Annotated in this window: 54 protein-coding genes and 2 tRNA genes (2 of these 56 cut by a window edge); 29 read left to right on the forward strand and 27 right to left on the reverse strand. The window is 56.7% G+C overall.

The genetic code is table 11. From position 1 onward, the window contains the following. The 3 genes in view from Q1B13_RS09805 to Q1B13_RS09815 are tightly spaced (at most 25 nt apart) and all read left to right on the forward strand, a layout consistent with a single transcriptional unit that may run on beyond the window. A protein-coding gene (locus tag Q1B13_RS09805; protein ID WP_299076637.1) for an ABC transporter ATP-binding protein crosses the window boundary here: on the forward strand, positions 1-75 show its final stretch. The gene continues 573 nt to the left of window position 1, outside the view; the window shows 75 of its 648 coding nt (coding positions 574-648); its start codon lies beyond the left edge, outside the window; the stop codon is at positions 73-75. Beyond that, on the forward strand, positions 72-2,486 hold the full coding sequence (locus tag Q1B13_RS09810; protein ID WP_299075514.1) for an ABC transporter permease: 2,415 nt from the start codon (positions 72-74) through the stop codon (positions 2,484-2,486). Before Q1B13_RS09805 ends, Q1B13_RS09810 begins: the two co-directional genes overlap by 4 nt. Positions 2,487-2,511: 25 nt before the next feature. Further along, positions 2,512-3,516, forward strand: a complete 1,005-nt coding sequence (locus Q1B13_RS09815) for a lipocalin-like domain-containing protein (protein ID WP_299799788.1) — start codon at positions 2,512-2,514, stop codon at positions 3,514-3,516. Positions 3,517-3,635: 119 nt separating this feature from the next. Here Q1B13_RS09815 and Q1B13_RS09820 read toward each other — a convergent pair whose 3' ends face one another. The 5 genes from Q1B13_RS09820 to Q1B13_RS09840 all read right to left on the reverse strand — a co-directional run bounded on the left by Q1B13_RS09820 (position 3,636) and on the right by Q1B13_RS09840 (position 10,025). Next, positions 3,636-4,067: a universal stress protein gene (locus tag Q1B13_RS09820; protein WP_298934958.1), complete on the reverse strand. Its 432-nt coding sequence runs from the start codon at positions 4,065-4,067 to the stop codon at positions 3,636-3,638. After that, the gene (locus Q1B13_RS09825) at positions 4,064-6,673 is read right to left on the reverse strand and encodes a TRAP transporter permease (RefSeq protein WP_298934957.1); all 2,610 of its coding nucleotides are present in this window, start codon (positions 6,671-6,673) and stop codon (positions 4,064-4,066) included. Before Q1B13_RS09825 ends, Q1B13_RS09820 begins: the two co-directional genes overlap by 4 nt. A 99-nt stretch (positions 6,674-6,772) precedes the next feature. After that, a complete protein-coding gene (locus Q1B13_RS09830) occupies positions 6,773-7,741 on the reverse strand; it encodes a TAXI family TRAP transporter solute-binding subunit (RefSeq protein WP_298934956.1) in 969 nt (322 codons plus the stop codon). A gap of 464 nt (positions 7,742-8,205) precedes the next feature. Beyond that, positions 8,206-9,405, reverse strand: coding sequence for a glycosyltransferase family 2 protein (locus tag Q1B13_RS09835; RefSeq protein ID WP_298934955.1), 1,200 nt, complete (start codon positions 9,403-9,405; stop codon positions 8,206-8,208). Between the two features lie 534 nt (positions 9,406-9,939). Then, positions 9,940-10,025: transfer RNA gene (locus Q1B13_RS09840), tRNA-Leu, on the reverse strand. A gap of 145 nt (positions 10,026-10,170) precedes the next feature. Between Q1B13_RS09840 and Q1B13_RS09845 the strand changes: the two genes are divergently transcribed. Together Q1B13_RS09845 and Q1B13_RS09850 are read left to right on the forward strand one after the other, a co-directional pair. Continuing rightward, on the forward strand, positions 10,171-10,749 hold the full coding sequence (locus Q1B13_RS09845; RefSeq protein ID WP_298934954.1) for a YqaA family protein: 579 nt from the start codon (positions 10,171-10,173) through the stop codon (positions 10,747-10,749). Beyond that, on the forward strand, positions 10,746-11,210 hold the full coding sequence (locus tag Q1B13_RS09850) for a disulfide bond formation protein B (RefSeq protein WP_299075520.1): 465 nt from the start codon (positions 10,746-10,748) through the stop codon (positions 11,208-11,210). The genes Q1B13_RS09845 and Q1B13_RS09850 overlap by 4 nt, the downstream gene beginning before the upstream one ends. Positions 11,211-11,213: 3 nt before the next feature. Here the strand turns inward: Q1B13_RS09850 and Q1B13_RS09855 are convergent, their stop codons facing one another. Further along, the gene (locus Q1B13_RS09855; RefSeq protein WP_298934952.1) at positions 11,214-11,801 is read right to left on the reverse strand and encodes an HNH endonuclease; all 588 of its coding nucleotides are present in this window, start codon (positions 11,799-11,801) and stop codon (positions 11,214-11,216) included. A 213-nt stretch (positions 11,802-12,014) separates the two neighbouring features. Here Q1B13_RS09855 and Q1B13_RS09860 point away from each other — a divergent pair, with 213 nt between their 5' ends. Both Q1B13_RS09860 and Q1B13_RS09865 read left to right on the forward strand, forming a co-directional pair. Next, the gene (locus Q1B13_RS09860; protein ID WP_299075523.1) at positions 12,015-12,620 is read left to right on the forward strand and encodes an rRNA large subunit pseudouridine synthase E; all 606 of its coding nucleotides are present in this window, start codon (positions 12,015-12,017) and stop codon (positions 12,618-12,620) included. A 32-nt stretch (positions 12,621-12,652) separates the two neighbouring features. Beyond that, a complete protein-coding gene (locus Q1B13_RS09865) occupies positions 12,653-13,078 on the forward strand; it encodes a VOC family protein (protein ID WP_298934950.1) in 426 nt (141 codons plus the stop codon). A 10-nt stretch (positions 13,079-13,088) separates the two neighbouring features. On the opposite strand, the gene Q1B13_RS09870 is transcribed toward Q1B13_RS09865, so the two are convergent. Genes Q1B13_RS09870 through Q1B13_RS09885 form a run of 4 tightly spaced genes read right to left on the reverse strand, consistent with a single transcriptional unit; the run spans position 13,089 to position 15,184 of the window. Further along, positions 13,089-13,391, reverse strand: a complete 303-nt coding sequence (locus tag Q1B13_RS09870; RefSeq protein WP_299075526.1) for a putative quinol monooxygenase — start codon at positions 13,389-13,391, stop codon at positions 13,089-13,091. Positions 13,392-13,395: 4 nt separating this feature from the next. Next, positions 13,396-13,887 (reverse strand): GNAT family N-acetyltransferase, encoded by a 492-nt coding sequence (locus Q1B13_RS09875; RefSeq protein WP_299075528.1) that lies wholly within the window; start codon positions 13,885-13,887, stop codon positions 13,396-13,398. A gap of 2 nt (positions 13,888-13,889) precedes the next feature. Further along, positions 13,890-14,555 (reverse strand): alpha/beta fold hydrolase, encoded by a 666-nt coding sequence (locus Q1B13_RS09880; protein WP_298934947.1) that lies wholly within the window; start codon positions 14,553-14,555, stop codon positions 13,890-13,892. Beyond that, positions 14,552-15,184 (reverse strand): DNA-3-methyladenine glycosylase 2 family protein, encoded by a 633-nt coding sequence (locus Q1B13_RS09885; protein WP_299075531.1) that lies wholly within the window; start codon positions 15,182-15,184, stop codon positions 14,552-14,554. Before Q1B13_RS09885 ends, Q1B13_RS09880 begins: the two co-directional genes overlap by 4 nt. A 97-nt stretch (positions 15,185-15,281) precedes the next feature. Here Q1B13_RS09885 and Q1B13_RS09890 point away from each other — a divergent pair, with 97 nt between their 5' ends. Beyond that, positions 15,282-16,508, forward strand: a complete 1,227-nt coding sequence (locus Q1B13_RS09890; RefSeq protein ID WP_298934945.1) for an MFS transporter — start codon at positions 15,282-15,284, stop codon at positions 16,506-16,508. On the opposite strand, the gene Q1B13_RS09895 is transcribed toward Q1B13_RS09890, so the two are convergent. Genes Q1B13_RS09895 through cysS form a run of 3 tightly spaced genes read right to left on the reverse strand, consistent with a single transcriptional unit; the run spans position 16,509 to position 20,319 of the window. Next, complete coding sequence (locus Q1B13_RS09895) at positions 16,509-17,291, reverse strand: squalene/phytoene synthase family protein (protein WP_299075534.1); 783 nt, start codon at positions 17,289-17,291, stop codon at positions 16,509-16,511. Beyond that, positions 17,288-18,922, reverse strand: coding sequence for a citramalate synthase (cimA, locus tag Q1B13_RS09900; protein ID WP_299075537.1), 1,635 nt, complete (start codon positions 18,920-18,922; stop codon positions 17,288-17,290). Before cimA ends, Q1B13_RS09895 begins: the two co-directional genes overlap by 4 nt. Then, the gene (gene cysS, locus Q1B13_RS09905) at positions 18,922-20,319 is read right to left on the reverse strand and encodes a cysteine--tRNA ligase (RefSeq protein ID WP_299075540.1); all 1,398 of its coding nucleotides are present in this window, start codon (positions 20,317-20,319) and stop codon (positions 18,922-18,924) included. Before cysS ends, cimA begins: the two co-directional genes overlap by 1 nt. Before the next feature lie 67 nt (positions 20,320-20,386). Between cysS and Q1B13_RS09910 the strand changes: the two genes are divergently transcribed. After that, entirely contained in the window at positions 20,387-20,884 is a 498-nt protein-coding gene (locus tag Q1B13_RS09910) for an MmcQ/YjbR family DNA-binding protein (protein ID WP_366870654.1), read from the forward strand. 57 nt (positions 20,885-20,941) lie between these two features. Then, on the forward strand, positions 20,942-22,129 hold the full coding sequence (locus tag Q1B13_RS09915) for a pyridoxal phosphate-dependent aminotransferase (protein ID WP_299075543.1): 1,188 nt from the start codon (positions 20,942-20,944) through the stop codon (positions 22,127-22,129). 6 nt (positions 22,130-22,135) lie between these two features. Here the strand turns inward: Q1B13_RS09915 and Q1B13_RS09920 are convergent, their stop codons facing one another. Next, on the reverse strand, positions 22,136-22,663 hold the full coding sequence (locus tag Q1B13_RS09920) for an outer membrane beta-barrel protein (protein WP_299075546.1): 528 nt from the start codon (positions 22,661-22,663) through the stop codon (positions 22,136-22,138). Between the two features lie 408 nt (positions 22,664-23,071). Between Q1B13_RS09920 and Q1B13_RS09925 the strand changes: the two genes are divergently transcribed. After that, positions 23,072-24,616 (forward strand): trimethylamine methyltransferase family protein, encoded by a 1,545-nt coding sequence (locus tag Q1B13_RS09925; protein WP_299075549.1) that lies wholly within the window; start codon positions 23,072-23,074, stop codon positions 24,614-24,616. A 54-nt stretch (positions 24,617-24,670) separates the two neighbouring features. On the opposite strand, the gene Q1B13_RS09930 is transcribed toward Q1B13_RS09925, so the two are convergent. Further along, positions 24,671-24,916, reverse strand: a complete 246-nt coding sequence (locus tag Q1B13_RS09930) for a hypothetical protein (protein WP_299075552.1) — start codon at positions 24,914-24,916, stop codon at positions 24,671-24,673. Between the two features lie 547 nt (positions 24,917-25,463). Then, complete coding sequence (locus tag Q1B13_RS09935; RefSeq protein WP_299075555.1) at positions 25,464-29,093, reverse strand: vitamin B12-dependent ribonucleotide reductase; 3,630 nt, start codon at positions 29,091-29,093, stop codon at positions 25,464-25,466. Between the two features lie 562 nt (positions 29,094-29,655). Between Q1B13_RS09935 and Q1B13_RS09940 the strand changes: the two genes are divergently transcribed. Then, positions 29,656-30,063: a hypothetical protein gene (locus tag Q1B13_RS09940; RefSeq protein ID WP_299799785.1), complete on the forward strand. Its 408-nt coding sequence runs from the start codon at positions 29,656-29,658 to the stop codon at positions 30,061-30,063. Positions 30,064-30,074: 11 nt separating this feature from the next. Here Q1B13_RS09940 and Q1B13_RS09945 read toward each other — a convergent pair. From Q1B13_RS09945 to pdxH, 4 genes are all read right to left on the reverse strand, one after another. Beyond that, positions 30,075-30,151 (reverse strand) — tRNA-Pro (locus tag Q1B13_RS09945). 43 nt (positions 30,152-30,194) lie between these two features. Further along, positions 30,195-30,662, reverse strand: coding sequence for a DUF192 domain-containing protein (locus tag Q1B13_RS09950; RefSeq protein WP_299075561.1), 468 nt, complete (start codon positions 30,660-30,662; stop codon positions 30,195-30,197). A gap of 6 nt (positions 30,663-30,668) precedes the next feature. Next, a complete protein-coding gene (locus Q1B13_RS09955; RefSeq protein ID WP_298934932.1) occupies positions 30,669-31,196 on the reverse strand; it encodes a cold-shock protein in 528 nt (175 codons plus the stop codon). A gap of 121 nt (positions 31,197-31,317) precedes the next feature. After that, a complete protein-coding gene (pdxH, locus tag Q1B13_RS09960; protein ID WP_299075564.1) occupies positions 31,318-31,923 on the reverse strand; it encodes a pyridoxamine 5'-phosphate oxidase in 606 nt (201 codons plus the stop codon). Positions 31,924-32,058: 135 nt separating this feature from the next. Between pdxH and fabI the strand changes: the two genes are divergently transcribed. The 5 genes from fabI to trpE all read left to right on the forward strand — a co-directional run bounded on the left by fabI (position 32,059) and on the right by trpE (position 38,064). Continuing rightward, entirely contained in the window at positions 32,059-32,865 is an 807-nt protein-coding gene (gene fabI, locus Q1B13_RS09965; RefSeq protein WP_298934930.1) for an enoyl-ACP reductase FabI, read from the forward strand. 4 nt (positions 32,866-32,869) lie between these two features. After that, entirely contained in the window at positions 32,870-33,379 is a 510-nt protein-coding gene (gpt, locus tag Q1B13_RS09970) for a xanthine phosphoribosyltransferase (RefSeq protein ID WP_298934929.1), read from the forward strand. Between the two features lie 60 nt (positions 33,380-33,439). Beyond that, positions 33,440-34,615, forward strand: a complete 1,176-nt coding sequence (locus tag Q1B13_RS09975; protein WP_299075567.1) for an aminotransferase — start codon at positions 33,440-33,442, stop codon at positions 34,613-34,615. 84 nt (positions 34,616-34,699) lie between these two features. After that, the gene (locus Q1B13_RS09980) at positions 34,700-36,541 is read left to right on the forward strand and encodes a peptidyl-prolyl cis-trans isomerase (protein ID WP_299075570.1); all 1,842 of its coding nucleotides are present in this window, start codon (positions 34,700-34,702) and stop codon (positions 36,539-36,541) included. Positions 36,542-36,552: 11 nt separating this feature from the next. Further along, the gene (gene trpE, locus Q1B13_RS09985; protein ID WP_299075573.1) at positions 36,553-38,064 is read left to right on the forward strand and encodes an anthranilate synthase component I; all 1,512 of its coding nucleotides are present in this window, start codon (positions 36,553-36,555) and stop codon (positions 38,062-38,064) included. Positions 38,065-38,117: 53 nt separating this feature from the next. On the opposite strand, the gene Q1B13_RS09990 is transcribed toward trpE, so the two are convergent. Beyond that, positions 38,118-39,533 carry a polysaccharide deacteylase family 2 protein gene (locus Q1B13_RS09990; RefSeq protein ID WP_299075575.1) on the reverse strand — a complete coding sequence of 472 codons (1,416 nt, stop codon included), beginning with the start codon at positions 39,531-39,533 and terminating at the stop codon, positions 38,118-38,120. A 195-nt stretch (positions 39,534-39,728) separates the two neighbouring features. Between Q1B13_RS09990 and Q1B13_RS09995 the strand changes: the two genes are divergently transcribed. From Q1B13_RS09995 to lexA, 6 genes are all read left to right on the forward strand, one after another. Next, positions 39,729-40,310 carry an aminodeoxychorismate/anthranilate synthase component II gene (locus tag Q1B13_RS09995; protein WP_298934924.1) on the forward strand — a complete coding sequence of 194 codons (582 nt, stop codon included), beginning with the start codon at positions 39,729-39,731 and terminating at the stop codon, positions 40,308-40,310. After that, positions 40,307-41,326, forward strand: coding sequence for an anthranilate phosphoribosyltransferase (trpD, locus tag Q1B13_RS10000; RefSeq protein ID WP_299075578.1), 1,020 nt, complete (start codon positions 40,307-40,309; stop codon positions 41,324-41,326). Before Q1B13_RS09995 ends, trpD begins: the two co-directional genes overlap by 4 nt. Beyond that, entirely contained in the window at positions 41,323-42,135 is an 813-nt protein-coding gene (gene trpC / locus Q1B13_RS10005; RefSeq protein WP_299075581.1) for an indole-3-glycerol phosphate synthase TrpC, read from the forward strand. Before trpD ends, trpC begins: the two co-directional genes overlap by 4 nt. Continuing rightward, positions 42,135-42,608, forward strand: a complete 474-nt coding sequence (gene moaC / locus Q1B13_RS10010) for a cyclic pyranopterin monophosphate synthase MoaC (RefSeq protein ID WP_299075584.1) — start codon at positions 42,135-42,137, stop codon at positions 42,606-42,608. Before trpC ends, moaC begins: the two co-directional genes overlap by 1 nt. After that, complete coding sequence (gene glp / locus Q1B13_RS10015; protein WP_299075587.1) at positions 42,605-43,777, forward strand: gephyrin-like molybdotransferase Glp; 1,173 nt, start codon at positions 42,605-42,607, stop codon at positions 43,775-43,777. The genes moaC and glp overlap by 4 nt, the downstream gene beginning before the upstream one ends. Positions 43,778-43,855: 78 nt before the next feature. Then, on the forward strand, positions 43,856-44,554 hold the full coding sequence (lexA, locus tag Q1B13_RS10020; RefSeq protein ID WP_299075590.1) for a transcriptional repressor LexA: 699 nt from the start codon (positions 43,856-43,858) through the stop codon (positions 44,552-44,554). Here lexA and Q1B13_RS10025 read toward each other — a convergent pair. Then, positions 44,518-46,599 carry a ComEC/Rec2 family competence protein gene (locus tag Q1B13_RS10025; protein WP_299075593.1) on the reverse strand — a complete coding sequence of 694 codons (2,082 nt, stop codon included), beginning with the start codon at positions 46,597-46,599 and terminating at the stop codon, positions 44,518-44,520. The genes lexA and Q1B13_RS10025 overlap by 37 nt on opposite strands. A gap of 78 nt (positions 46,600-46,677) precedes the next feature. Here Q1B13_RS10025 and gltX point away from each other — a divergent pair, with 78 nt between their 5' ends. After that, the gene (gene gltX, locus Q1B13_RS10030) at positions 46,678-48,078 is read left to right on the forward strand and encodes a glutamate--tRNA ligase (protein WP_299075596.1); all 1,401 of its coding nucleotides are present in this window, start codon (positions 46,678-46,680) and stop codon (positions 48,076-48,078) included. Positions 48,079-48,199: 121 nt separating this feature from the next. Beyond that, on the forward strand, positions 48,200-49,495 hold the full coding sequence (gene gltA, locus Q1B13_RS10035) for a citrate synthase (RefSeq protein ID WP_298934916.1): 1,296 nt from the start codon (positions 48,200-48,202) through the stop codon (positions 49,493-49,495). Positions 49,496-49,542: 47 nt separating this feature from the next. On the opposite strand, the gene Q1B13_RS10040 is transcribed toward gltA, so the two are convergent. Then, positions 49,543-50,613 (reverse strand): PA0069 family radical SAM protein, encoded by a 1,071-nt coding sequence (locus Q1B13_RS10040; protein ID WP_299075599.1) that lies wholly within the window; start codon positions 50,611-50,613, stop codon positions 49,543-49,545. Positions 50,614-50,920: 307 nt separating this feature from the next. Here Q1B13_RS10040 and Q1B13_RS10045 point away from each other — a divergent pair, with 307 nt between their 5' ends. The 3 genes from Q1B13_RS10045 (at position 50,921) to Q1B13_RS10055 (ending at position 53,552) form a co-directional block, all read left to right on the forward strand. Further along, complete coding sequence (locus Q1B13_RS10045; RefSeq protein WP_298934914.1) at positions 50,921-51,619, forward strand: B12-binding domain-containing protein; 699 nt, start codon at positions 50,921-50,923, stop codon at positions 51,617-51,619. A 152-nt stretch (positions 51,620-51,771) separates the two neighbouring features. After that, positions 51,772-52,809: a Hint domain-containing protein gene (locus Q1B13_RS10050; protein ID WP_299075602.1), complete on the forward strand. Its 1,038-nt coding sequence runs from the start codon at positions 51,772-51,774 to the stop codon at positions 52,807-52,809. A 77-nt stretch (positions 52,810-52,886) separates the two neighbouring features. Then, complete coding sequence (locus tag Q1B13_RS10055) at positions 52,887-53,552, forward strand: DUF1638 domain-containing protein (RefSeq protein ID WP_299075605.1); 666 nt, start codon at positions 52,887-52,889, stop codon at positions 53,550-53,552. Between the two features lie 2 nt (positions 53,553-53,554). Here Q1B13_RS10055 and Q1B13_RS10060 read toward each other — a convergent pair whose 3' ends face one another. Beyond that, positions 53,555-53,965 carry a SufE family protein gene (locus Q1B13_RS10060; protein ID WP_298934911.1) on the reverse strand — a complete coding sequence of 137 codons (411 nt, stop codon included), beginning with the start codon at positions 53,963-53,965 and terminating at the stop codon, positions 53,555-53,557. A gap of 139 nt (positions 53,966-54,104) precedes the next feature. Between Q1B13_RS10060 and Q1B13_RS10065 the strand changes: the two genes are divergently transcribed. Then, a complete protein-coding gene (locus tag Q1B13_RS10065; protein ID WP_298934910.1) occupies positions 54,105-54,629 on the forward strand; it encodes a hypothetical protein in 525 nt (174 codons plus the stop codon). A gap of 6 nt (positions 54,630-54,635) precedes the next feature. Here Q1B13_RS10065 and rnd read toward each other — a convergent pair whose 3' ends face one another. From rnd to purM, 3 genes are all read right to left on the reverse strand, one after another. Further along, positions 54,636-55,793: a ribonuclease D gene (gene rnd / locus Q1B13_RS10070; protein ID WP_299075608.1), complete on the reverse strand. Its 1,158-nt coding sequence runs from the start codon at positions 55,791-55,793 to the stop codon at positions 54,636-54,638. 113 nt (positions 55,794-55,906) lie between these two features. Continuing rightward, positions 55,907-56,503 (reverse strand): phosphoribosylglycinamide formyltransferase, encoded by a 597-nt coding sequence (purN, locus tag Q1B13_RS10075; RefSeq protein ID WP_299075611.1) that lies wholly within the window; start codon positions 56,501-56,503, stop codon positions 55,907-55,909. Then, positions 56,500-57,055: the 3' portion of a phosphoribosylformylglycinamidine cyclo-ligase gene (gene purM, locus Q1B13_RS10080; protein WP_299075614.1), read on the reverse strand. The gene runs 491 nt beyond the window's last position; 556 of the gene's 1,047 nt are visible here — the last part of the coding sequence; its start codon lies off the right edge, out of view — the gene reads right to left on this strand; the stop codon is at positions 56,500-56,502. Before purM ends, purN begins: the two co-directional genes overlap by 4 nt.

The following is a 57,055-nucleotide window of genomic DNA, read 5'->3' on the forward strand; positions in this document are numbered from 1 at the left end:
CTGGTCACCCATTCGCACGATATCGCTGCGCGGCTAGACCGTCGCGTCCATCTGTCTGGCGGGCATATTCAGTGACGCGAACGGTCCTACAGGCCCTGCTGTCTCATTGGCGTGCGCATCGCCTGCAGCTTGGAACACTGCTGATCGGTATCGCGCTGGCCACGGGCCTTTGGTCGGCCGTTCAGGCCATCAACTCCGAAGCGCGGGCAAGCTATGCGCGGGCGAATGCCCAATTGGCGCTTGGGCAGTTTGACGAATTGCGAGACCCAACGGGGCCCATCCCTATTGCGCGTTATGTTGATCTTCGTCGCGCCGGATGGCAGGTCGCTGCTGTTTTGGAAGGGCCCTATCGGCTCGGTACACGCAGTGTGCACCTGATGGGCGTGGATATGGTGGCTTACCCGGCCCTGCCCGCCATTGTCGAAGCTGAACAGAGCGCCACCGCCCCCGACCCTGCCGATCTGTTGACCGCCCCGGGGCGCATTCTGGCCTCTTCGGAATTGGCACCACTGCTACGCGAACAGGGCGACTTGCCACCGATACTGGAAAGCTCTGCCTTGCCGCCAGACGTTATATTGACGGATATTAGTGTCGCCGAAACATTACTGGACCAGCAAGGGGATATCTCGCGCTTGGTCGTGCTTTCGGACCAACCACAGCTGGTCCCTGCCTTGTCAGACATCGCGCCGGAACTGCAACGATTTAGTCCGTCATCCCAAGTGGATACGGACCAATTGACGGGCAGCTTTCACTTGAACCTATCGGCCTTTGGTATGCTGTCTTTTGCCGTCGGTTTGTTCATCGTCCATGGAACCGTCGGACTGGCTTTTGCTCAGCAGCGCGGCATGATCAGAACAATGCGCGCACTTGGCGTATCGATGCGCCGTTTGGTGGTGTTGATCCTGGCTGAACTGACGTTGCTTGCAGTGATCGGCGGGGCATTGGGCCTGGTTCTGGGTTTCTTTATCGCTGGCGCACTGTTACCGGATGTGGCCGCAACACTGCACGGTTTGTACGGCGCCTCGGTCAGCGGACAGATGTCCTTGCGCCCGGAATGGGCCGCAGCAGGTATTGCCATGGCAGTGGCCGGAACGTTGCTTGCCAGCGGTCAGGCACTCTGGCGATTGTCACAGATGCCAATATTGGTTGGCCCCGGGGTGCACGCATGGCAAGACAACGCCCCGGCGCGTCGCTTGACTGCGCTGGCAGGTTTGATTCTGATTGCGGGCGGTACACTCGCATATCTTAGTGTCGGCGGTCTGATCGCAGGATTTGTTCTTCTTGCAGGTTTGCTCACCGGTGCCGCTTTGTTATTGCCGCTGTCTTTGTCCGGTGTCCTTGCCCTATTCGCCCGACGCGCGCAGGGACCTGTTGCGCAATGGGTCTGGGCGGACATGCGGGCGCAATTGCCCGGCCTATCGCTTGCGCTGATGGCATTGCTTTTGGCCCTCGCCGCCAATATCGGCGTTGGAACAATGGTCTCAAGCTTTCGCCTGACCTTTGTCGGTTGGTTGGATCAGCGTTTGACCTCTGAGCTTTACGTCACAGCCGTAGACGACCAGCAAGGTCAGGAGATATCTGAGTGGCTCCAACCGCGCGTTGACGCGATTTTGCCACTTCGCACTGTCGAGCTGGCACATGAAACGGGGCCGTTGTTCTTGTATGGCATTGTTGATGACCCGGTGTATCGGCTGCATTGGCCTTTGATCGCCTCGGCAACGGGTGTTTGGGACGACGTCATGACCGGGCATGCTGTTTTGATTAATGAACAACTAGCACGTCGCACCGATCTCTGGCCTGGAGATACCCTTGAGCTTCGTCCCGGTCACGTTCTGACCATCGCAGGCGTCTATTCCGACTATGGAAACCCGACCGGGCAAGCCATGGTTTCAATGGCACAATTGGATCAAATCGCGCCGGGTGCTGAAACCCGACGGTTTGGCATACGCATGCCTCCCGAGGATGCGACTGAGATGGCACAGGAGCTGCGGCGCCAGTTTGATTTGCCCCGGCAATCCGTAGTCCACCAGGCGGCGATGAAAGCGCAATCACGGGCCATTTTCGAAAAGACCTTTGTTGTAACGTCGGCGTTAAACGTTCTGACCCTTGGCGTGGCAGGCTTTGCCATTCTCACCAGTCTGCTGACCTTGTGGACCCAACGCCTGCCGCAAATCGCGCCCATCTGGGCCCTGGGGTTGGACCGATCCCAATTGGCCCGGTTAGAACTGATGCGCAGTGTGACGCTCGCGGCGCTTACGGCGTGCCTGGCTTTGCCGCTTGGGTTGGTTCTGTCTTGGGTTTTGTTAACGGTGATCAACGTACAGGCCTTTGGTTGGCGCTTGCCAATGTATGTTTTTCCGCTGGATTGGCTCTATCTGTTTGTCCTTACACTTTTGGCAGCACTTATCGCGGCCGCCCTACCCGCGCTGCGGTTGCTGCGCCTGCCACCTGCCGATTTGCTGAGGGTTTTTGCCAGTGAACGTTAGAGCCTTACTGATAGCCATCATGTGCATGCTGCCGGTATCCGGCTGGGCGCAGGGTTATGCTGGCCTGGGCGGGTCAGCCGACGGGTTCGAAATCCCCCAGCGCGGCTATCAGTTCGAGTTTCCCAAGGACCATGGACCACATCCCGCGTTTCGAATCGAATGGTGGTATCTGACCGCAAACCTGACAGGCGACGATGGCCGCGACTATGGCATTCAGTGGACGCTGTTCCGATCAGCCCTTAAGCCGTTCGAAACTGAAGGCTGGCAAAGCCCGCAAATCTGGATGGGTCATGCCGCGATCACCACCCCTGAAACCCACTACTTTGCGGAACGTTTGTCGCGTGGCGGCATTGGGCAGGCCGGTGCAACAGCAGAGCCTTTTGCAGCATGGATTGATGAGTGGCAAATGAGCGGGCCCGACTTTGATACCCTAACACTCACTGCGAGCGGTAAAGACTTTGGGTATGATTTGTCGCTGAAAGCCCAGGGTCCATTGGTGTTTCACGGGGACAATGGCTATTCGGTAAAGTCATCCGATGGGCAAGCCAGTCACTACTATTCACAACCATCGTACAATGTCGAAGGCGTGCTGCATCTGCCTGAGGGGGACATGGCGGTCAGCGGAAATGGTTGGTTGGACCGGGAATGGTCCTCACAACCCCTGGCCGAGGATCAGAGCGGGTGGGATTGGTTCTCGCTCAGCTTCGATGGTGGGGACAAGCTGATGGCATTTCGTCTGCGCGGAGACCGGGGTGATTTCACCTCAGCAACCTGGATCAGCGCAGATGGATCCTCTATGGCATTGTCGGATGGGTCCACCAGTTTCACACCGCTGGAAACAGCACACGTTGCAGGCCGAGACGTTCCGGTGGAGTGGCGCGTGACTTTGCCAGACCGCGGTGTCGATGTGGAAGTGTCGGCGCTTGTGCGAGATGCCTGGATGGCCACCCGATTTCAATATTGGGAAGGGCCCGTGACCGTCACAGGCACCCATAAGGGGCGCGGGTATCTGGAGATGACGGGCTACTGACCAAGCGTCGCCGCCTGTTGTGCCAATCGAGCGTGTCTGATTTTTTGTTCAGAAGAAAAAAATGCGAAGCCAAAAGGAGCTTCGCATTTCAATAAGAACTTTACTTGGCAGGATTATCCCTAACGGACAACGTAAACCGAAACAGTCGAATGCCGCACAACCCGTGCCGCATTCGGTCCCAGCAAATAATCCTTTAGATCTGGTTTGTGTGCGCCAATCACGATCAGGTCCGAACCCGCACTTTCGGCCGTTTTCAGGATCTCTTGATACGCCGTGCCCGTGGCCACCACATGCCGTATCTTTTCATTGCGATCCGCACCCAGAGTGGCTGTACACATCTTAGTCAGGTTGTTCTGCGCTTCTTCGAGAGCTTTGTCGTGAAAATCAGGCTGAAAAAAGCCAGAAACCCAGCTTTCTCCAAAATCGGGAAGAACGGTGACGACATCCAGCTGCGCGCCGTCAAGGTCCGCTAACGCGGCCGCTCTTTTCAGCACAGGCGCATCCAAATCTCCGTTGCTGATGTCGATGGCGCATAAAACAGAACTTGTCATGCTGGCACCTCTTGTCTGGCGGCACGGCCGCGTTGCAGGAAGGCGATCAGACCCAACAGTAGCATCGCCGGGATATAGATCAGCTGTTTCGGGGATTGGCTGGACGGCAAGCTGACCGAGGTCAGGCGCACCGCTTCATCACCGTAGTAATCAAAGTTCCCCAGATTATCGGCCACAGGTGTACCGAACAAAGGTTCTTCCAACTTGACCAACCCATCTTCGGGGACCAGCAGCAGACCCATCGCTTCGACCCGGGCAGAACCACCGTCCTCGTTACCAACAGTGACAACAACGGTTGTATCGACCATTTCCAGCGTGTCGAAATCCGGGCCTTGGACCACCAGCCGGACCTCGGTCCCGGGCGGTGTTTGACCTATGGTTTCCTCAAACGCAGCCGGTTCAACAGTTGTAAACGGTGGCGAAATTCGGTCCATGAAGTAGTCTGGCCTGAACAGCGCAAACGCTACAAAGATCAGGGCAATGCTTTCATAGATGCGGCTATGGGTAAGGAAGTACCCCATTGTTCCCGCCGTAAAGACAAGGATCGCTATTGTCGCAAAAACGGCGACCGTTATGCCTTCCACCCAAGTGACGTCGATCAACAACAGGTCCGTGTTGAAGATAAACACAAACGGCAGCGCCACAGTTCGAAGCGAATAGAAGAACGCGATGAACCCGGTTTTGATCGCATCCCCACCCGAGACGGCGGCGGCCGCGAAACTCGCCAAACCCACCGGCGGCGTCACGTCGGCCATAATGCCGAAATAGAAGACGAACAGGTGGACCGCGATCAGGGGCACAATCAGGCCGCTTTGCGCCCCAAGTTCGACAACCACACCGGCCATCAGAGAGCTGACAACGATGTAGTTCGCAGTGGTCGGGAGTCCCATGCCCAGGATCAGGCTCAGGATACCAACCATCACCAGCATCAGGATCAGGTTGCCGCCTGACAGGAACTCGACCAGATCAGCCATGACTTGCCCGACACCTGTCAGTGTCACGGTGCCTACGATCACACCCGCCGTGGCCGTGGCCAACGCGATACCGATCATGTTACGTGCGCCGTCGATCAGGCCCTGCCACAGGTCAGCAACACCGTCGATAAACGTGTCATACATGTTGCTTTGACCGCGGAAAATCGCCTTCAGGGGCTTCTGCGTTAACAGGATCACGAACAGCAAAGTAGTCGCCCAGAAGGCCGACAAACCCGGCGACTTCTGTTCGATCATCAAGAAGTAGACCAATACAATGATCGGCAGCAGGTAGTGCAAACCGGCTTTGTAGATGTCCGCGATGACGGGCAAGGTTACTTCTTTTGCATTCGGATCATCCGGCTCTAGATCCGGCACCTGAGCGGCCAGATAAAGCAAAGCAACGTAGATACCACAGACGATCAGGCTAAGGACCAGTCCCGCCGAAGACGGCACCCAACTGGTGACAGCTTCGACCGGGAATTGCGAACCATAGCACAGCCCAGCGAAGACCAGGAAGAAAGACAGCATCCCGACGACGGTACGCGCAAGCTTCACATCGCGGTCGCCCAAGGTGGGCATGTTCCGCTTCACCGCCTCAAGGTGCACGATGTAGACCAAAGCGATGTAAGAAATCGCTGCGGGCAGGAAGGCGTGGGTGATCACCTCGACATAGGAAATGCCGACATATTCCACCATCAGAAAGGCCGCAGCCCCCATAACCGGAGGCATGATCTGACCGTTCACTGACGAGGCTACCTCGACCGAACCCGCTTGTTCGCTGCTGAAACCAACGCGCTTCATCAATGGGATGGTGAACGTGCCGGTGGTCACAACGTTGGCGATGGACGAGCCAGAAATCAGGCCGGTTGCAGCAGAGCCCACAACAGCCGCCTTCGCGGGGCCGCCGCGCAGGTGACCCAGCGCACCAAATGCCATCTTGATGAAGTAGTTCCCTGCCCCGGCCTTATCCAGCAAAGCGCCGAAAAGCACGAACAGGAACACGAATTTCGTTGAAACACCCAACGCAATCCCGAACACGCCCTCAGACGTGATCCACATGTGGCTCATGGCCTTTTTCAGGCTGGCGCCTTTCCAACGGATGACCTCTGGGACCCAATCGGACGCGCCGAAGAAAACATAAACCAGAAAGATCGTTGCAATGATCGCCATCGCTGGGCCAAGCGCGCGACGCGCGGCCTCGAACAACAAGATCAACCCGACCAATGCGATCCACTTGTCGGTATCGTCTGCAAGCCCGCCAGCATCAACGATTTTGTTGTAGAAGAAATAGCCATACAGCGCGACAAACGCGCCCAACACACCCATGATCCAGTCCTGTATGGGGATATAGTCGCGCGGACTGGATTTCAGCGCCGGATAGGCGGCAAAGGCCAGAAACATCGCAAAGGCCAAATGAAACTGCCGCGCGTTGTTCACAACACTACCGGGCAATACATAATTCGCCAGCGGAGAGGCCAGAACGACCTGAAAAATGGACCAAATCGCCGCTACAATGGCCAGGAAGATCCCGACATTGCCGACTGGATTGCGTCCGCCCGCATCAGACGAGGCTACAAGCTCCTGTAGCTCTTCTTCCGATAGCGGACGATTGGATTGAGAATCGGAACTCATGACATGTCTCCCCGTCGCGGCCTTTTTCGGCCTTCTAACCTACCCGTTTGATACGGGTTTGGTGCAGGGCGCCCGCAGGCGCCCTGTGTCAGGTCTGAATTACTGGATCCAGCCTTTTTCTTTGTAGTACTTCTCGGCGCCCGGATGCAGCGGAGCCGACAGGCCGTCCGCGATCATTTCTTCGGGCTTGAGGTTGGCAAACGCAGGGTGCAGCTTTTTGAAGTCATCGAAGTTTTCGAAGACCGAGCTGACCACTGCGTAAACCGCATCATCCGACACGTCTGCCGACGTCACGAAGGTTGCGCCCACACCAAAGGTTTGGGTATCGCCGTCAGAACCGCGATACATGCCGCCAGGAATGGTTGCGGTCCGGTAGAACGAATTGTCGTCGACCAGTTTGCTAACCGCATCACCGCTGACGTTCACCAGAACCGAGTCACACGCTGTAGTGGCTTCCTGGATCGACCCGGACGGGTGACCAACGGTGTAAACCATCGCATCAATCTGGTTGTCGCACAGAGCTGCGGACTGTTCGGCCGCCTTCAGCTCGGTCGCCAGTTCGAAATCGCCAGTGGTCCAGCCCATTTCGCCCAGCAGAACTTCCATAGTGCCGCGCTGACCTGAACCGGGGTTACCGATATTGACGCGTTTACCTTTCATGTCCTCGAAATTGGTGATGCCGGAATCGGCGCGGGCAACGACCGTAAACGGCTCAGGGTGAACCGAGAAGACAGCACGCAGGTTTTCGAAGGGACCAGCCTCTTCGAATTTCGAGCTGCCGTTGTAAGCGTGGTACTGCCAGTCAGACTGCGCCACACCAAACTCCAGTTCGCCTTCGCGAATGGTGTTGATGTTATAGACGGAACCGCCGGTCGATTCGACCGAACAGCGTACGCCATGTTCCTTGCGCCCCTTGTTAACCAGACGGCAAATCGCGCCACCGGTCGGGTAGTAAACGCCGGTCACACCGCCGGTGCCGATGGTGATGAACTCTTCGGCATAAGCCGCCGGAGCCATCATGGCCGCGGTGACGAATGCGCCGAGGCTAAGCTTGCTGCTGTTTTTCATTTAAGAACTCCCATTTTATTTTGTTGGTGGGGAAAAGGCTAAAGCCCCTTACTCGGGGAACGCGCCGATAAGCCAGATCAGCCCGTCATGCAACGGCTGCACCTCAGTGAATTTTCCAATATCTCCCAACAATTTCGAGGTTTCATTCAGACACATCAATTGTCAAGGCCAGTGCACCACTCATCCGCTCAAAGCGGCACATCTGAGGAAGTTTTCAAAAGTTTCCCCGTTAACGGGCACAAGTGCTTCATGTCTGACCCCTCACGAGCAAATGTAGCAAAAGCGTCATTGTTCAAACTTCACGGCGTTGCACACCGCGAGATCCATCTCAAACGGGAACAACATCCGACCGAGGACCAAGGATGCCCGATCCGGCGAAAAAATAGCCGAACCGAAACATTTGTTTTGAAACGCAGTTTACGTTTGAGCTCCTACCTTCGATGAGCCCGGCATCGATACTTTGCTTACTTTTCCCGTGTTGGAATCTCGATAATTCCGAACAGGAACGCCGCAAATGCGGACTGGACCGATATTGCCATCAGACTGAACCCAGCGACGGTCAAACGTGTCGTCAACGGGTTGGAAAGGTCGCCGAAGCCAAGTCGCGCCCATTGCCCAAATGCGATCCCAAACAAAAGAAGACCAAACAACAGCAGCCAAAACGCGAAAAGCGCAATAGTGTCTGTGGTCGCCCAGTTTTTAAGGATTTTGCTGGGCTCTCCAACAGGCAACAGACCGCTCGTCGTCGCAATCATGCGCGCCAGGGCACCAAACGTCAGTAACTGGGTCCCGACGATTGTGATCAGGCAAGAGGCCAGGAAAGTATTCGTCCCGAGCTCAACAGATCCGGCAACGCGTACCGGTCCGAACATAAGAACGAGGGCAGTGATGCCGCCCACCAATGTGAAGAACAATCCTGGATACACAAAAAGCCATCTGGGATTGTGCATCAGCAAGAATTTAAGGTGCCGCCAGCCATCTCGCCAAGTGCGTAAATGCGGCGGACGGCTTCTGCCATCCGGCTTGAGAGTTGTCGGCACTTCGGCAATTTTCAGTCGGCTCATCGCGGAACGGACAACCATCTCGGACGCAAATTCCATGCCGGACGTATGCAATTGAAGGTCCAGAATGGACTGTCGCCGGAACCCGCGCATGCCACAATGAAAGTCGCCGATACGGATGTTGAAGAACAGCCGACCGATGAAACTCAGAACTGGATTGCCCAGATAGCGGTGCAGAAACGGCATTGCGCCCTCGGATATACCACCACGGAATCGGTTTCCCATGACCAGATCATTTCCGGCCCGCAGTTCCTGAACAAACAGCTCTAGCCTGGAGAAATCATAGCTATCATCAGCGTCACCCATGATTACAAACGTTCCGCGGGCTGCTTCGATACCGCCGGCCAATGCCGCGCCATACCCTTTTTGTTCGACATTCACGACCCTGGCCCCAAGACCTTCGGCAATCTCAATCGAACCGTCGGTGCTGCCATTATCTGCGATCAAAACCTCGCCCCGAATGCCATCACGCGCGATGTAATCGAGCGCTTTTCGAACGCAGACCTCAATCGTTTCGGCCTCATTCAGGCACGGCATCAGGATCGTCAACTCAATCGCGTCAGACTCATCCGATGATTCTGTAATTTCTTGCTTCCCAACCAATGGAACCCACCTACTAAAAATTAAACAAATAACACTATCAGATTTACAGACGCGACTTCGAAGTCAAGGACAGTCTGCAAAGGCACAAATTTATTCACTCGACATGAACATAAACCAATCCAGAGATACTTTGTTTATTAATTCGAAACAAGTTTGTGAGACAAGATTTCCAGCAACTCGTCGAGTGTTTTCTCCGATGTTACCAGAGCTCGTAACTTCATCCTTGTGCCCATCTTGGGAAGAAGCCGATTCTGCGCCGCACATCCGGATACAATCTCAACGGAACGACGGATTCTCGCCTATCTCAAGGTTTTATTTTGAAAGAAATGCGAACAATTTGGCGCGCAAGCAATGCATCCAACTCTCACGATATTTCCATCGGAAGATTTTGAGTTCCATCAACTCTGTTTTCAAACAGCATCTGCCTGTTTTTGCTCACAAACCCATCAAGACCAGAACGTGGAAGTGTGAGTAAACCAGCCGCCAGTAAAGAAAAAACAGAGAGCAGGTTCCCCTAACCCTCTGTTTTTACTTTGGTACCCAAGGCCGGACTCGAACCGGCACGTCCGTTAGGACGGGGGATTTTGAATCCCCTGCGTCTACCATTCCGCCACTTGGGCCACGGACACTGGATTAGCGTTCAACTCGACGAAGGTCCAGAGGCAAAAAACAACCAATACTCTGATTGTTTCCGCGACGGCGGTTGACGGTACTGCAGGTGCGTGGTTTGGCTTGCACGGTCTGAGAATTGGATTTGAGTGCTTTATGTTGCGATCGTTGTACGACTGGACCATTCGGCTGGCGGAACACCCGCGCGCCCTGTGGGCCCTGGCCATCGTGGCCTTTGTAGAAAGTTCCTTCTTTCCGATTCCCCCTGATGTGCTGATGATTCCGATGATCCTGGCGCGGCCTTCGCGGGCCTGGCTGATCGCGTCGGTCGCCTTGGTCGCTTCGGTTTTGGGCGGCATGCTGGGTTATGCGATCGGGGCATTCTTCTACGACAGCATCGGCCAGCCTATTCTGGAATCCATGGGCAAAGCGCATGCGATGGAAGAGTTTAACACCCGCTTCAACGATTTTGGATTCTGGGCGGTTCTTGCCGCTGGGATCACCCCTTTTCCGTACAAGGTTATCACCATCATGTCGGGCTGGACGGGGATGCCGTTGGGGACTTTCATTGCCACGTCCATTCTGGCCCGGGCCTTGCGATTTTTTCTTGTCGCCGGTTTGCTTTGGGGCTTTGGTGAACCGATCCGGGACTTTATCGAGAAACGTCTGGGCCTGATGTTCACGTTGTTTATTATTCTGCTGTTTGGCGGCTTCTTAGCGGTGCGATACCTATGACAAAGCGTACGACCTATGTTGTTTTGGCTGCGGGCGGATCTGCAGCGCTGCTGCTGGCAGCGTGGAGCTTCCAGTATTTCGGCGGTATGGCACCCTGCAAAATGTGTATCTGGCAAAGATACCCACATGGCGTAGCAATCGCCGTCGGGCTTGTTGCCATAGCCTTGCCAAATCTCCGAATTCTGCCCCTGTTCGGTGCAGTCGCTGCAACGATAACAGCCGGGATCGGAGTTTATCACGCAGGGGTCGAGCGAGGATTATGGGAAGGACCCAGCAGCTGTACATCGGGCGACATTGGCGGGCTGTCTTCGCAAGAGTTGATGGAGCAGATCATGTCCGCTCCGCTGGTGCGTTGTGATGATATCCCGTGGGAAATGTTAGGCCTGTCCATGGCTGGTTGGAATGCTCTGATTTCTGCCGGGCTGGTGCTGGTCTGGATCGTTGCCTGGCGCAGCAGCTGAACCTTACAGCTGGTCCAATTCCGCGTCCCAATACAGAAAATCGATCCAACTTTCGTGCAAGTGGTTCGGAGGGAACTTGCGGCCGATATTGCGCAACGCCTCGGCGTCTGGCTGACGCGGCGGTTTGCGAAGCGACATGCCCGCTTGTCGCAACGATTTGGAGCCCTTGCGCAAGTTACACGGGCTGCAAGCCGCAACTACGTTTTGCCAGCTGGTCACCCCGCCCGCCGCGCGCGGTACAACGTGGTCGAATGTAAGATCACCACGGCCTCCGCAATACTGGCACTTAAATTCATCCCTCAGAAACAAATTAAAGCGCGTGAAGGCCACGCGCTTTCTGGGTTTTACATAGTCTTTCAAAACAACGACCGAGGGTATTCGGATCTCGGTACTGGGACTGCGGACAACTTCGTCATACTCGGCAACGATATCGACCCTGTCCAGCCAGGCCGCTTTGATCGCCTCCTGCCAGGGCCACAACGACAGTGGATAATAGGACAAGGGGCGGTAATCGGCGTTCAAAACCAATGCCGGATGGTGCTTGAGCGCACCTGGCTCCCTGACAAATTCGGTCCTGAAATCTCCGTCCATAGTAGAATCGCCTCTCGCTCTCAGCTGCCCGTTTGTGACACCAGAGCGGAGAGCACCCGCCCCAGCCTTATAGTGACTATATATCGTGTTAAATCTCTGACAAGCCCCGAGTTTCCACAATATGTCGAAGACTGGGTAAGCCTGTTCCGTAACAGAGGCATGACAGTTATCCACAGGTTGCATCGGATACGGCGCTCGCGTTATGGCATGCCCATGTCATGGTTCATTCGCTTCAACAAACCCTTTGATGTGCTGCCGCAGTTCACCGACCGCGCCAATACCGAGTCGCCGCGCAGCACGCTTTCGGACTTCATAGATCTGCCCGGTGTCTATCCGGCGGGACGGCTGGATCGCGACAGCGAAGGACTGATGCTGCTGACCGACGAAGGGCGCCTGCAGGCGCAGATTTCAGACCCGAAACACAAAATGGTCAAAACCTACTGGGTTCAGGTCGAAGGCAAGCCTGATGTCGCGGCACTGAAAGCGCTGCGAGACGGGGTGGAATTGAAAGACGGCCTGACTCGCCCGGCCAAAGTGCGCAAGATAGACGAGCCGCCCATGCTGTGGCCACGCACGCCGCCGATCCGCGAACGCAAAACCGTTCCGGACAGCTGGATCGAGCTGACCTTGCGCGAAGGCAAGAACCGGCAGGTGCGCCGGATGACGGCTGCCGTTGGCCTACCAACATTGCGGTTGATCCGATACCGGATCGGCGATTGGACCCTGGATGACCTTGGCCCCGGCAAGTGGGATAGTCTGCAAATGCCTGAACTTAAGGTCGCGCCGCAGCGCAAACGGGATCGCCGCCCGCGCCGGTGACAGATCGTGCCCTGATCTGTTAGACTAAGCCCATGAAACTTACGCCCGGTATACCTGCCCCAAGGGCCATTCTGGAAGCGGCGCTTTACGTCGATGATCTGGACGCGGCCGAGCAGTTCTATGGTGAAATTCTGGGCCTTGAGCGCATTCAGCATATCCCTGAACGGCATATATTTTACAAAATTGGCGACTCGGTTTTGCTGCTGTTCAACCCGGACCAAACCGAGCAGCCGCCTAGCAATCCAGATCTGCCAGTCCCGCCGCATGGCGCCCGCGGCGCAGGCCATGTCTGCCTTGTACTAACCCGGGATGAAATCGCCCTGATGCGCAAGCACCTGCTGGATTGGAACATTCCCTTGGACGCCGAATTTGACTGGCCTAGTGGTGCACGCTCTCTGTATGTACGCGACCCGGCAGGTAACTCCGTCGAATTTGCCGAAGGCTGGTTGTGGGATTGATCCGGTTTGCTCAGCCCAGGGGCTGCTTTTCACCGCCGACAACGCGGTGAATCTCGCTGGACATCACGCCAATATCTGCCAGAACAGCCCGGAACGCCGCCATATGAGGTGTCGCAAAATGCGCCTCAAGTGCGGCCTGATTCTGCCATTCCTCATAAACCCGAAACCGGTTCGCATACCCCAGAACCTGGCTGAATTCGTAGACCAGGCAGCCTTGTTCCTTCATCGTCTCAGCCACCATGGCCAGCGCAGCGTCACGCGCCCTTGCCACACCTCCTTCAGCAACTTCGACAACACCAGTGACGATCAACATGGGCTCACTCCTTCAGGCTAAACCGCTTCGAGATTCTGTTCACCGGGGTCCCATCGCGCAAGGGAACGCCATGGGCGATCGAAAAATCGCGAAATCCCATTTTTTCATAGTAGCTGAGGCCCAGTAAATTATCTGCCCGTATCGTCGCGTTGATAGTACGAAACCCCAATGCGCCCGCTGTTTTGACGGTTTCATCAAACAGCGCACGTCCCGCACCGCGCAACACCGGATCACGGCGGGTGAAAGTGGCGATATCGGCGCAGTCTTCCGGCAATGCTTCATGGCTGCCCAACCACTGGAACCCGGCCACTTCCCCCCGATCGTCCAGAGCAACATGACAGCAGATCTTGTCAGCGCCGTCCAGATAGCTTTGCACAAACAAAACTTCGGAGAACGGAATTTCATGCGCTGTAGTGCCTCCGATGGCGACGATCTCATTAAGAATGCGGCATGCCTCAGCCACATCTTCGCGCATCATTGGGCGGACGGCTATCATGGTCAAAGGCTCAGCTTGTCACGCATGAAGGCCAGCGCGACGCTCAGCCCGTCAGGCGCGATACCATGACCGGTGCCCTTCATAACGTGGGCGAAGACCTCTTTGAAACCTGCGCCTTGTAGAGCTTCGGCGGCTTCGGGCAGCGATTGTGGCGGCACGACATCATCAGCGTCCCCATGCACCAGCAAAATCGGCATTCGGCTGACGACCTCATCTGCTAACATATCCGGTTCCAGCAGACGGCCAGAGAAGGCGACAATTCCGGCAACCGGGTCTTCGCGCCGCGGGGCGACATGCAGGCTCATCATCGTACCTTGAGAAAACCCAAACAGAACCACCTGCTCGGGCAATACATCTTCGTCCACCATCAGGGCGTCGAGAAACGCATTAAAATCCTCGGTCGCCATGTCCATGCCACGGCGCGCCTCTTCCTCGGACGAGCCGTCGATCCACGGGATTGGGAACCACTGAAACCCATTGGGCATTCCGGGGATCTGCTCGGGCGCGTCTGGGGCTACAAACAGCGTCTCGGGCAAGTGTTCGCCAAGCACATCCGCCAATCCCAGCAGGTCGGCCCCGTTAGCGCCATAGCCGTGCACGAAAACCACGACCGAGCGTGTGTCGCCCGAAACAGGCTCTTTCCGGAGCGCATTCAAAACCCGTGTCATCTGATCCCTTCTCTTTGTTTGGCCACCCGGTAATAGGCCCACAAAACCCGTGCCGCAACCGACCGCCAAGGCGACCAGTCTTCCGCCATCAGCCGCAGTTCCTTGTCGGTGGGACGCTTGGGCAAGTCATAGAGAACCCGGGCTGCTTCTTGTAGCGCCAGATCACCTGGCGCAATCACATCGGCGCGGCCCAGTGAGAACATGGCGTAAATCTCGGCTGTCCAAACCCCGATACCCGGCACCTCGGTCAGAACGGCAACGACATCCGCATCAGAAGCATTCCGTAAGGCTTTGTAATCAATGCGCGCTTCGGCAAGTGCACGGGCATAACGAATCTTCTGGCGGCTGAGGCCTACATCACGCAGATCGTCATCGGTGGCCCACGTTATTTTGCGCGGGCCCGTCAGTTTCGCGCCTTTCAACCGCTGCCAAATTGCGTTGGCGGATGCGACACTGACCTGCTGACTGACAATGGCGCTGAGCAGCTGTGCGAACCCATCCGGACGCCGACGCAGGGGTAACGGGCCGGTCTGTTCCATCGCGAACGCCATGCGCGGGCAGGCCTGGCCCAGCCATTCGGCGCCTTCGGCAACGCAATCTGGCGTTTCGATGATACGTCCGACTTTCATGCGTTCTCCAGCTTCAGTGACAGCCCGCACGTTAGGCGGCTTTGTCGCATATGCAACCCGCTTGTGTGCAATCGTTTTCGCCGATACGGATATGCCCATGACAATGACCACCTCCGCCCCCGACAACTCTCAGGCCAAACGAAACGTCGCCGTTCTGGTGGCCGCGCAATCGGTTCTGGGGGCGCAGATGCCGATGATATTCATCGTCGGAGGGCTGGCGGGGCAATCGCTGGCGACCAATCCCTGCCTCGCGACATTGCCCATATCGCTGATCGTCCTGGGGTCGATGCTGGCCGCAACCCCGATCTCCGGCATCATGCAGAAATGGGGACGCAAGGTCGGGTTTCTGGTCGGCGCAACAGCGGGCGCATTGGGCGGTTTGATCGGGGCATATGGTCTATTTCTCGGGTCTTTCCCAATTTTCCTGCTCGGCAGCTTGCTGACCGGCATTTACATGAGCGCGCACGGATTCTATCGCTTTGCCGCGGCCGACACCGCATCGGATGAGTTTCGCCCCAAAGCGATCTCCTATGTTATGGCGGGCGGCTTGGCGGCTGCGGTCATCGGGCCCCAGATCGTCAAACTGACCTCCGAAGCTTATGTGATTCCGTTTCTGGGCACCTACATTGCGGTGATCGCGCTGAATGTATTCGGTTCGGGCCTGTTCTTCTTTCTCGACATCCCGACGCCGCCCAAACCCACGGCAGATACGCCCAGAGGTCGGTCACGGCTGGAGCTGCTGAAGACCCCGCGTATCGCGGTGGCGATCATCTGCGCGATGGTCTCTTACGCTTTGATGAACCTTGTGATGACATCTACACCTCTGGCGGTTGTCGGGTGTGGTTTCAGCGCGAATGACGCGGCCGATGTGGTGACCAGCCACGTGCTGGCAATGTATGTGCCAAGCTTCTTTACCGGCCATCTGATCGCGCGGTTTGGTGTCGAGAAGATCGTGGCGCTTGGTCTGGCCATCCTTGCCGGTGCCGGCGTGGTGGCTTTGCAGGGGGTCGAACTGGGCAATTTCTTCGTCGCCCTGATCCTTTTGGGCATCGGCTGGAATTTCGGCTTTATCGGCGCAACCAGCATGTTGGCTGCGTCTCACGAAGTGCATGAGCGGGGACGCATGCAGGGTTTGAACGATCTGCTAGTGTTTGGCGGCGTGACCGTTGCGTCGCTGGCTTCTGGCGGGTTGATGAATTGCTCTGGTGGTTCTCCGGTAGAAGGTTGGACTGCGGTAAACTTGGCCATGATTCCATTGCTGACACTGGCAGGTGGCGCGTTGCTTTGGCTGATGCTGCGACCGGCTGACGCCGAAACGGTCTGACTACCAGCGCCCAGAGGCTGCCGTCCACATCAGTGACAGCCGTCGCCGCATCTCACCTTGTGACAAAGCACCGGCAGCGACCCGTTCGGGCTGCGCAATAACGTGTTTCAAAATCCATTCCGCCTGCCATCCCGCATATAACGCTGGCCGCGCCTGATCCGAGATCGAAGCCCGACTTGACCGGGCCTTTTCAATGCGCTGCAGCGCAGACCGAGCCAATTGCTTCACACCTGCGGACGTTCCATCAAGCAATGGGATACGTCCCCGCGCCTCAAGATCAGGGATCGCACGGAACCAATTCGCAACGCCCACGCCATAACCAAAGTCCCGCACAACCTCTTCGTCTGCCGGACCAAGGGCTTGCGATGCGGCAACCAAAAGGGTGCCGCTGCTGTGATCGATATAGGCGTCAAAATGATCTTGATCTTCGAACGGGTCGCGGTAGATATCCCAGCGCCTTACGGCGACATATTTGTCCATCTTTTCCGCCAGATGCGGCGACAGAACCCGTGACAAAGGCGTCACCACCTCATGCCGGCGCACCGTTGGGCCCTGGGCAATTTCCTGTAGCGCATCGCGCCACCATTGAAGGCGCATCTCGGCAATCATTGGCTCTTGTGTCACCCACGGGGCGCGCGCCACCTCGACATTCAACGCGTAAATCGGGAACAGAATCGCACGCGCAGCGACGGGTGCCGCCATCGCCGCAAGGAAACGGTCCGGGTCGGCTTTGTGGACCAGTGCAGCACAGGCTTTGACGTCATCGTCAAAGGAAACGCTCACTCTGCCGCTGCCTTTTGCGGCCCGCAGTCCCGAACCAGCTTCCACTGGATCGCATCCAGCAAAGCCTCGAACGAGGCATCGACTATGTTTGCACTGACGCCTACTGTGGACCAGCGCCGCCCCTGCCCGTCTTCACTGTCGATAATAACCCGCGTCACAGCCTCCGTGCCGCCCTGCGTTATCCGGACTTTGAAGTCGACCAGATGCATGTCATCGAGGATTGGGGAATATTGACCCAGGTCCTTGGCCAAAGCCTTGGCCAATGCGTTCACCGGCCCGCGGTCACTGCCGTATTCGTCATGAGATTCGCTGACCGACAGCGTCTTTTCCCCATCGACCTTCACCACGACGACCGCTTCGGACAGGCTGACCATCTTGTTGTACTTGTTCTTGCGCCGCTCGACCGTGACCTTGTAGCGCTTGACCTCGAAGAACTCGGGCAGCTGCCCCAACTCGTCGCGGGCCAGCAGCTCAAAACTGGCCTGTGCCGTGTCATAGGAATAGCCTTCTGACTCGCGCTGCTTGATCCGGTCCAAAATACGCCCCAGCGCCGGATCACCGGCTTCGACCGTCAGCCCGGCCTCGGTCAGGCGTTTGCGCAGGTTCGACTGCCCGGCCTGGTTCGACATCGGAATGATGCGCGCGTTGCCGACGGTAGCCGGATCAACATGCTCATAAGTCGACGGGTCTTTCAGGATCGCACTGGCATGCAACCCGGCCTTATGCGCAAAGGCCGAGGCCCCGACATAGGCTGTCTGCTTGCTCGGGACCCGGTTCAGAATTTCATCCAGCATTCGGCTGATCCGAGTCAGGCCCGCCAGCGCTTCCAGGCTGACGCCGATGTCAAAACCCGAGGCATAGGGTTCCTTCAACAGCAGTGTCGGGATCAGCGAGGTCAGGTTGGCGTTGCCACAGCGTTCGCCCAACCCGTTCAATGTGCCTTGGATCTGCCGCGCCCCGGCATCAACCGCCGCCAGAGAACACGCCACCGCATTCTCGGTGTCGTTATGGGTGTGAATGCCCAGCCGATCGCCGGGAAAACCAGCCGCAATCAGGTCCGAGACAATACGTCCGACCTCCGCCGGCAAAGCGCCCCCGTTTGTGTCGCACAGCACAACCCAGCGCGCGCCCGCATCCAGCGCGGCGCGGCACACCTGGACGGCGTATTCCGGATTGTCTTTGTAGCCATCAAAGAAGTGCTCGGCATCAAACAATGCCTCACGCCCCTGCGCCACGATATGCGCGACCGAGGCGCGGACATTCTCGACATTCTCATCCAATGGGATGCCAAGTGCGTGGATGACATGGTAGTCATGCGACTTGCCGACCAGACATACGGCCTGCGTGCCCGCATTCATCACAGCGGCCAGAACATCGTCATTCTCCGCCGAGCGGCCAGACCGTTTGGTCATCCCAAACGCCGTCAACCGTGCCGAGGTCGCTGGTGCCGTGTCAAAAAACGCGCTGTCCGTCGGGTTTGCTCCGGGCCAACCGCCTTCGATGTAGTCCACGCCCAATTCATCCAAGGCTTTCGTAATCCGCACCTTTTCAGCGGTCGAGAATTGCACTCCCTGCGTCTGCTGCCCGTCACGCAGGGTCGTATCGTAAAGGTAGAGGCGTTCTTTGGTCATCACAGATCTTCCAGCTTGGCAGCGTCGAACCCTGCTCCGGGAACCAGTTCAACGGCATCTTTGCTCATCCGAACCTCAAGTCCTGCGGCAATATACGCGGCTTTCAGGCGATCAACCTCGGAAAAATCCTTGCTGTTCATTGCATCAAGCCGCGCCTTTGCCAGCACCTCGGCATGAGATGCCAAATCCACGCCACCGGTTTCTGCCCAACTCCCCATCTCTGGAGACAGCAAACCAAGGATTTGCGCGCCAGCCAAAAGCTCCGCCGCATCTCCGTCGGCGGCAAGCCGGTGCAATTCAGTAATGGCGCCTGCAGTATTCAGGTCATCCGCCAATGCACCGACAACCGAAGGCGCCGCGCTGGCGGCGGGCTCGATGCCCGCTGTCAGCGCCCGCCACTTGCGCAACGTCGCCTCGGCCTCGCGCGCCTTTTTCTCGGTCCAGTCCATCGGCTTACGATAATGGGTTTGCAAGAAGACAAACCGGATCACTTCGCCCGGCACGCCCTGCTCCAGCAACTCATGCACGGTGAAGAAGTTGCCCAAAGACTTGGACATCTTCTTACCCTCGACCTGCAACATCTCATTATGTAGCCAGACCTTGGCAAACTGACCCTCGGGATGGGCGCATTTGCTCTGGGCGATCTCATTCTCATGATGAGGGAACATCAGGTCGTTGCCGCCACCGTGAATGTCAAAGCTGTCACCCAGAAGTTCATAGCTCATGGCCGAGCACTCGATGTGCCAGCCGGGACGGCCCCGGCCCCAGGGTGAGTCCCAGCCCGGCAGATCATCGGTCGACGGTTTCCAAAGGACAAAATCCATCGGGTTCTTTTTGTAAGGCGCGACCTCGACCCGCGCACCGGCGATCATGTCATCGACCGAGCGACCCGACAGCTTGCCGTAGTCCTCTTTCCAGGTATCGACCGCAAACAGCACATGACCTTCGGCAGCATAGGCGTGACCCTTGGCAATCAGGTCTTCGATCATGGCGACCATCGGCGCGATATACTGCGTGGCACGCGGCATCTCATCCGGCTCCAACGCGGCCAAAGCGCCCATGTCGTGCAGATACCAACCGATGGTTTCGTTCGAACGTTCCTGTACCAGGTGTTCCAACGAGCCCTCGGCCCCGGCCTGTTTCCGCGACAGCGCGGTTGCGTTGATCTTGTCATCCACGTCAGTGAAATTGCGCACATATTTTACGTGATCCGCGCCGTAGACATGGCGCAGCAAACGGTAGAGCACGTCAAACACCACCACCGGCCGCGCATTGCCCAGATGTGCACGGTCATAGACGGTTGGCCCACAGACATACATCCGCACGTTGTCAGGATCGATCGGCTCGAAGTCTTCCTTCGTCCGTGTCCGAGTGTTGTGCAGCTTGATCGGGGTCATCGGTCGGGCTCCTAAGAAACGGCATGCGCGTCGCGCGTTGGCGCGGGCTTAGCAACTTGTCTCAGGGATGAAAACGAAAGAAACCGGCCCGCTTGAGAATTCAGCAGGTAATGCAGCAGATAATGATGCAGGTCATCGGGTTCATGGGAATTCGATTATCACGGGATTGATCACATGCCAAGACTTGAGTTCAAACGCGCAGCGCGGCACTGTACCTGGCATGAGCCGAGATCACGTCAATTCCATCTGCCGCGGCCTACCGGGGGCCGAATGGTCCGATCCGTGGGGTGGTGGCCATGACGCCTGGAAAATCGGCGGCAAAATGTTTGCCTGCATCGGGGTCAAAAATGACGGGGTTTCCGTCAAAACACCTGACATCGAAACCGCTCAGATGCTGATTGATGCGGGCGTCGGAGTCAAAGCCCCGTACTTTCATCTTAGTTGGGTGCGTCTGCCCTTCGATGCGGACTCTGCAGAAATGCGTCACCGCCTCGCCGCATCTTACGATCTGGTACGGGCCTCGCTGACAAAAAAAGCTCAGGCTGAATTACCGCCGCGAAGCTGATTGACAATTGTCCTTGGCTCTGCCCCAGTCGCCTTAAAGGCTATCAAGGGCGTAGCAATGAAACTGTCTCAGCGCATCACTCATCTGACTGGCGGCGGCGGCGACGGGTGGGATGTCTTTTACCGCGCACGACGCATGGTCAGTGAAGGGCACGCTGTGACCGAGCTGACGATTGGCGAGCATGACATCCGAACCGATCCGTCAATTTTGGAGTCCATGGAAATCTCGGCTCGGGATGGGCATACAGGTTATGCGATGGTTCCGGGCACAGATATGTTGCGCGACACTGTCGCGGCACGGGTGCAGATGCGCAGCGGCATTCCAACCACCCGTAAGAACGTACTGATTACACCTGGTGGCCAAGCAGGTTTGTTTGCGGCGCATATGGCTGTCTGTGATCCAGGCGATGTCGGCCTGTATCTTGATCCCTATTACGCCACTTACCCCGGAACAATCCGAGGTGCCGGTGCCATCGCGCGCGCCGTCGCGACTACCGCGGAAGATGCGTTCCAACCTCGCGCCGAGTCCATCGAGGCTGCAGCAGACGGAGCCGTGTCGCTGTTGATCAACACCCCAAACAACCCAACCGGGGTGGTCTATTCCCGCCAAACGCTTGAGAATATTGCAGATCTGTGCAAGCGGCGTGACCTGTGGCTGATCTCGGACGAGGTGTATGACACGCAGGTCTGGCAAGGCGCCCACCTTTCGCCCCGCGCCCTGCCCGGCATGGCTGATCGAACCCTGGTTGTTGGGTCAATGTCCAAGTCCCACGCCATGACCGGCTCTCGCTGCGGGTGGATTGTTGGCCCGGAAGAGTTGATCGATCACTTGATCAATCTGGCAACCCATACCACTTACGGCGTGCCTGGTTTCATTCAGGATGCGGCAAGTTTCGCGCTGAATGCGGGCACGGTCCTCGAAGAAGAAGTTGCTGCCCCGTTCCGCCGTCGCCGTGCTTTGGCAATGGACCTGTTGGCAGCTCAGAACACTGTCGGTTTGGTTCCTGCCCAAGGAGCGATGTATGTGATGCTGGATGTCCGCGCCACAGGCTTAAGCGGCGAAGGATTTGCCAACGCCCTGTTGGATACGCATTCAATTGCCGTCATGCCGGGCGAAAGCTTTGGGAAAGCCGCCGCAGGTCACGTTCGGGTCGCTATGACCATCGACGACGAACGGTTTGCATCTGCGTTAAAAACTTTGTGTGAGTTTGCCGCAACCCTTGCCGATTGTCAGGCTCCTGAGTGATCCACCTCAGAACCGAAAGGTTGTTCGCAGGTTGAAAACGTTCGAATCAAGGCCGCCATTCGTTCGCGTCACATCGTTGAAGTTTTGGCGCAACGCTTCGCCGCTGATGACAAAGTTGTCTCCAATCGGATAGGCAACACCGATTCCGTAAACTGCGGCAGTATCACTGGTAACTGATGTTTCCGCACGCGCGGCACCAACAACCACATATCCAAGCGCACTGCCAAAATCGTACCCACCGCGAAACTTCAGGCTTGTCATACTGTCCAGACTGCCCTGATCGTCGCTCAAGTTCAGGGACAATCGGTTATATTCAAGCTCACCACCCAGAACAAAGTTACCGAAGTCCCGATCATAACCGATATGCGCGCCAAAGGCCGTGTCATCGCCGCTGGCCCCACCCGGGCCATCCGCATCGGCATATCCAAAGCTGAAACCCGCATAGGCCCCTGTCCAGTCCTCTGCCAAAGCAGGGGCAGCACAAGTGATCATCACCGAGACAATCAGAGCTGAAAGAGGTTTCGTACACGTCATCAAGACAGGTCCACGCATGCTTTTGGCCGACCACCAGCCATCAGTTGAAACTTGGTTCGTAATTGTCAGATTTCAATTCAGATCGCGCTCCACTCCTCATTAAGTGATCGAAGTATAACAGATTTCTCCTATAGCGGGAGAAAATCTGAGACATGTATTCCTCTAAGCTATACGTTCTCCCTCACATCGCAGGTTTTTTGGGCACTGGTCGCAAACAGGACAGATTGTCCCGTCCCCGACTGGAACAGTCTGAACCATGATTTGCGAGGTCGCATGCATAATGAAGTCTGGAAAATCCGCCTGATCAGCCGCACCATTGGTGCGGATCGTGGGCGTGCAGCACGGGGTCGTCCGCACGTGTCGTGAAACCATCTTCTCACGACACAGATTAGCCACCGGACTTTATACATGAACAACCAAACCCGAAATACCTCGCGCAGTGGCGGACGCTCTGCGCGCCGTGCAGCCCGCGCATCCGCCCTGCCCGAACATCTGCGTCCTGTGCGCCCTGGAATGGAAGGCGGGACATACAAACCGCTGACCCAGGCACAGGTGGAACGCATCCACGAAGCCGCCCTACAAGCGTTGGAAACGATTGGCCTTGCCGATGCCCCGCCAAGCGGAATTGACTATCTGGTCGGTGCCGGATGCATTCTGGGGGACGACGGTCGCATTCGGTTCCCCCGCGCTCTGGTCGAAGACACGATTGCTAAGGCTAATCGATCAGTTACTCTCCACAGCCGGGACGGCAAAACAGACCTGGAGCTGTCGGGGTCAAAAGTGCACTATGGCACCGCCGGTGCCGCCGTGAGCATGGTCGATGTCCACGGTCGCGAATATCGACATTCTACGGTGCAGGACTTGCACGACGCCTCGCGGATTTGCCAGCAATTGGACAACATCCATTTTGTTCAGCGACCCATGGTCTGTCGCGACATAGCCGACAATCTCGAAATGGACTTGAACACTGTTTACGCATGTACGTCAGGTACTTACAAGCATATCGGTACCTCGTTCACCGAGCCTCATCACGTCGCCCCGGCAATAGAAATGCTGCACATGATCGCTGGCGGAGAAGACAAATGGCGCGAGCGGCCGTTCATGTCGAACTCCAACTGCTTCGTGGTTCCGCCGATGAAGTTCGCGACCGAAAGCTGTCAGGTGATGGAGGAATGCATCAAAGCCGGAATGCCGGTACTGCTGCTGTCCGCGGGGATGGCCGGTGCTACCGCCCCTTCAACCATCGCCGGCGCGATCACGCAAGCCACTGCAGAATGCCTTGCCGGTCTGGTTTATGTAAATGCCGTAAGCCCCGGTGCTCCGGCGGTTTTTGGCACTTGGCCCTTCGGTCTGGATCTGCGCACGGGCGCAATGTCCATCGGATCAGGTGAACAGGCGCTTCTCAGTGCTGGGTGCGCTCAGATGCATAAGTTCTATAACCTTCCGGGTGGTGCCGCGGCCGGCGCCTCCGATTCCAAACTACCCGACATGCAGGCTGGTTGGGAACAAATGTGCTCAAATGTCATGGCGGGTTTGGCGGGTTTGAACATGGTTTACGAAGCAGCGGGCATGCATGCGTCGCTGTTGGGATTCTGCTTCGAAAGTCTGATCCTTGGCGATGACCTGATCGGACAAGCCCTGCGGTGTGTGCGTGGAATTGAAGTGTCGGATGAGACTTTGGCCCTGGATCAGATCGCCGAAGTCTGTATCGGCGGTCCTGGCCACTATCTGGGCACCGACGCGACCCTAAGCCGGATGCAGGCCGACTATGTCTATCCCACTTTTGGCGATCGTACGTCGCCGAAAGAATGGGTTGAATTGGGCAAACCTGATTTGCTGGACAAGGCAACTGCGCGTAAGGAAGAAATCCTTTCGGCCCCTTCACCGGCGAAATTCGATCCACTGCTGGATGACGAGTTACGCCGCAAATTCAACATTCACTTACCTGCATAAGTTATTGAAAAACGGCGGCCCGAACGAATCCGGGCCGCCTTTGTTGTCTATCAGTTAACCGTTGCTGGGCGGCAGTAAGCCCGCCTCTTGTGCAACTGCGATCTCATCGGCATCCAATGCGCCATCGCCATTTGCATCCATTGCCGAGAAGCCATCAGTGTCGACTTCGGGCATTACGGCCTGGACTTCGTCGATCGTCAGAACGCCGTCTCCATTGGTGTCAGCGCTGGATTGCGCCAGTGCCATTGCCGGCAGTCCAAGTGCGAGTGCCGAGATAACAGCTAGATTTTGCGGTTTCATTACGTTGCCTCCTGAGTGACTTTTTACGTGTTTGTGTCCGGACAGGCACCAAAGACACCTTTGCGAGACGCCAGACCACCCGCCTCGGCCAAATGCGATGGTTTCGCGCCAAACTCCGCGTGTTTGGCCGAGTCGGGTCTGCAATCCCCCGCTGGGTGAAACGCCGACACGACGGTTCGGCGGTTCTTGCCCGATTTGTTTGCGACAATCCGGCAAGGCTCTGCTCAAAACAGCGACTCGGGCCGGACAAAAAAGAAAGGGGGCCGAAGCCCCCTGTTAGTTTCGCCTTCCAGGCTCATTTCGTTGACCGCCCGGTATTTTTTTGCCTGCGGCCTGGACTGCGCATGGAACGAGCGCACCCGTTCCGTGAAAGAGTGGGAAAGAGCGAATATTCTGCCCCACCCTGTTCCCGACCAACACGGGCATGCCGGTCGAGTGGAGCAAGGCAATTAGGTAAGCCTTAGGCTTTGCCTTGCTCCGAGTTCGTCAGGACCGGTTTACCGAGGGATAATCCGGCCCCTACACCCCGCGTGGCAGGGTGTTTTCTTTAGCTACACCCGCTGGTAGACCCGCAGGTGTTGCATTTCATGCAGGTGCCGTTGCGCACCAGCGTGTAGTTTCCACATTCTCCGCACGGGTCGCCCTCGTACCCCTGCATTTTGGCTTTGGTGCGCGCATCCATTCCGGTTGCAACCTCGGCCACGACAGTTGTTTCGCTTTGCACTTCGAACTGGCTTGCTGATTCTGCCATTCCGTTCACTTCGGCTTGGCCACCGTTGAACACCACCAGATCTTGCGGCAGGCGTTTACGCAAATAGCCGGTCGAACTGATTTGTTTCAGCACTTCCAAGGATTTGGTCGCCGCGCTTTCGCTTATCTCGGATACGTTTGATACGCCCTCTTCCTCACCCCGGCCGAGGTCGTCGAAAGATGCCCCTTCTGGTTTCACATGGGCCAGATCGGTGCGGTCCAGATAAGACACGGCCAGTTCGCGGAAGATGTAGTCCAGGATCGACGTCGCATTCTTGATCGAGTCGTTGCCTTGTACCATCCCGGCCGGTTCGAACTTGGTGAAGGTAAAGGCGTCCACGAATTCCTCCAGTGGCACGCCATATTGCAGGCCGACCGAGACGGCGATGGCAAAGTTGTTCATCATCGCCCGGAAGCCCGCGCCTTCCTTGTGCATATCGATGAAGATCTCGCCCAGCTTGCCATCTTCGAACTCACCAGTCCGCAGATACACCTTGTGACCGCCCACGATAGCCTTCTGGGTATACCCTTTCCGGCGATGGGGCAGTTTTTCGCGATGACTGCGGATGATTTCTTTGACCACAACCTTTTCGATGACCTTTTCAGCCAGCACGACGGCTTTTTCCTGCAGCGAGCCGCTTTCCAGCACTTCGGCCGCTTCGTCATCATCTTCGACCAAAGCTGCAGCCAGCGGTTGGCTGAGTTTCGATCCGTCGCGGTACAATGCGTTGGCCTTCACACCCAGCGACCAGCTAAGCTCGTAGGCCTTCTGGCAATCCTCAATGGAGGCGTCATTCGGCATGTTGATCGTTTTCGAGATCGCGCCCGAGATGAAGCTTTGCGCCGCCGCCATCATGGTGATGTGGCTGTCAACACCAAGAAAACGCTTGCCTTTTTTGCCGCACGGGTTGGCGCAATCGAAGATCGAATAATGCTCTTCCTTCAGGTGCGGCGCACCTTCCAGAGTCATTGTCCCGCAGACATGATCGTTGGCCGCGTCGATATCAGCTTTGGTAAAGCCCAGATGGCGTAGCAGATCGAACGTTGGGTCGTTTAGCTTGGTCGCCGGGATGCCCAGAACACCGGTGCAGAAATCTTCGCCCAATGTCCACTGGTTGAAGACGAACCGAATATCGAACGCGCTTGCCAATGCGGCGTCCACCTTGGCCAGCTCATTCGGTCCAAAACCGTGACCGGTCAGTGAGGTGTGGTTGATGCCAGGTGCGTTGCCGATAGTGCCATGGCCAACCGCGTAGGACACGATCTCTTCAATCTGTGACGAAGAATATCCCTGCTTTTCCAGCGCCGCAGGCACCGAGCGGTTGATGATCTTAAAGTACCCACCACCGGCCAGCTTCTTGAACTTTACCAGCGCAAAATCAGGCTCGATCCCGGTTGTGTCACAGTCCATTACCAGACCGATGGTGCCAGTTGGTGCAATCACTGTTGCTTGGGCGTTGCGATACCCATTCTTTTCGCCAAGCGTCAGCGCCTCATCCCAGGCTGACATGGCCAGATCGACCAGACGCTTGTCGGGGCAGTTGCCGTGATCCAGAGGCACCGGCTTCACCGCCAGCTTTTCGTATCCCTCAGTCACTCCTTGGGATGCCCGGCGATGATTGCGCATTACACGCAGCATATGGTCGGCGTTGCGCTCATATCCTTTGAAAGCGCCCAATTCACCGGCAATCTCAGCTGAGGTCGCATAAGCCACACCGGTCATGATCGCAGTCAACGCGCCACAGATCGCCCGGCCCTCGTCCGAGTCGTAGCTGTGCCCCATGTTCATCAGCAACCCGCCGATATTTGCATACCCCAGACCCAGGGTGCGGAAATCATAGGACAGTTGCGCGATTTCCTTGGACGGAAACTGGGCCATCGTCACCGAGATTTCCAGTGTCAGGGTCCAAAGACGCGAGGCGTGCATGTAGTCCGCCGCCTGGAATTCATCATCCTTAAGGAATGTCAGCAGGTTCATCGACGCGAGGTTACAGGCTGTGTCATCCAGGAACATGTATTCCGAGCATGGGTTCGAGCCGCGGATCGCGCCGTCTTCGGGGCAAGTGTGCCACTCATTGACGGTGTCGTGGAACTGGATGCCAGGGTCAGCGCAGGCCCAGGCTGCGTGGCCAACCTTTTCCCACAAATCACGCGCCTTGACGGTCTTAGCGATCTTGCCGTTGGTGCGGTTGATCAATTCCCAATCGGCGTCTTTTTTGACGGCCGTCAGGAAGGCGTTGGTTACGCGGATCGAGTTGTTCGAGTTCTGCCCCGAAACCGAGTTGTAAGCCTCTGAGTCCCAATCCGTATCATAGGTCGGGAACTCGATGCTGTCGTGTCCCTGCTTGGCATAGTCCAACACGCGCTTGATGTAAGTCTCTGGGATTGCGACTTTTTTTGCCTCGCGAATGGCAGTCTTCAGCGTATCGTTTTTGTTGGGATCATACGCATCGTCCTGAACACCGTCCCATGAGCGAATGGCCTCGAAAATGCCGTTCAGCATCTTTTCGTGCATCTTCGATCCGGCAACGATCGAAGCTACTTTCTGCTCTTCAAGTACCTTCCATTCGATGAACTGCTCGATGTCAGGGTGATCCGCGTCGACGATCACCATCTTTGCGGCCCGACGGGTTGTCCCACCGGATTTGATCGCACCTGCTGCACGGTCACCAATTTTGAGAAAGCCCATCAGACCCGAAGACTTGCCACCACCCGACAGTGCTTCACCGTCGGCCCGCAAATGGCTGAAGTTGGTCCCGGTACCCGAGCCATACTTGAACAGACGCGCCTCGCGCACCCACAGGTCCATGATGCCACCCTCGTTCACGAGATCGTCGTTCACGGATTGGATGAAGCACGCGTGCGGCTGTGGATGTTCGTATGCGGATTTCGACTTGGTCAGCTTGCCAGTCTTATAATCGACATAGTGGTGCCCCTGCGCCGGGCCGTCGATGCCATATGCCCAATGCAAGCCTGTATTGAACCACTGCGGGCTGTTCGGCGCTGCGCGTTGCGTCGCTAACATATAGCGCATCTCATCAAAATAGGCGTGCGCGTCTTCCTCGGTAGAGAAATAGCCGCCTTTCCAGCCCCAATAGGCCCAGGCGCCGGCCAGACGGTCGAACACCTGCTTGGAAGAGGTTTCTCCTTCAAAGTCCGCACCATCAACGGGAACCGAGCGCCATAGGAATTCTGGAACGTCTTTCTCTTTGACCTTCTTCAGGTTGGTCGGAACACCAGCCTTGCGGAAATATTTCTGTGCGATGACGTCGCTGGCAACCTGGCTCCAGCTGGACGGGACTTCGATGTCATCTAGGCGGAAGACGATCGTGCCATCGGGATTTCGGATTTCAGACGTTGCTGAAACAAAGTCCAGATCCTCATATGCGTCCTGCCCCGCTGTTGTGAATTTTCTTTCAATCTTCATGTCCGCCGCCCTGGTTCTGTCAATTGCATCGTCACGCTACTTGGGGCTTTGAAATTGCAAGCCGCCCACCAAACCGAAGATAAAGGGCGCAAAAGTCCGACCGCTGCTGCGAACAGCGCGAAACCGACCCTACGGTTGCACGATACTTTGATGTGCTTTCCGACCCTCGCCCGGCGCCTTCTCTGGCTTTCGATACCAGATGTAGTGGCGCTTTCTTCGGCTCATACAATCTGGCGTAAATACCCATATAAGGTCAACGTCATTTTTCAGTCATTTTGAAATCTTTTTTGTTGACCAAATTGTCTGAGTGAGTTGCCAGTTTTAGGAACCCGATTCCTCCACAGGGTCGCGCATGGCGATTTTTCGCCACTGACCCAAAGCTGCAACGGGAATTGCCGTTTTTACCAGCATAGTTATCAGCATTTGATCAACCGGTGCCTGACTGGCTAGGCTGGGCAAGAATCATCCTGGAATGGATGCTGCGACACCCAAACCGCGTCCGAAGATGCGCAAATGATTGAGGGCTTACAAAAGGATGCAGTTGTTTCGCATTTTACCCGCTATGGCCATGATCGTGGCATGTACACCACAAGATGTGCCCATCGCGTCACGCAGCGCACAGTTTGAAAGCTACCCCCAAAGGCTGTTCGACACGTTCGAGATCAGCTGCTCGGGACCCGGCGAAACCTTTAAAAAGATCGGAAGCCGCGCTTACGAATGCAGAGAGTCGCTGCCGCCGGACGCCACAGCTTATCTGATTCTGACATATGACGGCTATCCCAAGGAACTACCGCAAAGCGTGATGCGATTGACGTCGACGAGAAACGACGCAGGCTACCTTGTAGATGCTAACCTGTTTTTTGAGGTGCCTCAGAAAACCGGCCAAACCATCAACATCCCAATAGAAAGCAAGACATTGGATGAAGCCATCAGCAACCTGTATCAGGCTGCTGGCGGTTCACCCAAATAACTTTGAGAAAGTGGTCGGGGCGGCAGGATTCGAACCTACGACCCCCTGTACCCAAAACAGGTGCGCTACCAGACTGCGCCACGCCCCGGACCGTGCGCCTTCCTAACGAGGCCGATCTGATTTGAAAAGCCCTAACAGGGCCAAATTGCGGGGCCTTGCGAAAAAACTTCATGTCGCATCTGCGTTCCCGGCTCAATTGAATACCGAGCAGCCAATCCGGCGTTGATTTCCAACACTACAAAAACGGAATCACCGCCATCAATTGGCGTTAAATCTCCGGGAATTGCACCTTCGTGCACGTCGGTCACGGTACCTGTCTGATCCAGGAAAATGATATCCAGAGGAATCAGTGTATTTTTCATCCAGAACGCGACCGGCTGCGGCGGGCTGAACACAAACAACATGCCAGAGCGGTTTGGCAAGGACTCCCGAAACATCAAACCACGGGAGCGTTCTTGCGGTGTTACCGCAATTTCTACGTCAAATCGCACAAGGGTTGCTTCATTTCGAAGTTCGACCCGATCTGCCCGACATTCGGCCAAGACATCCCCGGCCCACAGAATTGAAAGCAGAGCCAGAAGTGTCAGATGTCGCGCCATGGGGAATCAGTCGTCCAGCGCAGATTCCCAGGCCAGCACTTGGGCCGCCATGCGCCCCCGCTTGCCGTTGATCACACGCATCGCCAGCGCTTCGCCAGGCTGCAGATCCGCCAGACCAGAGCGACGCAAAACTTCGATATGCAGAAACACATCTTCGCCGCGGCCAAAGACATTGGCGAACCCAAACCCCTTGCCCTTGTCGAACCATTTGACCCGCGCAGCCTCAAGCGGCGCATCTGAAATAGCGTCTGGGTCAAGCTCGGCAAAATCGGCCAACATCATGGTGTCGGCCTGTGCCGGAGGATCAACCGCAATTACTTCGACGGCCTGAACACCGCGATCCGTGCGGTGAGTCATGATGTCAATGCCGGCACCGTCGGCAACCGAGCTTTGGCCGAAGTTTCGCAGCACGTTCACGTGCAACAAAATATCCGGACCGCCATCGTCAGATACAACAAATCCGTACCCCTTTGCGGGATCGAACCATTTAACGTGTCCATGGACGCGATACATGTTGTTCAGATCTTCTGGCACAGTTTTCCCATCGCGAATTTTTGCACTTCGTTAAGGGTTTGTTGTTTATGGGAATGGCAGGCAAATTCAAGCTGAAAAAACCGTTTGATTTCTGTCTGTTGCATTTCGCGACACGTGAAAGTCATGGATTTAACCTCTGCACCTGCCATGCCGAACCCGGCTCCTTTCTTTCCCATCTGAACCGATCATGAAGACGGAACGCTCCATCGGCCCAGAATTCGATTTCCGTTGGGACCAATCGGTACCCCCCCCAAAATGGAGGACGGGGCGGGTTCGGTCCAAGTTTTGCCGTCACTTTTGCAACCTCTGCCATCAAAGCGGCGCGGCTGCTCAGGGGCTGCGACTGACGAGACGCCCAAGCCCCTAATCGGCTTTTTAGCGATCGTGACGCATAATACTCGTCGGCTTGAGGCCCGCTTTCACGCTCTACTATACCACGAACACGAAGCTGGCGCCGCAAAGATTTCCAATGCATGACAAATGCAGCCTTCCCGGCAGAATCTAGTTCGGTTGCCTTGGTGCTTTCGTAGTTGGTGTAAAAAACGAACGCTTCCGGTTCGATTTCTTTCAGCAAAACCATGCGGGAATTGGGCATGCCTTCAGAATCTACGGTCGCCAACGCGATTGCGTTGGGATCGTTCGATTCAGTCTCTTCGGCCTCGGCCAACCATCGGGCCGCTATTTCAAACGGATCGGTGCCGGCAAAAATGCCATCGCGCTCGCTCATTTCCATCCCCTGGAACGTATTGCTAAGGACCCTAAGGCGAGAACTCGCTACGGGCAAGAGCACGCGGCCTTGATGCAGCGCTACCAATGGCATAAACCAACTCAACATAACGCGAAGACAGGCGGAGAACCGAACATGGCAAATCAGTTGATGGCCGGCAAGCGCGGCCTCATCATGGGACTGGCCAATGATAAATCAATCGCATGGGGTATTGCCCGCGCCTTGTCCGATGCTGGGGCTGAAATGGCCTTTTCTTACCAAGGCGACGCACTCAAGAAACGAGTCGACCCACTAGCAGCGCAATTGGGCAGCGAAATCGTCCTGCCCTGCGATGTCAGCGACGAAGAGTCTGTAAATGCGCTGTTCACCTCTCTTGAGGAAAAGTGGGGCAAGCTGGATTTCGTTGTTCATGCGATCGGGTTTTCCGACAAGAACGAACTTCGCGGTCGCTATGTCGACACCAGCCGCGCCAACTTTAATCTGACTATGGATGTGTCGGTCTATTCCTTCACTGCGGTGATGCAGCGGGCGGAAAAGATGATGTCTGAAGGCGGCAGCGCAATAACCCTGACCTATTATGGCGCAGAACAAGTCATGCCACATTATAATGTCATGGGAGTTGCCAAGGCGGCGCTTGAGGCGTCGGTGAAATACCTGGCCGAAGATCTGGGCAAAGATGGTATCCGCGTGAACTCGATTTCTGCCGGTCCGATCAAAACTCTGGCCGCCAGCGGCATCGGCGATTTTCGGTATATTATGAAGTGGAACGAATACAACTCACCCCTGCGCCGCAACGTGACCATAGATGATGTGGGCAAGTCTGCGCTCTACCTGCTGTCTGACCTCAGCAGCGGCGTGACTGGTGAGAACCTGCACGTGGATTCGGGTTATCACATCGTCGGCATGAAAGCTGTTGACGCGCCGGACGTTGAAAAGGGCTAAGACCATGAGCGCCAAGGACCGCCTGCCCCATGAAAAAGGCTTTCATATCAGTTGGGATCAAATTCACCGCGATTCTCGAGCTTTGGCCTGGCGCCTTGACGGGCAAGGCCCCAATAGTGGTGCCTGGCGCGCCGTAGTTGCGATCACCCGTGGTGGCATGGCCCCGGCCATGATCGTTAGTCGCGAGCTGGACATTCGTACCGTCGATACGATCAGTGTTCGGTCTTATCACCATCAGGATCAAGGTCAGGCCGAAGTTCTCAAGGCGCCCGATGCGGATCTGATGGGCGATGGCGAAGGCATCCTGATCATTGACGATCTTGTCGACAGCGGCAAAACACTGGAACTGGTGCGGGACATGTACCCCAAAGCCCATTTCGCCACGGTTTATGCCAAACCCAAAGGCCGCCCGATGGTCGACTCGTTCATCACCGAGGTCAGCCAGGATACATGGATCTTTTTCCCGTGGGATATGGCCCTTCAGTATGTTCAGCCTTATCGCGGAACGGACTGACCGTTTCCAACAAGAAAAAAGCGTGCAGCAGGCCCGCGCTGAAATGCTCAGGGATGCCGCATGACACAAACCCGCACAGCCGCCACTTTTGCCCCCCCGGTTATGGAGGCGCGGCGTTGGTTGGGCGGGGTTACCTTCCCTGCTGACCGCCCCTTGATCAACGTGAGCCAGGCCGCACCTGTTGATCCTCCACCTTTGGCAATGCGTCAGGCTATCGCTGAGTTTGCCGTCAATGAAGACAGCGCGCATCTCTATGGTCCGGTGTTGGGGAATGACGCGCTGCGGGCAGAGCTGTCAGCGCAGATTGGCGCGCACTATGACGCGAACATCGCACCGGAACGGGTTGCAATAACATCAGGATGCAATCAGGCTTTCTCGGCTGTGATTTCTGCAATCACGGATCAAGGGGATGAGATTATCCTGCCAACCCCCTGGTATTTCAATCATAAAATGTGGCTGGACATGACGGGCGTCACAGCCGTCGACCTGCCAACGGGCGATGATTTGCTACCAGACCCGGACAAGGCACGTGCCCTGATCACGGACAGAACACGGGCTATTGCGTTGGTGACCCCCAACAATCCAGGTGGTGTTGAGTATCCAAGCGATCTGGTCCGTGCTTTTTTCGACCTGGCGCGCGAGGCTGGGATTCGGCTTTTAGTGGACGAGACCTACCGTGATTTCGACAGCCGGAATGGTCCGCCTCATGACCTGTTCCATAACCCTGATTGGGACGAAACACTTGTTCATCTCTACTCTTTCTCAAAAGCCTACCGATTGACGGGGCACCGTGTTGGGGCCATCGCCACCAGCATGGAATTGTTGTCCGAAGTCGAGAAGTTCCTGGATACGGTGGCCATCTGCCCCGGTCAGATCGGCCAGTTCGCTGCCCTTTGGGGAATGCAAAGCCTGTCCCAGTGGCTGGCGGGTGAGCGGGATGAAATTCTCGACCGCCGTGCAGCAATCTCGGACGGCATGCCAAAACTGACCGCCCAAGGGTGGCGATTGCTGGGGCTTGGGGCCTATTTCGCCTACCTAGAACACCCGTTTGACATGCCATCAGACGAATTGGCCCGACGATTGGTATCTGATGCAGGGATTCTACTGTTGCCCGGCACCATGTTCATGCCTGATCACGATCCAGCTGGAAAACGTCAGGTGCGCATCGCATTTGCCAATCTCGATCGGGAGGGAATTGGCCTGTTGTTCGACCGTTTGCAGCGACTGTCCTTCTAAGCTTGCCCCCCGGCCACACGCATCGTATTCAGGGCCGCAACCAACGGGGCAGATACCTGCCGATGTAAGTAAGAAGAGGGCGCTATGGCCGCAGGCACAAAAAGTCTTTCGAAAACCTTTGTCTGGATTCTGATGGGCCTTTTGATGCTGGGTCTCGCCGGTTTCGGTGCCGTGAACCTCAGCGGTACGGTCCGCACTGTGGCGCAGGTTGGCAATGAAAGCGTCTCGGTCGACACCTATGTGCGGGAGCTGCAGCGTGAAATTCGCGCAATCGAAGCGCAGACAGGTCAACCACTACAGATGTCGCAGGCCCGCGAGCTTGGGCTGGAACAGCTCGCACTTTCGCGGTTAACGGCGCTGGCTGCATTGGACAACGAAGTTGCCCTTCTTGGAATCTCGATCGGTGATGAGAACCTGCAGGAAGACATTGTTTCGATCCCGGCCTTTCAGGGCGTGAACGGAACCTTTGATCGCGAAGCTTATCGTTTCCAACTGGAACAAGTCGGCATGACCGACTCTGAATTCGAATCCGATCTGCGCAAAGAATCGTCAAGAACGCTTGTGCAAGGCGCGGTGATCAGCGGCGTGAAGATGCCGGAAACGATGACGTCCATACTGACCGACTACATTGGCGCGCGGCGCAGCTTCACTGTCGCAACTGTCGGGGGTGATGCGCTGTCAGAGCCAGTTGCGGAACCAACGGATGCTCAGGTCCAAACTTTTTACGACGAGAACACCGATCAGTTCACCCTACCCCGTACCAAGCGCCTGACTTATGCGATTCTGTCACCAGAAATGCTGTTGGACACGGTTGAGGTCGACGAGGACTCCCTGCGTCGTTTGTATGACCAGAGATCCGCAGAATTCCAGCAGCCCGAGCGTCGTCTGGTCGAGCGTCTGAACTTTCCAAACGAAGACGCCGCAAATGATGCCAAAGCGCAATTGGAGGTGGGCGGAACCACATTCGAAAGACTTGTTCAGGATCGTGAGCTTGAGCTGAGCGATATCGACCTTGGCGACGTCACCCGTGACGATCTGGGCGACGCCGCCGACGCTGTGTTTGCTGCCGAAATTGATGCGGTTGTGGGCCCGCTGCCATCCGTATTTGGCCCTGCCCTGTTCCGGATCAACGGAACTCTGGCAGCAAACAACGTACCCTTTGAAGAAGCCGAACCCGCTCTGCGCGAGGAATTGGCCTCGGATCGGGCCCGTCGTCTGATCGAGGCGCAGTCCGAAGACATCAACGACATGTTGGCTGGGGGTGCGACGCTTGAAGAACTGGCTGGCGAGACCGAAATGGAGTTGGGCCAAATCGACTGGACCCGCGACAGCGCCGAGCGTGTCGCAGCCTATGATGGTTTCAGAACCGCAGCCGAAGCCGTCCGCGAGGGCGACTTCCCTGAGGTTGCTTTTTTAGAAGACGGATCGATTTTTGCCCTGCGCCTGAACGAAGAATTGCCGCAGCGCCCCGAACCGTTTGAAAGCGCCCGCGACCGCGTTGCCGAAGCCTGGCGTCAGGCCGAGACGAACAAAGCACTGCAAGCGCTGGCCAACACCGCTGTGACACAACTGGCCACAGATGGGGATTTTGCCGCGACTGGGCTGCCTTTCCGTGTTGAAAACGGCCTGACCCGTACCGCGTTTCTGGAAGACGTTCCGGCCAGTTTCATGGCTGACGTCTTTGCCATGGATCCCGGTGAACTGCGCGTCATTGGCGGCAGCGGCACTGCATTGATCGTGCGTTTGGACGAAGTTCTGCCGCCAGCGGAAACAGATGAATTGCGTCAGGTGCAACAGGCTTTGGCTGCTCAGATGGATCAGGCGTTGGCCCAGAACATTTTTGATGCCTATGTGCGCGACGCGCAGACCCGGGCCCGCCCGGTTATCGACCAGCAGGCGCTGAACGCTGTGCAGTCGAGCTATTAAACGAGACCGAGATGGCCCTGACACCCGATTTCGACACGTTCGCGCGCGCCTATGAAGCGGGCGAAAACCAGGTCGTTTACACGCGCCTTGCGGCGGATCTTGATACACCGGTTTCGCTGATGCTCAAGCTGACGGGCGCGCAGAAAGACGCCTTCATGCTGGAATCCGTCACCGGAGGAGAGGTGCGCGGGCGCTATTCGATTATCGGCATGAAGCCCGACCTGATCTGGAGATGCGATGGAGAGACTTCGTCACTGAACCGCTCGGCCCGATTCGATGCCGAGGCGTTTTCGCCGCAAGACGGCAACCCAATGGACAATTTGCGGGCATTGTTGGCCGAAAGCCGCATTGCCCTGCCCGATGATCTGCCTCAGGCAGCGGCAGGCCTGTTTGGCTATCTGGGCTATGACATGGTGCGGTTGGTGGAATATCTGCCGGATGTGAACCCGGACCCGCTGGGCTTGCCCGATGCGATCATGATGCGCCCGTCGGTCATTGCAGTTCTGGATGGCGTGAAAGGCGAAGTGACTGTTGTCTCTCCGGCGTGGGCCAGTGACGGGCAATCGGCCAAGGCCGCCTACGCCCAGGCTGCTGAACGCGTGATGGATGCGGTACGTGACCTGGAACGCGCAATGCCCGCCGAAACCCGTGATCTGGGCGACGCGTCCGAGGTGGCGCCTCCGGTGTCGAACTTCACCAAGTCCGGCTATATGGATGCGGTTGAGAAGGCCAAGGAATACATCCGCGCAGGCGACATCTTTCAAGTTGTCCCGGCGCAACGCTGGACCCAGGATTTTCCACAACCGCCTTTTGCGCTTTATCGATCATTGCGACGCACCAACCCATCGCCGTTCATGTTCTATTTCAACTTCGGCGGCTTTCAGGTCGTGGGTGCAAGCCCCGAAATTCTGGTGCGCGTCTTTGGCGACGAAGTCACGATCCGTCCGATCGCAGGAACACGCCCACGCGGTGCAACGCCCGAAGAAGACAAGGCGAACGAGCTTGATCTGCTGGCCGACAAAAAAGAACTGGCAGAGCATCTGATGTTGCTGGATCTGGGCCGCAACGACACCGGCCGCGTTGCCAAGATCGGTACAGTGCGCCCGACTGAAGAATTTATCATCGAGCGCTACAGCCACGTTATGCATATCGTTTCGAACGTTGTCGGCGAACTGGCCGAAGACAAAGACGCGCTGGACGCTTTCTTTGCCGGGATGCCTGCTGGCACCGTTTCAGGTGCGCCTAAGGTGCGGGCGATGGAGATCATCGACGAGCTTGAACCCGAAAAACGCGGCGTCTATGGCGGCGGTGTGGGGTATTTCAGTGCCGGTGGTGACATGGACATGTGTATCGCCCTGCGGACGGCCATTGTGAAGGATCACAAGCTGTACATTCAAGCCGGTGGCGGTGTCGTCTATGACAGTGACCCCGAGGCAGAGTATATGGAGACCGTGCATAAATCCAACGCCATCCGCCGCGCAGCATCGGATGCGGCACGGTTTACTGGGTCAGGAAACAGCTAACAAAGGGCGGTAGATCCTCAGATCACCGCCCCTTCATTCAAAACGTGCAAGTTCTACTGAACTTCACGCATCATGACGGCCGAAATCGGCGCCATGGCGACACGGTTTCCGCGATCTTCAAGACCCCATAGCAGCAAAGCCGAGATCGTTTCTGGGCGCACACGTCCCAACATGACAACTGTCCCTTCCTGACCAGCACGGAATGCCGCCTGATCTAGGAACCGGCGCATGATCTTGGGATCCTGCCGAGCCCCGTCTATATCGCGAAACACCACGCCTGACGGGATGCCATTGCGCGCGGCCAGCTTTTGGACGGTGTTCAAACCATTGTCTTGTGTGATCAGACCGCGACCCGTTCCCCCCGCAATGGCCGCAACCTGATCGGCCAGCTTTCGGTTGCCCTGAATGCCGGTCCCAACGCCTTCAAGAATCCCAACAGTCTCGGGCAGCGTATCAAGCCAGACGGCCATCGAGACTTCGGCATCTTGCGCACTCGCCGCTTCGGGCATGTCCGCCAGCGCCAGTACTTCGAACCCGGCGGCACGGTGGCGTGCCATCTTTTCTGCCGCATTCGGGTCCGAGGGGCTGATAGCAAAGCTGATCGGATAAGGAAAATCCTGCAGCGCTTCGGCCCCAAAGGCGCCTTCATCATCAATCAAAATGATCGACATCAACGGTTTGGAGTCTGGGTTTTCAAACGGGATTGCATAGGCGTCGATCGGCGGGCCCGGTGCTACTTCACTTTCAGCGCTCGCTTCTTCCGCGGGGGCAGTGTCCCGCTCGGTCAGAGGGACTACTCGCTTGCCCAATATTGAGCTGTCTTCAACTGGTTGCTCGCCCCCGATCTGCGGCAATGCGGCGATCCGGGGCAGTTCGCGCGGCATCGTATCCTCGTCACCTTCAACCGCAATTGGGCTGTTTTCGAAAGGGTTTTCTTCCTCAGCCTCGGCGCCAACAGATGGCGTTTCAGGCGTGGGTTCCGGCTGAAGCACGGCAACTTCTTCACCCTCTGGCTCGACAAGGGGTGCAGGCGTGTCGTCGATCACCAAGGGTTGCTCGTCCTCCGGAGGAAGGGCCGGAGCGGTACTCGGCGTCGGCGGCGCCGCCGGAGTGTCTGTCACAACAGAAACCTCGGTCGAAGCCGACGGTTCAGGCTGCTCCAATCCCTGTGTTGCTCCACCAATTGAAGGCTGTGTATCAGGTGCTTCCTCAAGTCCCGTCAGATCAGCCAGATCATCAGACCCATCCCCGGCGGCTTTTGGCGCACGCGGGGCCAGTTCGACCAGATCCGCGTCGGCCCCAGCCTCGACAGCTTCGACCGAAGCCTCGGGTGTCTCGACTTCGGTTGCGTCGGGTGCCTGCGATGCCACAACCGGTTTGTTGGCCAACGGCGTGTTCAGTGACAAAACCGCGCCAATGATCAAAACAACGACCGTCCCGACGATCATTCCTCCGAAAAATCCGCCCATTACTGCTGCCTCTCGCCTCTATCCTGCCCGCTCACCGTTGCGCCATCTGTTGCGACGCTCGACCTGTTGTCGCGCCCGGAACGGGATGTCCCCTTGACGCTGCCGCACAAGCCTGAGCATGTATGTCCCGACATTATACCGTGGCCAGGGGCTGCATCGCCAGCCTGAAATGCCCAAGCCGAGATAAGTGCCCACATGCTGCTGCTGATCGACAACTACGACTCGTTTACCTACAATTTGGTACATTATTTGGGCGAACTTGGCGCCGAAATGGTTATTCGCCGCAATGACGCGCTTGATGTGCAGGAAGCAATGGCCATGAATCCGGCTGGCATTTTACTCAGCCCCGGGCCTTGCGACCCCGATCAAGCCGGGATTTGCCTTGCACTGACGCAAGCTGCTGCCGAAACGAAAACCCCGCTTTTGGGTGTCTGTCTTGGGCATCAGACCATCGGGCAGGTCTTTGGCGGCAAGGTTGTGCGATGCCACGAAATCGTTCACGGCAAGATGGGCATGATGCATCACAAAGGCAAAGGCGTTTTTGCCGGCCTTCCATCACCGTTCGAGGCGACACGCTACCATTCCCTGATCGTCGACCGAGACACCCTGCCCGATTGCCTGGAAATCACGGCTGAACTGGAAGACGGCACGATCATGGGGCTGCAACATAAACAGCTGCCGATGCACGGTGTCCAATTCCACCCGGAATCCATCGCATCCGAGCACGGCCATGCCTTGCTCAAGAACTTCCTGCAAGAATTGAAAGTCCCGGCATGAGCGACGCGTTAAAGCCACTGATCGGAGCAGCCGCCGATCGTCCCCTGAGCCGTGCCGAAGCTGAACAGGCCTTTGGGATTCTATTTGATGGTCAAGCAACGCCCAGCCAGATTGGCGGGCTGTTGATGGCAATGCGGACACGGGGCGAAACGGTCGAAGAATATGCGGCTGCCGCTGCAGTCATGCGTGCCAAGTGTAACGCCGTAACAGCGCCGGCTGGTGCAATGGATATTGTTGGGACCGGTGGAGATGGCAAAGGCACTCTGAACATCTCAACCGCGACGGCCTTTGTGGTTGCTGGCGCTGGGGTCACTGTGGCGAAGCACGGCAATAGAAATCTCAGTTCCAAATCAGGCGCTGCAGACGCGTTGGGTCAGATGGGTATCAACGTTATGGTCGGCCCGCAAACCGTTGAAAACGCGCTAGAAGAGGTCGGAATTGGCTTCATGATGGCGCCGATGCATCATCCAGCCATTGCCCATGTCATGCCCTCGCGGCAAGAACTTGGCACGCGCACGATTTTCAACATCCTTGGGCCACTGACCAACCCCGCAGGCGTAAAGCGCCAGCTGACCGGCGCCTTTAGCCGGGACCTGATCCGTCCAATGGCAGAAACGCTGGGCCTTTTGGGATCTGAGCATGCCTGGCTAGTGCATGGATCCGACGGAACAGACGAATTGACCATCACTGGCATCAGCTGGGTGGCGGCTTTGGAAGATGGAACCGTCAAAGAGGTTGAATTGCATCCTGAAGATGCTGGCCTTCCGGTACACCCTTTCGAGGACATTCTTGGCGGATCTCCGGAAGAGAACGCCGATGCCTTCCGCGCATTGTTGGACGGTACCCCTTCGGCCTATCGTGACGCTGTTTTGCTAAACGCAGCTGCAGCACTGGTTGTGGCTGACGCTGTAAGCGACCTGCGGGAAGGCGTCGAAGTGGCCGCTGCGAGCATCGACAGCGGAAGAGCCAAAGACAAAATCACCGCCTTGGCCCGCATGACACAGGAAGCCGCATGACCGAAACTGTACTGGACAAAATCAAAGCGTACAAACTGGAAGAAGTAGCTGCGGATAAGGCAAGCAAATCCCTAGAACAACTTGAAAGCGAAGCAAAAAACGCACCCGAAGTGCGCGGTTTTGCGGAAGCTTTACAAACCGCCTCCCGCCAAGGCTATGGACTGATCGCCGAGGTCAAAAAGGCCAGCCCATCCAAAGGGTTGATCCGCCCTGACTTTGATCCTCCGGCTTTGGCCAAAGCCTATGAAGATGGTGGTGCGTCTTGCCTGTCTGTGCTGACCGACACGCCTAGTTTCCAAGGCGCCAAGGATTATCTGACTCAAGCGCGTGCGGCGACGTCCTTGCCTGCGTTGCGCAAGGATTTCATGTACGACCCCTATCAGGTCGTCGAAGCCCGCGCTTTGGAGGCGGATTGTATCCTGATCATCATGGCCTCGCTTGAAGATGAACAAGCCGCCGAGTTGGAACAGACCGCGTTCGACTGGGAAATGGACGTTCTGATCGAGGTCCATGATGAAGCGGAATTGGAACGCGCTGCAAATCTGAAAAGTCCCCTGATTGGAATAAATAACCGCAATCTCAAGACCTTCGAAACCAGCCTTGATACAACACGGCGGTTGTCGAAACTGGTGCCGGCAGACCGGACAATTGTCTGCGAAAGCGGGTTGAACACACCCGAGGATCTATCCGATATCGCCCGTTACGGTGGGCGGTGCTTCCTTATCGGAGAGAGCCTGATGCGGCAGGACGATGTGGCGACGGCCACACGTCATTTGTTGGCTAACCCGCTGATCCCCGGAGTGATGTGATGCCACTTACCCATTTCGACGCGCAAGGTCAGGCGCATATGGTGGATGTCTCGGACAAAGCCGTCACAGATCGGGTCGCAATCGCTGCCGGGTACATCAAGATGGCCACGGAAACTTTTGATATCATTTCAGGAGGTCGCGCCAAGAAGGGCGATGTTCTAGGAATCGCACGTCTGGCCGGGATCATGGGGGCCAAAAAAACGCCCGATCTGATCCCGCTTTGCCATCCCTTGCCCATCACCAAAGTCGCCGTGGAACTGACATTGGATCCAGACCTTCCCGGTGTGCAGATCGAAGCCACCGTCAAGACCTCCGGGCAAACTGGTGTCGAAATGGAAGCCCTGACCGCTGTGTCGACCGCGGCTCTGACCGTTTATGATATGACGAAGGCTGTCGACAAGGCGATGGAGATCGGCGGTATTCGCGTACTCCTGAAAGATGGTGGGAAGTCAGGGCGTTACGAGGCAAAATGATTACCGTCGAAGACGCCCGCGTGCTGCTGTTTGATCTGGTCGCGCCCCTACCTGTGGAACAGGTTCCTCTGGCTCAATCTGCGGGGCGCGTTCTGGCACAGGACGTAGCTGCGACCCGGGATCAGCCACCATTTGCAGCCTCGTCCATGGATGGCTACGCGGTTCAGGCAACCGAAGTTGAACGGCACGCCATGTTCAAAGTCATTGGCGAAGCGGCCGCAGGGCAACGATTTGAAGGTGCGGTTGGGCCCGGTCAGGCCGTGCGCATATTTACTGGCGCGCCGGTTCCCGAAGGCGCAGATTTCGTTATTATTCAAGAAGATGTGGACCGGCGCGGTGACTTGATTACCGTCAGCGACACGCCCGGGTCAAAGACCAATATTCGTCTGGCAGGTGTAGATTTCACCAAAGGGGCTACCGTCACGGCCCCGCGTTTGCTCCGCGCAGAAGATGTCGCGTTGATGGCAGCGATGAACATCCCCAAGGTTCCTGTCGCGCAAAAGCCTGAAATTGCCCTGATCTCAACCGGAAATGAACTTGTCATGCCGGGTGAAACGCCCGGCCCCGATCAGATCATCGCGTCGAATACATTTGGCCTCAAGGCGATGCTTGAAGGGCTTGGCGCCCATGTTCGGGTCTTACCCATAGCGCAGGACACGGTGTCTTCGCTTGAGATTGCCTTTGATATGGCAAAGGGCGCGGATCTGGTCGTCACGATCGGCGGCGCTTCTGTCGGAGACTACGATCTGGTGTCCGACGTCTCTCAATCCCTGGGGATGGAGCGATCATTCTACAAAATCCGAATGCGCCCTGGCAAACCTTTGATGGCCGGGCGTATGGGGGATGCAGCAATGGTTGGCTTGCCCGGAAACCCTGTCAGCGCCATGGTATGCGGCTATTTGTTCCTGGCCCCGATGGTGCGGCGCATGCTGGGCCTTGAACAGACCGTCCCCCCGTTTCAGCATACAACCCTGTTGGAGCGCCTCGACGCCAATGGTCCGCGAGAGCATTACATGAGGGCGATTGTGGATCAAAACGGCATTCGCGCCTGCGCAGATCAGGACAGTTCCCTGCTGAGTGTTTTGGCGCAGGCCAACGCTCTTTTGGTTCGCCCCCCGCAGGATCCGGCACTGCAAATTGGCGATACGGTGCGATATCTGCCAATCTAGTATTGCCGCAATCCGGTTGACACAAAACGTGAACATGCGTAGAACAAAAGAAAACGCATGAGCGACGAGGTGTGAGCGATGCTGACCAAGAAGCAATTGGATTTGTTGGAGTTCATCCACAGACGCGTGCAGGCGGACGGTGTTCCGCCCAGTTTTGACGAAATGAAAGCCGCTCTGGACTTGCGATCGAAATCCGGCATCCACCGATTGATCACAGCGCTGGAAGAACGCGGCTTTATCCGGCGCCTTGCCCACCGCGCGCGGGCCATCGAGATTGTGAAGCTGCCCGAAAGCCTCGGCGGCGAACCCACAGTCGGGTTTAACCCGCGCGTGATTGAAGGTGACAAGCCGTCCAGCCCACGTCCGGCCAATTTCGAGCCCGTCTCGGTTGATGCGCTGGAATTGCCCGTCATGGGCCGGATCGCCGCCGGTGTTCCCATTGAGGCGATAAGCCATGTGTCGCACAAGGTTGCCGTTCCCGGGCCAATGGTTTCGGGCCAGGGTCACCACTATGCGCTAGAGGTTCGCGGCGACTCGATGATCGACGCCGGGATCAATGACGGAGATGTGGTTGTCATCCGAGAATCTGCGGTTGCGGATAACGGCGATATCGTCGTGGCTTTGGTCGAAGATCAGGAAGCCACGCTGAAACGCTTTTTCCGCCGCGGTCAGGCTATCGCACTGGAAGCTGCGAACCCGGCCTATGAGACCCGTGTTCTTCCCGAAGACAAGGTGAAGGTTCAGGGGCGTTTGGTCGGTCTGATCCGGACATATTGATCCTTTTGCGACAGACGGTTCCCGGGACTTTTTGGGGACCACAACCGATGACCTGTCTCAGCAGCACTGGTGGTCAGTTTCCCATCCGAGAATGACAGGCTACCAGTTCTGAGCAATCGGTCCGGATCATAAAGGCCGCAGTTCCCATTAAGATCAAGCGCGACTGCTGAGATGATGATCTGGTTGTCGTGGCATTCATCAAAGCCCTGAGCAGCCCGTTTGCCGGTTAGGTGAACGACCTCTTTGTCGTGCAATGTGAAACGTCGGATTTTGCCTGCTTCTTCGGGCCACCTCAGCGCCGCCTGGATCTGGTCCACCCCGTCGCCATCGTTTTCCAACCAGACCCCTGCCACAAAACCGCTGCCTTGTTCATTGCTCAAGGCCCGGCCGTGTTCTGTCATTACCCCCACCAGACCTCCGGATTCAGCAATCAGAATGCCTGGCCGGTGCCCTGGGTTCCATAACAGAAAGGCGATCGCTATTGGCGCAATGCCGCCCCATCTTGCCCGTCCTTGCCACAAGGCCAGCCACAACGCTCCCAATGCGATGAGAGGCAGTACAAACGCTGGCGGGCTAACAACATGTCCTTGCGCGCCATCCAATTCCGAAACCCACTCGGAAACGCTGAGAATCCAATGCAAGCCGATACCCATGACGTTCAATGCGACCGCTTCCAAATCAATGGGTGCCAGCAACGCGGCAATAACCGCCGACGGAACTACGATCACGCCCATTACGGGAACCGACAAAAGGTTCGCCGGTAGCCCATAGTGGGACATCGTATTGAAATGTGCGGCACCGATCGGGGCTGTGGCCAGGCCTGCAATGGCCGAGGACAACAGTACCCCGATCACCGGTTTCAGCCAGTTTGGAATGGATACAGACCTAAAGTCGCGCAGCGCACCAAACACGGCCACTAATGCAGTGGTGGCCGCGAAAGACATCTGGAATCCGGGGCTGAGCAAAGACTCGGGGCGCAGAACCAACACGATCAGGGCGGCGACAGCCACTCCGCGCAGTGAAATGGCGCGCCGGTCGATCAACACCGCACCGAACATGACGCTGACCATGACAAAGGCACGCTCTGTCGCAACGTTGCCGCCTGACAACATCAGATAGATGACCGCCGCAACCATCGCACAAGCTGCTGCCACTTTGCGAACCGACATCCGCAAGGCAAGCGATGGGACAGCCGACAGGCCGATTCGGCAGGACACAAAGACAAACCCAGTCAGCAACCCCATATGCAGACCAGAAATCGCCAACAAATGCGCAAGGTTCGATGCCCTTAAACCATCCAGCGTCGCCTGCCCCATGCCGCTGCGATCGCCTGTGGTGACGGCCGCTGCTAAGCCCCCGACTTCACCCGGAAGAACCGTGCGAACGCGCTGAGAAATCGCCATGCGCCAGGCGGTGATCTGAACTCCACCAACCCCGTCGGCAGCAGGCGCAATTGTCACGATCGGTACACGCGTATACCCAACCGCACCAAGGCGTTGAAACCACGCGTGACGCCGAAAGTCGAAACCGCCGGGCTCAACCGGGCCCTGCGGGGGCGACAAGTGTGCCGTTGTCATAATCCGTTGCCCGGGCGCGATCGGGACCGCGTCACCGTGGACGGAAATTCGGATGCGCTGCGGACGGCGGCCCGCTGGTACGTCCCCTACGCGCACCTGGTCCAGCGTCAGACGCAGCGCATCCGAGGCAGAACGGTCCATGGCAATGACCCGCCCCTCGACCGGGCCATAGTACCGCCACGACAGAACCGGTTCTGCCACCATGTGGGCGCGCGCGCCCGCCAGTATAAAACCAGCGGCGACCAGCGCCCCCCCGATTGCTAACGGGCCCCAACCGGGCAACGGCGCACGGCTTAGGCCAAGCAGAGCCAAAACCGCGCCGCCCAGACCGACATAGATCGGCCACTCAGGCTCGAACCGTAATCCGAAGTAGAGGCCGATACCGATGGCCAGGCATACCGGAGACCAGGGAAACAAATACCCGGTCTGGTTCAGCAGCGCAGCCTCAGCCCGTGCAAGAACACGCATGGTTGCCCCCGTCCTTCGGGCTCGTTAGACAGTCGCCAAACTATGCCCTTCGCGGTTACCAAAAGGTTAATCAACAAAATGTCCGATCAGGTCGTCACCCGTTTTGCCCCCTCGCCCACCGGATTTTTGCACATCGGTGGCGCGCGCACGGCGCTGTTCAATTGGCTTTATGCGCGCGGCCGCGGCGGTCAATTCCTGCTGCGGATTGAGGACACTGACCGCGAGCGTTCGACCCCCGAAGCCACGGCGGCCATTCTGCAAGGTATGGCGTGGCTCGGGTTGGATCACGATGGCGATGTTATCTCTCAATTCGATGGCGCATCCCGCCATGCCGAAGTCGCGCATCAACTGCTGGCCGCAGGCAAAGCGTATAAGTGTTTCTCGACCCAGGAAGAGATTGCCGTATTCCGTGAACAGGCCCGGGCCGAGGGGAAGTCAACACTGTTCCGCAGCCCTTGGCGAGAGGCTGACCCGGCGACGCATCCGGATACGCCCTTTGCCATTCGCATCAAAGCACCTCAGGTCGGTGCGACGGTGATCAGGGATCAGGTTCAGGGCGATGTCACCATCGGAAATGATCAGTTGGACGACATGATCCTGCTGCGATCTGACGGCACGCCCGTTTACATGCTGGCTGTGGTCGTGGACGACCACGATATGGGTGTGACCCATGTGATCCGCGGTGACGATCACCTGAACAATGCCGCACGCCAGATGATGATCTACGAGGCCATGGGGTGGAATGTGCCGGTCTGGGCCCATATTCCGCTCATTCACGGCCCAGACGGCAAAAAGCTCAGCAAACGTCACGGCGCGCTAGGGGCGCAGGAATACCAGGCCATGGGCTACCCCGCTGCCGGTATGCGCAACTATCTAGCTCGTCTGGGCTGGAGCCATGGGGACGATGAATTTTTCACCGATGAACAGGCCAAAGACTGGTTCGATTTGAATGGAATCGGCAAGAGCCCTGCTCGTTTCGACCTGAAAAAGCTGGAAAACCTGTGTGGACAGCATATCGCATTGTCTGACGATGCTGCATTGCGGCATGAGATAGAAGATTACCTGGCCGCAGCCGACCTTCCTTCGCTCACGCAGACACAATCCGGTGATCTGGAACGTGCGATGTATTGCCTCAAAGATCGGGCCAGAACTTTCCCGGAACTCCTTGAAAAAGCGCATTTTGTACTGACCGAACGTCCTATCACTCCGGATGAAAAAGCGGCAAAGGCTCTGAATTCTGTATCCAATGGTATACTGGAAGAATTGACGCCGCATCTGCAAAATGCTAGCTGGAGCCGGAACGAGCTGGAGGAGGCTCTGAATTCCTTTGCCGAGGCAAGGGAGCTCAAGTTCGGTAAGCTGGCGGGCCCACTTCGGGCTGCATTGGCAGGCCGGGCGGTAACACCTTCGGTCTTTGACATGATGCTTGTGCTGGGACGAGATGAAACCCTGGCGCGACTTTCAGAAGCAGCGAAGTAACCCAAGCTTCATAATCGGGTAACGCTGCACTGCTAACACCCGGACTGCGCCCCTGCGCGCAGCCGTTGCCCGCAAGGTCAGACGGCGTCTTGACCTGCGCATGAATGAAGAAGGGACAACCATGACTGAAAGCAATAAAACAGCCACTTTGACCGTTCATGGTAAAGAGTATGAGTTGCCGGTTCATTCGCCGACCGCCGGGCCTGATGTTGTCGACATCCGCAAGCTGTACGGCCAGGCAGGGGTATTCACGTATGACCCCGGATTCACCTCGACCGCCAGCTGTGACAGCACCATAACCTATATTGACGGCGACAAAGGCGAGCTGCTGCACCGCGGCTACCCGATTGAACAGCTTGCTGCGAAATCCCATTTCCTCGAGGTTTGCTACCTGCTGCTATACGGAGAGCTGCCGGATGCAAAAGTGCTCGAGACGTTTGAAACCACCATTACGCGCCACACAATGCTGCACGAGCAGATGCAGTATTTCTATCGCGGGTTCCGTCGGGATGCGCATCCAATGGCGATCATGGTCGGTGTTGTTGGCGCGATGTCAGCTTTCTACCACGATTCAACCGATATCTCGGATCCGCATCAACGAGAGGTGGCATCGCATCGCCTGATCGCCAAGATGCCAACCATCGCGGCCTGGGCTTACAAGTACCACAACGGTCAGCCTTTCGTTTATCCGCGCAACGATCTTGATTATGCGTCAAACTTCCTGCGCATGTGCTTTAGCGTTCCCGCCGAAGAATATGAGGTCAACCCGATCCTGAGCCGTGCGATGGACCGGATTTTTACCCTGCATGCAGATCATGAACAGAACGCATCGACTTCGACTGTGCGCCTTGCTTCGTCATCTGGGGCAAATCCGTTTGCTTGTGTGGCTGCCGGGATCGCCTGTCTTTGGGGGCCGGCCCATGGTGGCGCCAATCAGGCGTGCCTGGAGATGCTGGAAGAAATCGGCAGCGTCGATCGCATTCCGGAATACATTGATCGTGCCAAAGACAAGAGTGATCCATTCCGCCTGATGGGCTTTGGCCACCGTGTCTATAAGAACTTCGACCCGCGCGCGACAGTGATGAAGCAATCGGCGGATGAGGTTCTGGATCTGCTGGGTATCGAGAACAACCCGAAACTGCAGGTCGCCAAAGCGCTCGAGAAACAAGCCCTGGAAGACCCTTACTTCGCGGAGAAGAAGCTGTTCCCGAATGTGGACTTCTATTCGGGCATCATCCTCGAAGCGATGGGTTTCCCAACCTCGATGTTTACACCGATCTTTGCGCTGTCGCGCACCGTCGGTTGGGTCAGCCAGTGGAAAGAGATGATTGCGGATCCACAAAACAAGATCGGCCGACCGCGCCAGCTGTACCTGGGCGAGACAAGCCGCGATTACGTCGACATCGAAAAGCGCTGATTAAAACGCACAGAACGAAAAAGCGCTCCGGTCTTCCGGGGCGTTTTCTATTCAAACAGGCTAAGTTGATCACCTGCCTGGGGTCGTTTCGAAAACAAATCACATCTTAGCGGCTCGGACTGCGTTGCCAGCCCCAAACGTTTGATTGCCAGCTTGAAACGCTTGCCGATTAGCTGGGCATACTCGCCCTCGCCCCGCATTCTGTGACCCCAACGCGGATCGTATTCGCGCCCGCCATGCATGTCGCGCAGATGGGTCATCACCTTGTCAGCCCGCGCTGGCTCATGCTCTGCCAACCAGTCCTGCCAAAGCTCGGACACTTCCCGCGGCAAGCGCAGCATGATCCAGCTGGCCACGTCCGCGCCTGCCTCTTTGCCCGCCTCTAACAAGTGCTCCAACTCATGATCCGTCAGGCCGGGCACCACCGGAGACGTCATGACGCGCACTGGCACACCCGTTTCAGTCAATCGTCTTATTATCTGCAAACGTCGCTGCGGTGATGGCGCGCGCGGTTCCATCCGCCGCGACAAACCGCTGTCGAGTGTAGTCAGCGATATGCCAACGCGCACTAGGCTTCGGTGCGCCATATCTGCCAGAATATCTAGATCTCTCTCAATCAACGCGCCCTTGGTCACAATCGCTATCGGGTGGTTGAACTCGCTTAGCACTTCCAGGCAGGCCCTAGTGATCAAACGCGTTTTTTCGACCGGTTGGTAGGGGTCTGTGTTGGTTCCCAACGCAATTGGTGCAACTCGATAACCCTTGGATGATAGTTCCTTTCGCAACACCTCGGACGCGTTGGGCCGGGCGATCAGGCGTGTTTCAAAGTCCAGCCCCGGCGACATCCCCAGATAGGCGTGGCTTGGACGGGCAAAACAATACACACAACCATGCTCGCACCCGCGATAGGGATTTATCGACCGATCGAATGGCAGATCTGGTGAGCGGTTGTAAGTGATCAGGCTGCGCGCCACTTCGTCCCGAACTTCTGTCCGTAGCGGTGGCAAGTCTTCTTCCACACACCACCCATCATCTGTTGCAACCGTTGTATAGCGTTCAAAACGGCCAACAGCATTAGATGCTGCACCGCGACCACGGATATTAGACAGATGACTCATTTTTGTTCGCCTTTTGTTCTTATTCAAGATAGGCGGCGGCGGCTTAATTCGCAAGGCAGTGCATTTGAAAAACGACGGCATCGGAACACGATGGAGGAAAATCCGGTGAAAGGTATCGTTCGTCATAACCTGAACCAAATGCAGGATGATCTTGCAGAAAATTCTGTCGAGTGGTCCAAGATTTTAACGTATAGGTCGGTCACGAAACCGCCGAGGTCGCAATCGTCACAGTCAGGCTGCGACGTTTTGGCCAAAACGGGACAAATGCCACCACGGGCTGCGCGCCCGAACAGCTCAGGGAATTCCCATGTCCGACGAAGAAGACATTGTCCTGTCCGAACTGAACGACGACGAACTTGTCGAACAGATGTTCGACGATCTTTATGATGGCCTGAAGGAAGAGATTGAGGAAGGCGTGAACATCCTGCTGGAACGCGGATGGACCCCATACGACATTCTGACCAAGGCGCTGGTTGGCGGCATGACGATTGTTGGCCACGACTTCCGTGACGGCATCTTGTTCGTGCCTGAGGTTCTGTTGGCCGCCAACGCCATGAAGGGCGGCATGACAATCCTGAAGCCGCTGCTGGCCGAAACCGGCGCACCGCGTGTGGGCAAGATGGTAATCGGCACCGTCAAAGGCGACATTCACGACATCGGCAAAAACCTTGTGTCGATGATGATGGAAGGAGCAGGCTTCGAAGTGGTTGATCTGGGCATCAACAATCCGGTCGAAAACTACCTGGAAGCGCTGGAGACCGAGCAGCCCGATATTCTGGGCATGTCTGCCCTGCTGACCACGACCATGCCTTACATGAAAGTCGTCATTGATACGCTGGTCGAACAAGGCGTGCGCGACGACTATATTGTTCTTGTCGGCGGCGCGCCGTTGAACGAGGAATTCGGCAAAGCCATAGGAGCTGATGCCTATTGCCGCGATGCTGCCGTGGCCGTGGAAACCGCAAAGGAATTCGTGTCTCGTAAGCACAATCAACTGGCTGGCTGACTACAAATCCAATAGTTCAATAAGGGCCGCCCGCTTTTGGGCGGCTTTTTTTGTTCAACTGTTTGCCTGACCGGAATTCTAAATTGAGATTTGGATCGACGTGTTCTAACTAGTGCCCAGTTAGAATATGTTACCAGAGTTCCGAGGTTCCAGTGCCCACTACGTTTACTGCCATTTCTCTTGGCAACATTGCCGATATCGACAGTTTCGAAGGCAACAATATCGCCGAAAACGCATCTGCGCTTGTGGGCCAGACTTTTGGCGCTTCGGGCAACGCCCTGCTCAATAACGCTGTAACCTGGTCCCCCGTTGGCAACCCCGGCTCGGTGTTCGAAATGAACAATACTGTCGGAAACGATCAGTTTTCAATCGACGGCGGACCGACACAGACCTTCGATGGCACGTCCATTTTCAATGCGACCATCACTTACATTGATGGGACCACAGCAAACATTACTGCCGTGGTCGCGCAGGACGTGAATGGCAATGCCTACCTGATGCCCGAGTTTACGGCAAACACGGACCAAGTTGCGCTTGAAGCAGGGGCCATCCGCTCCATCACCCTCAACAGCCTGAACGGGAACAATTTCTCGGGTCTAACGGCAAACCGGCAAAGCTGGGATTTGGTGACATGTTTCACATCCGGCACATTGATTAGAACGGACTGCGGCGAGAGAGCTGTGGAGCAACTGAGCGTTGGTGACGAAATTCAAACGCTAGACCACGGCCTGCAAACCCTGCGATGGATTGGTCAGCGCACGGTGCAAGCGCAGGGACCTTTTTCACCTGTGTTAATTCAAGCAGGCGCATTGGGCAATCAGCGGGACCTGTTGGTCTCGCAACAACACCGGATGCTCTTGGAAGATTGGCGTATCGAACTGCATACCGGCCACGCCGAAGTTCTGCTTCCGGCAAAACAACTGGTAAATGGCCGAGATATCAGGATTCTCCCCGGCGGGGCCGTCACATATTTCCACTTGATGTTTGATCAGCACGAACTGGTCTGGGCCGAAGGCTGCCTGAGTGAGAGCTTTCATCCCGGGATTCAGGGATGGAACAGCTTGGGTGACGCGGCACGTCAGGAAATTCTCTCGCTGTTCCCTGAGCTGGCAGCCGACGGCATCAGCGCATATGGGCCTACCGCACGCCCAATGCTGGCCTCGTATGAGGCACGGGCGTCGGCGGCCTGACATCAGATGTCGGTCCAAGGCTTGCCTTGACCTCGCTTTCGTTCTTTTCTGCTTACAGCCGACTAGGAACCTGAGCCATGCAGAAAGAAAACCTGCCGGATGACGCGGGACTGACAACTCAAGGCTATTCAAGCCAAGGCAACGGCAGCATCTTGTTGATTGCCTGCGGTGCGTTGGCGCGTGAGATTCTGGATATCAAAAAGCGCAACGGCTGGGATCATCTGGCTTTGACCTGCCTGCCCGCGATTCTGCACGTCCATCCCGAACGGATAACGCAGGCGGTCGAGGATTCGGTCCTCAAACACAAAGACCAATACGATCAGATCTTCGTCGTTTACGCCGATTGCGGCACGGGCGGTCTGTTGGAAAAAGCGTGTGACCGATTGGGTGTTGAAATGATCAAAGGGCCCCACTGCTATTCTTTTTTCGAAGGCAATCAAATCTTCGCAGAGCGCGGAGAGGATGAGACTACCGCCTTTTATCTAACGGATTTTCTTGCCCGTCAATTTGATGCCTTTGTCTGGAAACCCTTGGGGTTAGACCGGCACCCAGAGCTGCGAGACATGTATTTTGGCAACTACACCAAACTGGTTTATCAGGCACAAACCGATGATCCGAACTTGACAGAGCGTGCGCGCGCGTGTGCTGACAAGATGGGCTTGGCGTTCGAGCGACGTTTGACGGGCTACGGTGATCTGGAGACAACGATGTCAGATTGGGCCAATCGCCGGTCTAAAACATAAAATCACGCGTTTTCCTGAGCAACGTCCCGGATGCGTTCGATCATGGATCGCAGCCCATTTGACCGTTGTGCCGACAGGTGGTCGTTCAACCCCAAACGCGCGAGTTCACCGCCGGCATCAACTTTTGGAACCTCGGCAACGGGCAAACCATTATAGAGTGATCGCAGAACGGCTATCAGTCCGCGCACGATCAGGGCGTCGCTGTCTCCGTCAAACTTGAACACACCGCCTTCGATCATCGGATGCAACCACACCTGGCTTGCGCATCCGTTCACTTTCGTCGCCGGCACCTTGAACGCGTCGTTCAGCGGCTCCATCGCTTTGCCCTGCTCGATGACGTGGCGGTATCGGTCTTCCCAGTCCTCCAGAAACTCGAAATCCTCTACAATGTCTTCAAAGGCGGGCGTTGCCATGGTGCGACGATCCTTCCGTTGCGGTCACATTTGTCACCTATGCCGACGATAGGCGCCTGTCCAGCCCCCGGCGTGGCTTTTCAAGGCGCGGAAATTGCGCTAACCCATTGCTTGAATTGGTGCCAAAAGCTGTGGGTCTATGCAAAAAACTCTATCTGTTCTGTTCGTCGCCGTATTGACCTTGTCTGCCTGCAACAGCTGGCGCGACTCGCGGGTGAACCCTTCCAACTGGTTTGGGTCCAGTACGCCTGCCCCTGTTGAAACATCGCCGGATGACGCTGACGCACTGATCCCGCAGCAAAGCGGTAACAGGGGACTGTTTTCGCGCCCCGAAGAAGAAGACCGAAGCGTTGCAATCGCCAAGATAGATGAGCTTAGGATCGATGCAACACCCACGGGTGCGATCATTTACGCATCTGGCACTGCCTTGCGCCAAGGGGCTTTTGATGCCCGTCTGGTGCCCGTGACATCTGAAGAGAATGACAAAAACGGCGTTATGGAGTTCACCTTTCGGGTAACCTACCCGACTTACCAGACCCGGCAAGGTTCGGAACGGTCCCGGATGGTATCGGACGCCATCAACATTTCTAGCCAGGACTTGCAGGCCGTTCGTCTGGTTCGTGTGGTGGGTCAGCAGAACGCGTTGGAATCGCGGCGGCGCTAGGTTCCGCTATAGCGAAACAACCTGAACCGTTTGCCCTTTCGCTGCCAATGCGATTTTACCTTCGCACAGCTTAAGGGCATCTTCCCCGAATACTTCAAAACGCCAGCCAGACATGGCAGGAACTTCGCGTTCGCCTGCTGCGATCTGATCAAGCTCGGAACTGGTCGCGATCAGCTTGGCCGCCACACCCGAGCTTTCGGTTTTTGATTTCAGCAAAACCCGCAGCAGGTCAGACAGGGCTGGATTGACTTTCAGTTTGTCGCGGCTGTTGTCGATTTTAGGCAATTGTTCCGGCGGGCAGTTCACCCCGCGCTTTACCGCAGCAAGAATACCGTCCGCAATCGCGCCTTTGCGCGCTTCGCGCAGCAAAAGACGCGACGCCCCCAGATCAGCAGGAGATTTTGGTTTGGTCGACGCCAGTTCGATCAAAGCATCATCTTTAAACACCCGGTTGCGGGGCACGTTGTTTTGCTGCGCATGCGTTTCGCGGAATTGCGCCAGCTCGCGCACCACGGCCAGAAACTTGGCCGAATTCGTTCGCGTTTTGACACGCTTCCAAGCATCTACGGGCTGGATATCGTATGTCGCAGGCTGGGTCAGCGTGCGCAATTCTTCCGCCACCCAATGGCTGCGACTGGTTTTTTCAAGCTCGGCCGCAAGATGTTCATAGATTCGGCGCAGATGGGTAACATCTGCCAAGGCGTAGGTTTTCTGCGCTTCGGTCAAAGGGCGTCGTGACCAATCGGTGAACCGAGAGGTTTTGTCGACACCCTGCTTGCAGATCTTGCGCACCAGCGTTTCATACCCAACCTGCTCGCCAAATCCGCAGACCATGGCCGCCACCTGAGTGTCGAACAACGGTTTCGGAAACACGTCGGCCTCGACCCAGAAGATCTCCAGATCCTGCCGGGCGGCGTGGAACACTTTGACCACGTTTTCATCCCGAAACAGCGTATAAAGAGGGTTCAGCGACAAACCATCGGCCAAAGGGTCGACCAGAACTGCGCTATCTTCATCTTCTGAGGGAACCGCCAACTGCACAAGGCAGAGTTTGGAATAGTAAGTCCGTTCGCGCAGAAATTCGGTATCCACTGTGATATAGGGGTAGTCCGCAGCGGCCTTGCAAAATTCGGCCAGCTCTTGCGTCGTCTTCAAGGTTTTCATGCGCCGTACTATTCTTGCTCTTGTTATTTGAAATTGCCCGATTTTGCCTAGTCCCGAGCGATAGAGGCGACCATAGGACGAATTCCGTGCGTGTGTAAATCACCCACGAAATATCAAGGCAACAGAAGGGGTGACCTGTTGCCTTCAGCATAACGACGCAAAACAGCCGGGTACAATTTGTGTTCCCACACCAACACGCGCGCGGCCAACGTGTCGGGCGTGTCATCAGGCGCGATCCCTAGGCGTGCCTGACCCAGAATGGGGCCATCATCCAGCGCAGCGGTGACCTCGTGCACTGTACAACCATGTTCCGCATCACCTGCCTCGATCGCGCGGGCGTGTGTGTGCAGGCCTTTGTATTTCGGCAGCAGTGACGGGTGAATATTCAGCATCCGCCCCTGAAATTGCGACACAAAACCGCCGGTCAAAACGCGCATGAAACCTGCAAGGCAAACGATGTCAGGTTTCGCGTCCAGGAGCGGTTTCGCCAATTCGTCCTCGAATGCCACCCGATCGCCTTTGAACGGGCGATGATCTACAACCGCCGTTGGAATGCCCCGGTCAGCTGCTTTTTTCAGCCCACCCGCCGTCGCATCATTTGACAAGACCAGACAAGGGCGTGCGGGATGATCATCAACCATGCTGTCTACCAGGGACATCATGTTTGACCCACCGCCAGAAATCAGAATGGCGACGCGCTTGTGGCTCACAACAGCTTGCCCGAATAGGCAACGCCAGATGTTTCTGTGATTTCTCCAAGCCGTGAAACGGTTTCACCTGCATCCTGCAGCAGTTGAGCCAAATCTGCTGCACGATCTTCAGCGCAGACAAGGATCATTCCGATGCCGCAGTTGAACGTCTTCAGCATTTCAGCTTCGGCGATGCCCCCTGTCTGTGCCATCCACCCAAACACGGGCGGCAGGTCCCAGGCGTTTAGATCAACCCGCGCGCCCATGCCTTCTGGCAGAACGCGCGGAAGGTTCTCGGTCAAGCCGCCGCCTGTGATATGCGCCAAGGCATGCACGCCCCCTGCCCTGATTGCCGCCAGCGCTGGCTTCACATAAAGCCGCGTTGGCGTCAGCAGAGCTTCGCCCAACGAACCGTCACCAAAGGGAGATGCCGAATCCCAGCCCAACCCGGACAGTTCAACCAGTTTGCGAACCAGCGAATAGCCGTTGGAATGCACCCCGTTCGAGGCCAGCCCCAACAGCACATCACCCGCCTGAACGCCGTCTGGCAAATCCGCACCCCGTTCCATCGCA

The sequence above is a fragment of the uncultured Ruegeria sp. genome (assembly GCF_947489545.1).
Lineage (GTDB): Bacteria > Pseudomonadota > Alphaproteobacteria > Rhodobacterales > Rhodobacteraceae > Ruegeria.

Excerpts from the sequence above, each read along its gene's own strand:
- Q1B13_RS09950 (WP_299075561.1), bottom strand. The coding sequence starts at position 30,662 with ATGGCGCGACATCTGACACTTCTGGCTCTGCTTTCAATTCTGTGGGCC.
- Q1B13_RS09910 (WP_366870654.1), top strand. The coding sequence starts at position 20,387 with ATGAAAACGAAAGAAACCGGCCCGCTTGAGAATTCAGCAGGTAATGCA.
- Q1B13_RS09860 (WP_299075523.1), top strand. The coding sequence starts at position 12,015 with ATGTCATGGTTCATTCGCTTCAACAAACCCTTTGATGTGCTGCCGCAG.
- Q1B13_RS09830 (WP_298934956.1), bottom strand. The coding sequence starts at position 7,741 with ATGAAAAACAGCAGCAAGCTTAGCCTCGGCGCATTCGTCACCGCGGCC.
- Q1B13_RS09845 (WP_298934954.1), top strand. The coding sequence starts at position 10,171 with ATGTTGCGATCGTTGTACGACTGGACCATTCGGCTGGCGGAACACCCG.
- Q1B13_RS09995 (WP_298934924.1), top strand. The coding sequence starts at position 39,729 with ATGCTGCTGCTGATCGACAACTACGACTCGTTTACCTACAATTTGGTA.
- Q1B13_RS09975 (WP_299075567.1), top strand. The coding sequence starts at position 33,440 with ATGACACAAACCCGCACAGCCGCCACTTTTGCCCCCCCGGTTATGGAG.
- Q1B13_RS09865 (WP_298934950.1), top strand. The coding sequence starts at position 12,653 with ATGAAACTTACGCCCGGTATACCTGCCCCAAGGGCCATTCTGGAAGCG.
- Q1B13_RS09920 (WP_299075546.1), bottom strand. The coding sequence starts at position 22,663 with ATGACGTGTACGAAACCTCTTTCAGCTCTGATTGTCTCGGTGATGATC.
- Q1B13_RS09850 (WP_299075520.1), top strand. The coding sequence starts at position 10,746 with ATGACAAAGCGTACGACCTATGTTGTTTTGGCTGCGGGCGGATCTGCA.
- cimA (WP_299075537.1), bottom strand. The coding sequence starts at position 18,922 with ATGACCAAAGAACGCCTCTACCTTTACGATACGACCCTGCGTGACGGG.
- fabI (WP_298934930.1), top strand. The coding sequence starts at position 32,059 with ATGGCAAATCAGTTGATGGCCGGCAAGCGCGGCCTCATCATGGGACTG.
- glp (WP_299075587.1), top strand. The coding sequence starts at position 42,605 with ATGATTACCGTCGAAGACGCCCGCGTGCTGCTGTTTGATCTGGTCGCG.
- gltX (WP_299075596.1), top strand. The coding sequence starts at position 46,678 with ATGTCCGATCAGGTCGTCACCCGTTTTGCCCCCTCGCCCACCGGATTT.
- Q1B13_RS09925 (WP_299075549.1), top strand. The coding sequence starts at position 23,072 with ATGAACAACCAAACCCGAAATACCTCGCGCAGTGGCGGACGCTCTGCG.
- lexA (WP_299075590.1), top strand. The coding sequence starts at position 43,856 with ATGCTGACCAAGAAGCAATTGGATTTGTTGGAGTTCATCCACAGACGC.
- Q1B13_RS09940 (WP_299799785.1), top strand. The coding sequence starts at position 29,656 with ATGGCCATGATCGTGGCATGTACACCACAAGATGTGCCCATCGCGTCA.
- trpE (WP_299075573.1), top strand. The coding sequence starts at position 36,553 with ATGGCCCTGACACCCGATTTCGACACGTTCGCGCGCGCCTATGAAGCG.
- pdxH (WP_299075564.1), bottom strand. The coding sequence starts at position 31,923 with ATGAGCGAGCGCGATGGCATTTTTGCCGGCACCGATCCGTTTGAAATA.
- Q1B13_RS09820 (WP_298934958.1), bottom strand. The coding sequence starts at position 4,067 with ATGACAAGTTCTGTTTTATGCGCCATCGACATCAGCAACGGAGATTTG.
- trpD (WP_299075578.1), top strand. The coding sequence starts at position 40,307 with ATGAGCGACGCGTTAAAGCCACTGATCGGAGCAGCCGCCGATCGTCCC.
- gltA (WP_298934916.1), top strand. The coding sequence starts at position 48,200 with ATGACTGAAAGCAATAAAACAGCCACTTTGACCGTTCATGGTAAAGAG.
- Q1B13_RS09825 (WP_298934957.1), bottom strand. The coding sequence starts at position 6,673 with ATGAGTTCCGATTCTCAATCCAATCGTCCGCTATCGGAAGAAGAGCTA.
- Q1B13_RS10060 (WP_298934911.1), bottom strand. The coding sequence starts at position 53,965 with ATGGCAACGCCCGCCTTTGAAGACATTGTAGAGGATTTCGAGTTTCTG.
- Q1B13_RS09930 (WP_299075552.1), bottom strand. The coding sequence starts at position 24,916 with ATGAAACCGCAAAATCTAGCTGTTATCTCGGCACTCGCACTTGGACTG.
- Q1B13_RS10025 (WP_299075593.1), bottom strand. The coding sequence starts at position 46,599 with ATGCGTGTTCTTGCACGGGCTGAGGCTGCGCTGCTGAACCAGACCGGG.
- Q1B13_RS09890 (WP_298934945.1), top strand. The coding sequence starts at position 15,282 with ATGACAATGACCACCTCCGCCCCCGACAACTCTCAGGCCAAACGAAAC.
- Q1B13_RS10040 (WP_299075599.1), bottom strand. The coding sequence starts at position 50,613 with ATGAGTCATCTGTCTAATATCCGTGGTCGCGGTGCAGCATCTAATGCT.
- Q1B13_RS09885 (WP_299075531.1), bottom strand. The coding sequence starts at position 15,184 with ATGAAAGTCGGACGTATCATCGAAACGCCAGATTGCGTTGCCGAAGGC.
- rnd (WP_299075608.1), bottom strand. The coding sequence starts at position 55,793 with ATGAAAACCTTGAAGACGACGCAAGAGCTGGCCGAATTTTGCAAGGCC.
- Q1B13_RS09915 (WP_299075543.1), top strand. The coding sequence starts at position 20,942 with ATGAAACTGTCTCAGCGCATCACTCATCTGACTGGCGGCGGCGGCGAC.
- Q1B13_RS09990 (WP_299075575.1), bottom strand. The coding sequence starts at position 39,533 with ATGGGCGGATTTTTCGGAGGAATGATCGTCGGGACGGTCGTTGTTTTG.
- Q1B13_RS10055 (WP_299075605.1), top strand. The coding sequence starts at position 52,887 with ATGCAGAAAGAAAACCTGCCGGATGACGCGGGACTGACAACTCAAGGC.
- trpC (WP_299075581.1), top strand. The coding sequence starts at position 41,323 with ATGACCGAAACTGTACTGGACAAAATCAAAGCGTACAAACTGGAAGAA.
- Q1B13_RS09875 (WP_299075528.1), bottom strand. The coding sequence starts at position 13,887 with ATGATAGCCGTCCGCCCAATGATGCGCGAAGATGTGGCTGAGGCATGC.
- Q1B13_RS10065 (WP_298934910.1), top strand. The coding sequence starts at position 54,105 with ATGCAAAAAACTCTATCTGTTCTGTTCGTCGCCGTATTGACCTTGTCT.
- gpt (WP_298934929.1), top strand. The coding sequence starts at position 32,870 with ATGAGCGCCAAGGACCGCCTGCCCCATGAAAAAGGCTTTCATATCAGT.
- Q1B13_RS09815 (WP_299799788.1), top strand. The coding sequence starts at position 2,512 with ATGCTGCCGGTATCCGGCTGGGCGCAGGGTTATGCTGGCCTGGGCGGG.
- Q1B13_RS10045 (WP_298934914.1), top strand. The coding sequence starts at position 50,921 with ATGTCCGACGAAGAAGACATTGTCCTGTCCGAACTGAACGACGACGAA.
- Q1B13_RS09870 (WP_299075526.1), bottom strand. The coding sequence starts at position 13,391 with ATGTTGATCGTCACTGGTGTTGTCGAAGTTGCTGAAGGAGGTGTGGCA.
- Q1B13_RS09980 (WP_299075570.1), top strand. The coding sequence starts at position 34,700 with ATGGCCGCAGGCACAAAAAGTCTTTCGAAAACCTTTGTCTGGATTCTG.
- cysS (WP_299075540.1), bottom strand. The coding sequence starts at position 20,319 with ATGACCCCGATCAAGCTGCACAACACTCGGACACGGACGAAGGAAGAC.
- moaC (WP_299075584.1), top strand. The coding sequence starts at position 42,135 with ATGCCACTTACCCATTTCGACGCGCAAGGTCAGGCGCATATGGTGGAT.
- Q1B13_RS09935 (WP_299075555.1), bottom strand. The coding sequence starts at position 29,093 with ATGAAGATTGAAAGAAAATTCACAACAGCGGGGCAGGACGCATATGAG.
- Q1B13_RS09880 (WP_298934947.1), bottom strand. The coding sequence starts at position 14,555 with ATGACACGGGTTTTGAATGCGCTCCGGAAAGAGCCTGTTTCGGGCGAC.
- Q1B13_RS09855 (WP_298934952.1), bottom strand. The coding sequence starts at position 11,801 with ATGGACGGAGATTTCAGGACCGAATTTGTCAGGGAGCCAGGTGCGCTC.